Here is a 57,671-nt window from a genome sequence, read left to right as displayed (position 1 = left end):
GATCAAGGCTCTGAGATCAGCGTCTGCGTAGTGGAAAAAGCCGCTGAAGTGGGGGCACATTCGTTGTCCGGTGCTGTGTTGCAGCCCACTGCCTTGCAGGAGTTATTCCCTGACTGGGAACAGCGCGGAGCGCCGTTAACGGTACCGGTTACCGAAGACGAAGTACATTATATGCTGTCCGGTCAGCGCAGCATGCGCTTCCCACGCCGGCTTGCTGCCCGCATGATCCATAATGAAGGCAATTATATTATCAGTCTGGGTGTGTTCTGCCGCTGGCTGGCCCAGCAGGCGGAGACGCTGGGGGTGGAGATCTACCCTGGGTTTACCGCCTCGGAACTGCTATTGGATGACGGCAAGTGTGTGGTGGGCGTACGCACTGGCGATATGGGACGGGATCAGCAGGGCAGCCCCAAAGACAGTTTCCAACCGGGAGTGGATCTGCGGGCCAGGTACACATTGTTTGCCGAAGGTTGCCGTGGCCATCTCGGCAAACAGTTAATCCAGCGTTTCCAACTGGATGCCAACAGCGGCACACAGCATTATGCCATCGGTATTAAGGAAGTATGGGAGATCGATCCCGGGCAGCATCAGCCCGGCAAGGTGTTGCATTGCTTTGGCTGGCCCCTGGCCCGTAGCGGCAGCGGAGGCGGCGCGTTTCTGTACCATGCGGAAAACCATCAGGTTGCACTGGGGCTGATCACGGATCTCAATTACAGCAACCCGTGGATGAGCCCGTTCGATGAGTTTCAACAGTGGAAGCTGCATCCGCTGATCAAACCCTTATTGCAGGGTGGAAAGCGTCTCGCCTATGGCGCACGGGCCATCAACAAAGGCGGATTACAGGCAGTGCCTGCGTTGAGTTTTGCGGGTGGGTTGCTGATCGGCTGTGATGCCGGATTCATGAATTACCCGAAGATCAAAGGCAACCACACCGCCATGAAAAGCGGTATGCTGGCTGCCGAAGTGGTGGCGGAAGCCCTCGCTGCCGGCCGCAACCAGGCGGATCTGGTGGAGTATCAGGACGCGTTTCGGCAGTCCTGGCTCTACGACGAATTGCATCAGGCCCGCAATGTTGCCCCTGCCATGCATCGTTTTGGCATGTTATTGGGTTCAGCGTTCAGCTTTATCGATTACGGCCTGTTGCGGGGGCGTCTGCCCCTTACCCTGAAAGATAATCAGGCGGATCATGAAAGCCTCAAACCCATTGACCAGGCAGTACCACTGACCTACCCAAAACCAGATGGCTTGATTACCTTTGATAAGCTTTCTTCAGTGTACTTGTCCAATACCAACCATCGTGAGGATCAGCCCTGTCACCTGCAACTCAAGAACCCTGAAGTGCCGCTGCAATTCAATCTACCTGCCTATGGAGAGCCGGCCCAGCGTTACTGCCCTGCCGGGGTCTATGAGGTGGTGGAAGAGCTGGGGCAGCCGGTATTTCGCATCAATGCCCAGAACTGCGTTCACTGTAAAACCTGTGATATTAAAGACCCCACTCAAAATATCACCTGGGTGCCACCGGAAGCCGGCGGAGGGCCAAATTACACGGCAATGTAGCCGGGCCGAGCATTAAACGTAATATAATCAAATGGTTGTGCTCACTTGTTGCGCCGCTGGGGCTGACGTAACAACGAATTGTGGGCAGGCAGGCCAGAGAACGATGTCAATTAGGCTATAAAATTCCAATTGAGTTGTTCAAATATGGACATTGTGAGGCTGGGTTAGTCTATATTGAGTTACTACGGACAAGTAAATAGACGGACTGGTAGGACACCCTTGCAGCACGCTTCAGGCAGCTCAGAAAAGGACAGCACTTATAGGGATAGACTCAGGATGAATCAAAAGGCAATGCTTTCAGCTTGCCTGCTGGTGTTCTTTTGTCTGCTGACTGAACTCGCTCACGCTAAAACCGTTGCCCATCTCAATGCTCGTTTCAGCGCCATGCCGGTGAGTACCCTGGCTGAATATTATCTCGATGAAAGCAATAATCTGACGCTCGCTGATTTGCGCTCAATGCGGCGACAGGATTGGTTTCAAACGCAAAGCAGTGCCCCTTTTTTTGGTTACAGTCGAGATACCCTCTGGGTCCGGTTGCCCATTCACAATGCCGGCAGCACTTCGTTAAATACCTTATTGGAAGTTCAGTATCCACTGCTGGATCGGGTGGATGTCTTTGTGTTGGAGCGCGGTGACCTGGTGAAGGAATGGCATTTGGGTGATGATCTGCCGTTTGAGCAACGCCCGGTGGCCGCCAACAACTTCCTGGTGCCGCTGACACTACAACCCGATGCCATGGTGGACGTTTATCTGAAGATACGTTCCACCAGTTCGTTGGGAGCGCCCTTAACCCTTTGGGATTATGATCATTACTTTGATGCCCAGCAGCCCATTATGGTAGGGCAGGGGCTGTACTACGGCATCATTGTGGTGATGGTGTTGTATAACCTGTTCATCTATGTGAGCGTTCGCCACGTAAGTTACCTGTATTACATCGGTGCCGCGCTGGGCTGTTCCAGCTATGTGGCTGCCGCACAGGGTATCGGGTTTCGCTTTCTATGGTCTGATTATCCCGCCCTGAATACGGTGGTGATTCCTGCATCCTTGGCCATATTCGGATTGATGGGAACACTGTTTGCTATCTCGTTGCTTGATATCCGCCGTAACACACCAAAAATCTACCGGGTATTCGTCGCCCTGGCTGTTTGCTTCTTGGGAGTGTTTGCCTTCAGTTTTATATTGGAATACCGGATGTCCACTATTCTGGTGTCCATGGTGGGTATGCCAACCACCCTGATCGTGATTTGCTGTGGCTTCTATTTCATGCATCTGGGGGTGCGGGCAGCGCGGTTTTTTGTTCTGGCCTGGACGGTTTTGCTGGCCTCGGTGTTTGTAACGGGGTTAAGCAAGTTTGGTGTTTTCCCCAGCAACACCCTGATTAATCATTCGGTGCAATTGGCTTCAGCGGTGGAAATACTATTGTTTTCATTTGCCCTGGCTGATCGCATTAACGAAGAGCGCAGGGCCACGCTGGAAGCACAACAACAGGCAGTGAAAAACGAAATGAAAGTTCGGGAACAGCACAAGCGTTACCTGGAACTTAAATATCAGTCCGCCGTGGATGATCTCAAGTCGCGCCAGGATTTGTTGCTGGCGCAAACGGAAAATGATGCCAAGAGCCGTTTTCTTGCCACCATGAGCCATGAAATTCGTACCCCGCTCAATGGTGTGTTGGGGATGTCGGAATTGATGTTGGATACAGAGCTGGACGATGTGCAGCGACACTACCTGGCATCCATATCCCAGTCGGGCAAAGCGTTGCTGGGAATAATTGATGACATCATGGATTACGCAAACATTGCTGAGGGCAACCTTGAGCTGAAAAAGAAAGATGTGGATCTTGAACAACTGTGTCAGGAGTGTGTGACGTTTTTTGCAGCCAGCGCGGAAGCGAAACAGCTGGATCTGCTGTGTTCGTTTGCACCTGATGCGCCCCGTTACGTGAAAGCGGATCCGGTCAGGTTGCGGCAAATTTTGTTGAATTTGTTGGCGAACGCCTTCAAGTTTACTCAGAAAGGGTATGTCAGCGTGCGGGTTTCGGTGGACACCGCAATTAAAGATCAGAGTGCACAAAAGTTGCGTTTTGATGTGGTGGATACTGGAATTGGCATTGATCAGGATGCCCAGGGCCGACTCTTCAAACCATTCTGCCAGGCTGATCTCAGCGTTAATCGTCGCTTTGGCGGCAGTGGACTGGGATTGAATATATCGAAGAAGCTGGCAGAGCTTATGGGGGGAGAGATTGGTGTAGTCAGTGCTCCTGGCAGAGGCAGCCGATTCTGGTTCAGTATTGAATGTCGTCGTGCCAGCAGAAAATTCGTTCGCAATTGTGTATTGCCGGTGGCGCCGTTGCAGAATAAAACCGTATTGATCATGGTGAATTCGCCGGCGATGGCCAATGTTTTAAAAGAGCAGACCGCAGCCTGGGGCATGAAACCGCTACTGGCATCAGGATGGAGCGAGGCCTCTGAGATGATCCATTATGAAGCATGCCGGGGCAGTGGTGTGCAGCAGGTGATTGTCGATTACACGGATTCCGTACTGGATTTTGTGCTGAGTCTGCGCAGCCGTTCGGATATAAAAACGCCGAAGTTTATCTTTATAAACAGTATGGCGAGCGCCCGTGAGAGCAAGTCCATGGCCTATCAGGATATGATCGGCTGTTTGCAAAAACCGTTCGCCCCCCGCCAGTTACACCAGTTGATCCTGCAGTTGGAAGAGGAGCCAGTCTTGCCCGATATTGAAGAGATTGATGCAATCGACGCACAGTTTAGCGGCAGGCAGGTGCTGGTGGTGGAAGATAATAAAGTAAATCAGATGGTTATTGCCGGGCTGCTTGGCAAGCTGGGGGCGGGCTTTCACATTTGTGAAAATGGCCAGGCGGCCATTGAGCTATTGATAGCAAAGCATCACGAGTTTGATGTGGTATTGATGGATTGCGAAATGCCTGTATTGGATGGATACAGCGCGGCGGCCAGGATCAGGCAGTTTGAAAACAGCAAACATTTGAAACCGATCCCCATTATCGCATTGACTGCCCATGTGCTGAAAGAACATCAGGAGAAGGCCCGTGTCGTCGGCATGGACGAGCATTTACCCAAGCCGGTGGATACTCTTGCGCTGCGTAATGTTCTCGGGCGCTATCTTGGCTACTACCCTCTGAAAGCGAGCAACGAGTAACGCCCCGCCCGAATTATCCCTGTTGCAGGCCCAGCCGGGTCTGTATAAATCGGCTCGACAGTGTTTATTAGCTGCTATTCTTAGTGCATATCCGTTGGGGCTGGAGCGCTGCTGGAGTGAATAAAAACATCCTGAGAAATGTGCTGGTGCTGCTGTTGTACTGGGGGCTTGCCCTTAGTACCGAGTTGCTGGCGATCCCTCCGGATTATGCAACCCCGGTTTGGCCTGCGGCGGGCGTGGCGCTGGGCTTCGTACTGCTTTATGGGCGTATGATATACCCCGGTATCTTTCTGGGGGCGCTGGCTGCCAATGTTTACACCTCATTCAATCAGGGCATCGATATCACTCAGCAGCAGGTGTCGTTTGCGGCGATCATCGGCATTGGCGCCGTTATTCAGGCAGCGTTTGCCCGCTTCCTGATGGCCCGTTTTTCCCTTTTGCCGGAAGACTTGTCGAACGGCTCCCAGATTTTGCGTTTCCTGGTGGTGGCAGGGCCAGTCAGTTGTCTGGTGAACTCCCTGAATGGTGCCACCATGTTGGGGCTGTTTGATATTGTTCCCTGGTCATATTGGTTAAGCAATTGGATCGTCTGGTGGGTAGGGGATTCGGTCGGCGCATTGGTCGTTACACCTTTTCTTATTCAGTTGTTCAATCGCAACCCGCAGCAAGAACGCAACCTGCAGACGGCACTGTTACCCATTAGCTTTCTGGTGTTGGTCATTGCGTCATTCTATTTTGTCCGTAGCCTGGAACAGGAAAATCGGCGCACGCTTATCGCCGATATCGGGCAGCAGCATGAGGCGGTTCTGCGGCTCAATATCAATGAGTTGAAAGTGATTCTGGCGGCTGCCGCCAGTTTTATTACCGCCAGTGACGCCGTTACTGCTTCTGACTTTGATACCTTTTGTCGCCCTTTGATGCTGGATCATCCGTCAGTATTGGCGGTGCAGTGGTTGCCCCTGATTGAACAGAATGAGCGCGGCCCGTTTGTACAAGCCCTGCGTCAGCAGGGCTATCCCCGGTTCGAGATTCGGGAAATCGGCACGGAGGGGCAGATGTTGGTGAGCCGGGATCATCCCCGCTATCTACCCATCGCCTACACCCATCCTTTTACCGGTAATGAGCGGGTTCATGGCCTCAATGTGCTGGGGTTGGATTATCGGCGTGGAGACTTGGAACAGGTGCTTGATCAGAGCAAAACCCTGGCCAGTGAGCCGCTGACCCTGGTGCAGCACCAGAAGTCTGAAATCTCTTATATCATGGCGGCACCGAGCTATGAGTATACGGGCACAAGGGTAAATGGGGTGGTGCAGGTAATCTTCAAGGTGGATCAGGTTATACAGCGCTCAATTCGGGACCCCGCTCTTCTGGCGGCCATTCGCTTGCTGGATGTCAGTGTTGGTGGCCCCCCGGTGACACTCTATGAAGGCGAGCAGGCCGGCCGGAAGGCAGAGTGGCATACGGTGTTCGAGTTTCTGGGGCGGTCGATCAAATTGGAGTTGTCGGCTACCACGGCCATCATGCAGAAGGTTTCATCCTGGCAGAGCTATGCCATTTTGATCGGTGGGTTGCTGTATGTGGCGCTGTTAGAAGCGGTGTTGCTGACCATGCTGACCCATCAGCGCTATATTCAAACACAGGTGGGTTTAAAGACTCAGGAGCTGGCCCTTGCCAAAGATGTTGCTGAGAAAGCCAGCATGGCTAAAACCGAGTTCCTGGCCAGCATGTCACATGAGCTGAGAACACCATTGAATTCTGTGATCGGGTTTACCCATCGGGTACTGCGTCGTTCCGGTCATAAACTGGATGAACGTAGCCGCGAATCTCTGGTCATCGTGGAACGTAATGCCAATCACCTGTTGGGTGTGATCAATAACCTGCTGGATATCAGTAAGGTGGATTTAGGTAAATTGGAGCTGAGCGTTTCAGAGTTCCCGCTGGATGAAATGCTGATGAACGCCCGGGATCAGTTTTTACCGCTGGCATTGGCCAAGGAGAATACGCTCAGGCTGGATTGCCAGTTCCACGGCATGATTCAGGCCGACTCCACACGGGTACGCCAAATTGTGATTAACCTGCTTTCCAACGCAGTGAAGTTTACCGCCGGAGGAAATATCACAGTTTCTCTCGTAGACCATGCCCGCAATGGGATCGCTGGTGTATTGCTGAAGGTTGAAGATGAAGGCATCGGCATATCGGAAAAGGATATCGGCCGATTGTTCAATAAATTTGAAAAAGTAGGCAATATGGAGCGCTTTAATCCGGAAGGTACCGGCTTGGGTTTGGCCTTGGTGAAAGAGCTGGCGGAATTGCATGGTGGTGCAGTGAGTGTTTGCAGCGAATTCGGCAAAGGAACCACCTTTTCAGTCTGGTTGCCACAGCGACAAGTTGGGGTTGCGGCAGAATCGTAAGGTTGGGATCACCCCTTACTGGGTAGGCTTTAAGGTTGCCAGCAAGTGGTCGACAATGTCAGTTGCTCCCGTTGGTTTAACAATGGGAGCGCGGCGCTGGCCGCAACCTTGGCTGACTTCCTCCTGCAGATTGCCGGTTCTTAGTTGTTCAGCACTGATCTCCTGGCAATAGGTTTTGTCCTGTTGCCATTGGATCAGCCAGGGTTCCTCCGGCCAGTCCTTCCTTGGTAGGTAGAGGATTGGGGTGCCACTGCAGGCTGCCTCCACAAAGGTACCGTATCCGGGTTTGGTGATGACCAGATCGCAATTGAACATCAAATCCAAATGCGGGATGTTCAGCTCCTGGCTATGCAAAAAGTTTGGAGGCAGCTCGTGGCTGTAAACGCCACCGTATAAAAACGTGGTGTTTTTGAAGCGGGGCCAGTTTGAAAAGTCAATCGGGTACGGCATGCCACCCATGGATATCAATACCAGGTGGTGGGGCTTTTCAAGGCGCAGCTCGCGTATAAGATCTCTTGTTTGGCCTGTTCTGCAAACCGGGTCCACATCGATCAGGTTGGTTAATCCTGGCATGGGCATATAAGGCGGCAGTCGAAAAAATCCGTCAGCGGCATTGAAATCCGAGCAGAGCGACTGGTAAATCTCATTTGCGTTGGGCTTGCCCTGGCAGTAGCCCCAAAAAATATCCGCCCAGTTCAGTGAGCAGAAATGAAAGCAGGGTATTGCCAGATTGGCAGCGGCGCGGGATAGCAACGGGCTGTTGTTGGAAAGCACCAGATCCGGGTTGTGTTTGCGCAGCAGATTTTCCAATCGCTTGATACGCTGTGGCCGCTCTTGAAGTTGAATTTGGTATTGCTGATAGGTTGCTTCCTCATTCGCTGTGAGGGCATCAAACATGGGAATGCCGACATCGGTTTCAATGTTTTCGTGGTGATGTGGATAGCTGAACCAGCGCTGTAACTCGCCAGGTGGTGCGCAACATTGAAGCGTGAGTGAATCAATACGGATCCGTTGCGTTAATTCGTGAATGACCGGTGCCGCTTGTGCCAGGTGACCAAATCCATGAAAAGAAATCCCGCAATATACCCGCATTACTACTGATCCTGACTGCATTGGTTCACTTAATGCTAGCAGGCCGGCGCGGGGCTGGGTAGGTTGAGAGTTAGGGAACTCCCAACCCGTGTGAAGTGCCTAGCGCTGGGCCTCGATCCATTGCGCAATATAATTTGCCACTGACTGCCAGTCGCTCATGCCTATGGTCCAGTGATTCCTTTGGGGGAACTGCCTGAAATCCGTAATGGCCGGAGTCCTTCTGTAGGCCTGAAAGTTCGCGTAGTTCAGGCGAGCAGTGATGGTGCGATCGATGCCTCCTGCAATCAGCAACAGAGGCTCCCTTGCCACATCAAACTGCAACTGCGCAGCCTTGGTGGTGGTGGCGCGCCCCACCCGACGTGATTCCGGCACCAGGTATTCTTCGTAGGCGGCCTGCTGCTCGCTTTCTTCCATACCGTTGGCGAAACCGTATTGAAACTGGCGCAGGGTAAGTTGAATGGGCTCATCCACGCTGATCAATGGGTTCAGCATGGGCCAGTTCGCTTTTAGAAACTCAGGCTCGGCACTGAGTACGCCGTAGGGAGGCGCCGAATGTATGGCAATGGCGCCGCTCAGCAGGCCTTCCTCCAGCAGCATCTGTGCAACCAGCCCGCCCATCGAGTGGCCAATGGCAATGGGCTTTTCATCCAGGGTGTTGATGAACGCGCGATACTGGTTAAGCACATCTTTCAGGCTAAGCTCGCCCAGCGTGGCATTGGGATGCAGTTGATTCTGCTCCTCTACACTGAACTCGTGCAGAGGCCAGGCGGGGGCATGGGTCTCATAACCCTGTGCCTCAAAGTAGTTTTGCCAGTCATTCCAGACAGCCGGTGTTAAGTACATGCCGTGGATAAATACGATGGTTTGACTGTTTCCAATACGGGAGAACTCCGCACTGCGCGGCCCTTCCTCCTCGATGACGTTGAGCTTGCATGCCCCCAATGAAAACAGCAGTGCTGCAGTGGTCAAAATCCTTCCGATCCGAGTTGATAACCCCACGGAGTATCTCCTTTTGGTTTAGTTATATATTTGATTGATATGTCAGCGCTTAATTGTCGCCGTACCAAAAGGTAGAGGGGGGGAGGGGGCGATTTGTTACAGGGTTGACGCGGTAAATTTGCAGGTGAAGAACTCTGCTGGGCAGGAACAGGTGGGGGTGTGGAGAAGGAAATGGTCGGAGTGAGAGGATTCGAACCTCCGACCCCTGCCTCCCGAAGGCAGTGCTCTACCAAGCTGAGCTACACTCCGATCATGATTGCGGTTTAATGATTACGGGCAACCGCCAAGTCGCATAATGCTAACAGGGCTTCTTTATATATGGAATCTTCGATTGGGCCAAGGGCTTTTTTTGCCAGGCGTGCCTGTTCTTCGGCACGCTCAATGGTGTAATCAATAGCGCCGCAGGTTTTTACAGCCTGGGTGATGGCATCAATGGCCTCCAGGCCGCCGGTCCGGATGGCATTGCGGATCATCTGCTGATCGGGGGCGCCGGCGTGCTGCAGGGCGAATATCAGAGGCAGGGTCGGCTTGCCTTCCGCCAGGTCGTCTCCGACGTTTTTGCCCATCTCATCGGCGCTGCCGGTGTAGTCCAGTACGTCATCAATCAATTGAAATGCCAGCCCCAGGTGATCCGCGTAACGGGCAAAGGCCATCTCCACGGATTCTTTCGGGTTGGCGAGCACCGCGCCGGACTGGGCGGAGGCTTCAAACATTTTAGCGGTCTTGTAGCGGATCACCTCCATGTACTGATCTTCGCGGGTATCGGGGTTTTTGCAGTTGATCAGTTGCAGTACCTCCCCTTCGGCGATCAGGTTGGTGGCCTCTGACAGAATTTGCAGAATCCGCATATTGCCCACGTTAACCACCATCTGAAACGAGCGCGAGATGAGAAAATCACCCACCAGCACGCTGGGCGCATTGCCCCAGACTTCATTGGCGCTGGGTTTGCCCCGGCGCAGGGAGGATTCATCCACCACATCATCGTGCAGCAGGGTGGCGGTATGCAGAAACTCAACCACTGCCGCGATCTCCACATGACGGTGGCCTTCATAGCCCAGCGCGCGGGCGCTGAGCAGGCATACCAGCGGGCGCAGGCGCTTGCCGCCACTGTCGATAATGTAGTTGCCGATTTCCTTGATGAGCGGCACATGAGTATGTAACTGCTTGAAAATAAAGTCGTTAACCTGTTGAAAATCGGTCTCGACAGCAGCGGAAATCGCTTTAAAATCCATACCTAAAGTGACCTGGGCAGGGGGTGGCAAAGGGCCACACCAGTAAGAATGTGAAAACGCCCCGAATGCTATGGCGGGGCTTCGGGGGTGTCAAGCTAAAGACTTGATTTTACTTGTTGTCCCGCCTTTGTACAGGGTGGTGAAAATGACCCGAGGATTAGGCTTGCGCAGGTTATCCGATTCCCTTACAATTGCGCCCCCTGTGACCTGACGCCTATCAACAGAAAGCGTCGGTGGTCAGTCGGAACAAGACACACTATTCTGATGCTTTAGAAAAGCGGTTGGAGTCAGCAGCTATGTACGCGGTATTTGTAAGTGGTGGCAAACAGCACCGGGTCGCTGAAGGCGACGTGGTTAAGCTGGAACTTTTGGAAGCCGATCCCGGCTCTGCCATCGAGTTTGATCAGGTTTTATTGGTAGCCAACGGTGACGACGTTAAAATCGGTGCACCGGTTGTAGAAGGCGGAAAAGTGACGGCAGAAGTGGTGACCCACGGCCGTGGCGACAAGGTGAAAATCATCAAGTTCCGTCGTCGTAAGCACCATCGTAAGCAAATGGGCCATCGTCAGTACTTCACAGAAGTGAAGATCACTGGCATCAGCGCCTAAGACAGTTAAGGAGAAGCACAATGGCTCACAAAAAAGCGGGTGGTAGTACTCGTAACGGGCGCGATTCAGAGAGCAAACGCCTTGGTGTTAAGCGCTTCGGTGGTCAGGTGGTCAAGGCTGGTAACATCATTGTTCGTCAGCGTGGCACTCAGTTCCACTCTGGCACCAACACGGGTCTGGGTAAAGATCACACTATCTATGCGAAAGCAGACGGCGTGGTCAAGTTTGAAGTGAAAGGTCCTAAGAACCGTAGATTCGTTTCAATCGAGCCAGTAGCCTAAACGACACTGCTGTCGTCCAGGATTGCTTAAGCCCTGCCGTAAGGCGGGGCTTTTTGCGTTGTGCCTTTTTGCATCCTGCCGTGGGCACGGCGCCGCTGGTCGGAGTACAATTCAATCATTCTGGTTACGCGAATGCACAGGAGCAATCATGAAGTTTGTCGATGAGGCAGCTATTCGGGTGGAAGCTGGCGACGGCGGCAACGGCTGTCTGAGCTTTCGCCGGGAAAAGTATATTGAGTTCGGTGGCCCGGACGGTGGCAATGGTGGTGCGGGTGGCAGCGTGATCCTGCAAGCGGACGATGGGCTTAATACCCTGGTGGACTACCGCTACGAGCGCATTTTCAAAGCCAAACGAGGAGAAGGTGGTTCCGGTCGCAACTGTACCGGTGCCAGTGGTGAGGATCTGGTGCTGAAAGTGCCGGTGGGCACCACAGTGGTGGATGAAGACACTGAAGAGGTGTTGGGTGATTTGCTGAAAGCCGGTGACCAGTTTGTGGTGGCGAAAGGCGGCCGCGGCGGGCTGGGCAATACCTGTTTCAAATCCAGCACCAACCGGGCCCCCAGGAAGACCACGCCGGGTACGCTTGGCGAAAAGCGCAATCTGCGCCTGGAGCTTAAAGTGCTGGCGGATATCGGTTTGTTGGGTATGCCCAATGCGGGCAAATCCACCCTGATCCGCTCGGTTTCCGCGGCCAAACCCAAGGTGGCCGACTACCCCTTTACCACCTTGGTGCCCAATCTGGGCGTGGTAAAGGTGGATCGCCTGCGCAGTTTCGTTATGGCGGATATTCCCGGTTTGATCGAGGGCGCCGCTGAAGGCGCGGGGTTGGGCATCCGCTTTCTCAAGCATCTGGCGCGCTGCCGCATCCTGTTGCACGTGGTGGATATTGCGCCATGGGATCAAACCGATCCGGTGGAATCCGTGGATGCCATCGCCGGGGAATTGCAATTGTTCAGCCCGGCGCTGGCAGACCGTGAGCGCTGGCTGGTGTTGAATAAGATCGATTTGTTACCGGAAGCGGAAGCGCAGGCCCGTTGCCAGGAGATCATTGACGATCTGGGCTGGGAGGGGCCGGTGTTCCGGATTTCTGCCGTCAATGGCGTGGGTACTGGTGAGCTGGTGTTTGCCATCATGAACCATCTGGAAGAGTTGGATCAGCGCATGGCGGCGGATGAGGCGTTTGCCGAGGCGGAGCGGGCAGCCCGTCAACGGCTGGAGGAAGAGGCCCGTCTCAAAATTCAGGAATACAAGCACGAGCGCCGCCGCCAGCGCAACGCGGACGCGGATGATGATGACGACGATGATCACGATGTGGAAGTGGTGTACGCACCGCACTGATCGAGTGTGTAGCCGGTTGGAGAGCATGACTTACGATGTCTGACGACAATAGCCAAAGTGTGCGCCGCCAGGTGGCAGCTTCCCGCCGTTGGGTGGTGAAGATTGGCAGCGCGTTGTTGACCAATGATGGGCAGGGCCTGGACCAGTTGGCCATAGCCGGTTGGGTGCAGCAGATCGTGCAGCTGCGTCAGCGAGGGATTGAGGTGGTGCTGGTGTCCTCCGGATCGGTGGCAGAAGGCATGGCGCGGCTGGGTTGGAAGCAGCGACCTAAAGCCATTCATGATCTGCAGGCCGCCGCCGCTGTGGGCCAAATGGGGCTGGTGCAGACCTGGGAGCAGTCTTTCAAGGCCCATGATGTACATTCCGCCCAGGTGTTGGTGACCCACGACGATCTATCGGATCGCAAGCGCTACCTCAATGCCCGCAGCACGTTGTTGGCGCTTATTTCCCACGGGGTGGTTCCGGTGGTGAACGAGAACGACACCGTGGTCACGGACGAAATTCGCTTCGGTGACAACGACACCCTTGGGGCTCTGGTGACCAATCTGGTGGAGGCGGACCTATTGGTTATTCTGACGGATCAGGATGGTATGTTCGATGCCGACCCCCGCACCAACCCTTCCGCAAGATTGATTTCCCATGCCCGTGCCTCGGATCCGGCGCTGGTGGGTGTGGCTGGCGGCAGTGCCGGCAGCCTCGGGCGTGGTGGTATGGCCACCAAGCTACGCGCAGCGCAGCTGGCGGCCCGCTCCGGTGCTGCCAGCATCATAGTGGGGGGGCGCTTGCCCGCCGTGTTGTCCCGCATTCAGCAGGCAGAAGCGGTGGGCACCCTGCTCACAGCGGATGAATCACCCATGGCGGCGCGCAAGCAGTGGTTGGCCGGGCACCTGCAGATGCGTGGCGTACTGACTCTGGATGCCGGTGCCGCCAAGGTGTTGCGGGAGAAAGGTGTCAGCCTGTTACCGGTGGGAGTGCGGGATGTGACCGGCAATTTCTCCCGGGGTGAGATGGTGTCCTGTGTGGGGCCGGACAATCAGCGGGTGGCCTGTGGGCTGGTGAATTATTCCGCTGAGGAAGCCCGTCGCATTATGGGCAAGAGTTCTGATGCCATTGCGTCCATACTGGGGTATGTGGACGAGAAGGAGCTGATACACCGGGATAACATGGTGGTGTTCTGATGCAGAGCCCGAACACAAAAAAACCGGCTAAAGCCGGTTTTTTTGTGTTCCAGGAACAACGTTTAAGCAGCCAGATCCTTGATCTGTGCGCTCAGGCGGCTCTTGTGGCGAGCCGCTTTGTTCTTGTGGATAATGCCTTTGCTCACCATGCGGTCGATAACAGGTACCGCTTCCAGGTAGGCTTTCTGGGCGTTTTCCTTGTTGCCGGTGGCAATTTCGGAAACCACTTTCTTTATGTATGTGCGAACCATGGAGCGCAGACCGGCATTGTGTCTGCGACGCTTTTCAGCCTGGCGTGCACGTTTCTTAGCTGATTTGATGTTAGCCAAGGTCTAGCTCCTTATCTTATCGATAATCAGTAAAATTGCTGAAACTTGAACGTGTAACGTAACTTGAACGTCTAACTGTATTAGTAACTAATACAAGCAACTCATGTCGAATAATCAGACGCTAAGCGACTTGAATTCGAGGACGCAAGATTATTCCCACCCGGGCCCCTAGTGTCAAGGCCTATGGGCTATTTAAATCAAAGGATACGGATTTTCCGGCGTATCCGTATAATGGCCGCCTCAATGGGAGACCCAGTATTGATGAAAACCAAGCTATGAAGAACGAAAAGTCGGGGCGTAAGCAGGGCGGATTGTTGCGCTCCACCGGGATTGTCAGTCTGTTCACCATGTTGTCGCGGGTGCTGGGGCTGGTGCGGGACGTGGTGGTGGCCAATGTGTTTGGTGCCGGGGGCGGTGCGGATGCTTTCTTTGTTGCCTTCAAGATACCTAACTTCTTTCGGCGCCTGTTTGCCGAAGGTGCTTTCAACCAGGCTTTCGTGCCGGTTTTGTCGGAGTATCGGAGTCAGCGCGAACAGGTAGAAGTGCGCTTGCTGATCAGCTATACCATGGGTTCCCTGGGTGGGGTGCTGATGGTGATCAGTTTGATGTGTGTGGTGTTTGCCCCGGCCGTCACTTTTCTGTTTGCTCCGGGCTTTCACGATATGCCGGAGAAGTTCGATCTGGCGTCGGACATGCTCAGGCTCACCTTTCCCTACCTGTTGCTGATATCCCTCACCGCCATGCTGGGCAGCGTGCTCAACAGCTACGGGCGGTTTGCGATTCCCGCCTTTACACCGGTGCTGTTGAATCTCTGTCTGATTGGCGCCGCATTGCTGGTATCGCCCCTGATGGATCCGCCCATTATTGCCCTGGCCTGGGGGGTGTTGGCCGCGGGTGTGGTGCAACTGGTATTCCAGTTTCCCTTTGTCAGGCAAATCCAGCTGTTGTCGGTACCCCGCTGGGGCTGGTCTGACCCCGGGGTTAAGCGCATCCTGGCATTGATGTTACCGGCCATGTTCGGGGTATCGGTGGCACAGATCAACCTGCTGCTGGATACGGTGCTGGCGTCGTTTCTGGTGGACGGCAGTGTGTCCTGGCTGTATTACTCGGATCGCCTGATGGAGCTGCCGCTGGGGGTGTTCGGGATCGCCATCGCCACAGTGATTCTGCCCAGCTTATCCCGCAAGCATGCCAGCCAGTCGGTGGAGGCATTCTCGCAAACCCTGGATTGGGCCGTGCGAATGGTGCTGCTGATTGGCCTGCCGGCGGCCCTGGCGTTGGTGGTGCTGGCGGCACCGTTGCTGGTGACCCTGTTTCAGTATGGTGAATTCAGCGCGGCGGATGTGGACCGGGCCAGCCTCAGTTTGCAGGCCTATGGTGCCGGTTTGCTGGGCTTCATGCTGGTGAAGGTGCTGGCGCCCGGGTATTTCGCCCGCCAGGATACCAAAACTCCGGTCAAGGTGGGGATAAAAGCCATGGTGGCGAATATGGTATTCAATCTGGCGTTGATTGTGCCGCTGGCCCATGTGGGCCTGGCGCTGGCTACTTCACTGTCGGCGTTGCTGAACGCGTTTTTGCTGTGGCTGGGATTACGGCGGGAGGGTGTGTATCAGGCGCAGCCGGGCTGGTGGCTGTTTGTGCTGCGATTGGTGGTGTCTGCCGCTGTCATGGTGGCTGTTATTGTCTTTCTGAACAAGGATTTGGCGCAGTGGCTGGCCTGGGGCTGGCAATGGCGCAGTGGTTATCTGGCGGTGATGGTCCTGGCGGGTATGGCGGCGTATTTCGGCGCATTGCTGCTGCTGGGGATGCGCATGGGGGATCTGAGATCCCGACAGCTAGAGTGAGTGCCTGTTATGTCGCCGGCGGCAGGGAGGGATTGCCCTGTACGCAGTTATATCCGGCGTCCAAGTCCGCTATAATGCTCGCCTTTTTGGCATATTGGCAGGGTTATGGAGCTGATTCGCGGGGTACACAATTTACGGGCCCGCCACCGGGGGTGTGTGGCGACCATCGGTAACTTTGACGGGATTCACCTCGGGCATCGTGCCATCATCCGTCAAGTGACCGCCAAGGCCAAGACGCTGGCTGTACCGTCTGCGGTGATGGTGTTTGAACCCCAACCCCGAGAATTCTTTGCCCCGGAAGATGCCCCGGCCCGTTTGATGACCTTTCGTGAAAAGGTGGAAATCCTGGCAGAGCTGGGTTTGGATCGGGTGCTTTGCGTAAAATTCGATCAGCGATTCTGCAGTCAGTCGGCGCGGGAGTTTTGTGAAAACATCCTCATTCAGGGAATGGGGGTGCAGCATCTGGTGGTGGGGGATGACTTCCGTTTTGGCAATGACCGGGCCGGTGATTTCCGTTTTTTACAGAAGATGGGCGCGGCAAACGGCTTCAGTGTGGAAAACACTCACACCTTCGAATGGCATGGGGAACGGGTCAGCAGTACCCGGGTCAGAGAATGTCTTGAGAGCAGCGATTTTGATTCTGCCTCGGTGATGTTGTGTCGCCCGTTCTTTATGTCGGGCCGTGTGATACACGGGCAAAAATTAGGACGCACCATCGGTGTGCCCACCGCCAACCTGCTGCCCAAGCGGGTGCGAACGCCGGTTACCGGTGTCTTTGCGGTGGAGGTGCGGGGCCTGGGTGATGTGCAGCAGGGGGTGGCCAATCTGGGCACCCGACCCACACTGGGTGGTGAACAGGTGCGCCTGGAAGTGCACCTGCTGGATTTTAAGGGCGATCTGTATGGTAAGCACCTGCGAGTGATGTTCCGCCATAAAATCCGCGATGAGAAAAAATTCGACGGGCTGGATGCACTTACCAAGGCCATCCACCAGGATATTGAAACAGCAAAACATTTTTTTGCGAAACCAAAAGCAAAGGGCAATTGAATTTCATGGCCGATTACAAAGCGACATTGAATTTACCGGATACCGCTTTTCCCATGCGCGGCAACCTGGCTCAGCGTGAGCCTGAGCTGCTTAAACGCTGGCAGCAAATGGATCTGTATCATCAGGTGCAGGCCATCACTGCCGGGCGGCCTCAGTTCATTCTGCACGATGGCCCGCCATACGCGAATGGCGATATTCATATTGGCCATGCGGTGAATAAAATCCTGAAGGACACCATTATGCGCGCCAAGCGCCTGAGTGGTTTTGATGTGCCCTATGTGCCGGGGTGGGATTGTCATGGCCTGCCCATCGAACACAATGTGGAAAAGAAAATCGGCAAGGCCGGGGTCAAGGTTCCTTATTCGGAATTTCGCAAAAAATGCCGCGACTACGCCATGAAACAGGTCAATGGCCAGCGTGAGGATTTTATCCGCCTGGGGGTGCTGGGAGACTGGGATAATCCCTATCTCACTATGGACTTCAAAACCGAGGCTGACATCATCCGGGCGCTGGGCCGTATTGCGGAAAACGGCCACCTGGTGAAAGGTTTCAAGCCTGTCTATTGGAGCGTGGTGGGTGGTTCTGCGTTGGCGGAAGCCGAAGTGGAATATCAGGATAAAACCTCCACCCAGGTTGATGTGCGATTTGCGCCCCTGGATGGGGATGCCTTGGTCGGAAAATTCGGAATCGGTTCTGCATCGTTACCGGTTTCCGTTGTGATCTGGACCACCACGCCCTGGACTTTGCCGGCCAACCAGGCGGTGGCGCTGGCGCGGGATCTGGAATACAGCCTGGTGAAGCTGAATGCGGGCAGCGGTGATGAGCTGATCGTGCTGGCCAGCGACCTGGTAGACGCCGTATGTAAGCGCTATGGCGTGGACACTTTCGAAGTGATGGGCACGGCGCACGGTGCCGAGCTTGAAAACCTGCAATTGAAGCATCCCTTTATTCAGCGTGAGGTGCCCATTGTAATGGGGGATCACGTGACCACCGATGCCGGTACCGGCGCAGTCCACATCGCCCCCGATCACGGCCTCGATGATTTTAACGTGGGTTTGAAATACGGCATCAATACCCTTAACTATGTGGGCGCTGATGGTACCTACGGCGACGCAACACCTCTGGTGGCCGGAGAACATGTCTACAAAGTGGAGCCGAGAATTCTGCAGTTGCTGGAAAGCAATCATGCTCTGCTGCAGCAGGCGAAAATGACCCACAGCTATCCCCATTGCTGGCGTACCAAGACGCCTTTGATCTATCGGGCCACACCGCAATGGTTTATCAGTATGAACCAGAACGGCTTGCTGGATGCCTGCAGGAAAGCCGCCAATAAAGTGGAGTGGTTGCCGGAGTGGGGTAAGGCCCGGATTGAAGGCATGTTGGAACAAAGCCCGGACTGGTGTATTTCACGACAGCGTACCTGGGGTGTTCCCATTGCCCTGTTTGTGCATAAAGACACTTCCGAACTGCATCCCAATACCGCTCAGTTGATTGAGGCGGTGGCGAAAAAAGTAGAAGCCCAGGGCATGGATGCCTGGTTTGATCTGGATACGACTGAGCTGTTGGGGGATGATGCGGCCAGTTATGACAAAGTGACCGACACCCTGGATGTGTGGTTTGATTCCGGTGTGACGCACTATTCCGTGTTGGAGCAGCGGCACAACCTGCGTGTGCCCGCAGACCTGTATCTGGAAGGCTCAGACCAGCATCGTGGCTGGTTCCAGTCCTCATTGAAAACCAGTTTGGCCATTCGGGGCGAAGCACCCTACAAAACCGTGCTGACCCACGGATTTACCGTCGATGCCCAGGGCAAGAAAATGTCCAAATCCTTAGGTAATGTGGTGTCGCCTCAAAAAGTGATGAAGTCACTGGGCGCCGATATTATCCGCTTGTGGGTGGCGGCCACCGACTACCGTGGTGAGATGACGGTGTCTGATGAAATCCTCAAGCGTACGGCGGATTCCTATCGCCGCATCCGCAACACGGCCCGTTTCCTGTTATCCAATCTCAACGGCTTTGATCCCAAAGCGCATGGGGTTGCAGCGCAGGACATGCTGGCACTGGATCGCTGGGCAGTGCATCGTGCTGCCAGATTACAGCAGGAAATCATCGATAACTACAACGAGTATTCCTTCCATTCCATTTACCAGAAACTGCATAACTATTGCGTTGTGGATCTGGGTGGGTTCTACCTGGATGTGATCAAGGATCGACAGTACACCTGCCAGAAAGACAGTGTGGCCCGCCGCTCGGCGCAAACCGCGTTGTACCACATTGCCGAGGCACTGGTGCGCTGGATAGCGCCTATTCTCAGCTTTACGGCCGATGAGCTGTGGCAGTTTATGCCCGGTGAGCGCAGTGAATCCGTGCATCTGGAAACCTGGTATGAAGGCTTGTTTGAGCTGCCGGCCGGTGAGCCCATGAATGCGGATTTCTGGCAGACCATTCAAGGCGTTAAAACGGCGGTGAACAAGCAGCTGGAGGATGCCCGCAAGCAGGGTGTTGTTGGCGGCAGCCTGGAGGCGGAAGTGGACATCCATTGCAGCGAGGATCTGAAACAGGATCTGGATCGCCTGGGTGATGAGCTGCGTTTCGCCATGATCACCAGCGCAGTGCGCGTGCACCAGTGGAATCAGGGTGGTGATATCACCGAGGTGGATGGCTTGCGGGTAGAAGTGAAAAAGAGCGAGCATCAAAAATGCGTGCGTTGCTGGCACCTGCGTGAAGACGTGGGCGCCAACAGCGATCATCCTGAGCTGTGTTTACGTTGTGTTGACAATGTGGGCGGGGATGGAGAGCCACGGGATTACTGTTAAACTGCAGGCATCTTTGTTAATGAAACAGGGTTGATACAATCAGTGACCACCATGACAGAAAGCGTTAAAGACAAAGCAGAATCAGCCACCGGCATGTTGAAGTGGTTATGGCTCACCACCGTGGTGGTGATCATTGACCAGATTACCAAGCTGGCGGTGGACGGCAGTTTTGAAAAATACGAGCGGCTGGAAATTTTGCCTTTTTTCAATCTGACGCTGGCCTATAATGAGGGGGCAGCGTTCAGCTTCCTGGCGGGTGCCGGTGGTTGGCAGCGTTGGTTCTTTACCGGTATTGCCGTGGTGGTCAGCATCATGCTGGTTATCTGGTTACGCAAACTGCCGAAAAACGATTGGTGGTCGGCGGCGTCCATCGCCCTGATTTTGGGGGGAGCGCTGGGCAATCTGTATGACCGGGTTGCCTACGGCCACGTGGTGGATTTTTTGGATTTCCATTGGCAGGGAGCGCATTTTCCGGCGTTTAATGTGGCCGACAGTGCCATAACCGTCGGTGCGGCGATGATGATTATTGAGATGTTCTGGAAACCGGGATCTGCTAAATGAATGAATTACGCATTGGCCCGGGCAAACGAGTGACCCTGCATTTTTCGGTATTGTTGCTGGATGGTGCCGTGGTGGATTCCACCAAAGACCGGGCTCCTGCCACATTCACGGTGGGGGATGGCAATTTGCTGCCCGGCTTTGAGCAGAGTATTTTCGGTTTGAAAGCCGGTGACAAACGTTCGGTGCTGTTAGAGGCTGCCAATGCGTTCGGCCCCTACAACCCCGACAATATCCAGCGCATGCGCCGGGGCCTGTTCAGTGGTGACATGACCCTGGAACCGGGTGTGGTGGTGTCTTTTGCCGATAAAAGTAAGGCTGAGCTGCCGGGCGTAATCAAAAGTGTTGCTGAGGATCTGGTAGAGGTGGACTTCAATCACCCCCTGGCCGGCAAGGACCTGACTTTTCAGGTGGAAATCATCAACGTCGTGGACGCGCAGTCCCAGGCAGTCAGCTTGCAGAGTTCGAATCAAGCGTCAATACGAAACAACCAGCAGTAGTCGCTGCAAAGAGGCATATGATGGAAATCAAAATGGCAAACCCAAGAGGCTTTTGTGCCGGAGTGGACCGGGCCATTGCCATTGTGAATCGGGCGTTGGATGTCTTTGGTGCGCCCATCTATGTGCGGCATGAAGTGGTGCATAACAAGTATGTGGTGGATGGCTTGCGGGATCGAGGTGCCGTGTTCGTGGATGAACTCCATGAAGTGCCGGACGATGCCATTGTAATATTCAGTGCCCACGGTGTGTCCAAGCAGGTACAGCATGAAGCGGCGGACCGGGGCCTGAAAGTGTTCGATGCCACTTGTCCGCTGGTGACGAAAGTGCATATGGAAGTCATGAAGTATTCCCGCGATGGTATGGAATGTGTGCTGATCGGCCATGAAGGGCACCCTGAAGTGGAAGGCACCATGGGGCAGTACGATGTTTCCCATGGCGGTAACATTTATTTGGTGGAAACGGTTCAGGATGTGGCCAAACTCAGGGTTAACCATCCCGATAAATTGGCGTACGTGACCCAGACCACTCTGTCAGTGGATGATACCTCTGCCATCATCGATGCCCTGCGGCAACATTTTCCCGCCATCCAGGGGCCACGCAAGGATGACATCTGCTATGCCACCCAGAACCGTCAGGATGCGGTAAAAACCCTGGCCCTGGAGACTCAGGTGGTGTTCGTGGTGGGGTCACCCAACAGTTCCAACTCCAACCGCCTTCGGGAGCTGGCTGAACGTTGTGGTGCCAAAGCGTTTCTGGTGGATGAGCCGGCGCAACTGCAAGAGGAATGGCTACGCGGTGTGAAAACCATCGGTGTTACGGCCGGCGCCAGTGCGCCGGAAGAGCTTGTTTCACAGGTGGTGGATCAGTTGCGTGCATGGGGCGGCGCCACACCGGATGAACTGGTGGGGCGCGAGGAAAACATCGTATTTTCCATGCCCAAAGAGCTGCGCTGATACCGGTTGCGCCTGGCTGCGACAATCACTTGATAACCTAATAAGGTTTTTAAGTGATTGTTATAAAACAGTTTTTATAACCCTCTTTTTGTTATTAGGGAATTGGAACCACTGCTCCCTAAATCCGCGGATCAGTTCACAAAACAACCTACACCTATCCCATTGATCTCCAAAAACTACCGGTAGTCGCCGCTCAGCGGCAGGTTCCCGTACGCCTCCTATGCTTACATTGATTAAAAACCAAACAGGCGGAAGGGCGACATGCGTCAGCAAGGTTTCACCATAATTGAACTCATGATCACAGTGGCATTGATTGCCATCGTTGCAGGTATCGGGATCCCATCGTTTCGAGATCTGGTGGCGAGCAATCGTGTGGTCTCGTCTATCAATGAATTTCATGCCGGTTTACGCCTGGCGCGTATTGAAGCGGTGAAGCGTAATGACACGGTGATCTTCTGTGCCAGCTCAGACCAAGCCAGCTGCAACGGCAACTGGGGGGATGGTTGGATCATTTATCATGATGGTAATGGTGATGACGTGGTGAATGCCAGTGAGTTGATCCGGGTGGGCGATCCGGTGAATGCCGGTTACAGTCTGACGTTTTCTGGAGCGGGTAATGCAATCAGTTTTGCGGCGCGTGGTTTAAGCAATCAGAGCGGTACATTCAAATTATGCGATTCGGAAGGGGATGCCGGTTTGGCGCGCGGCATCATCCTGTTGTCCACCGGATTGACCCGTCGTTCACTTGATACCGACGGTTCAGGTATTCATGAAGATAACGGAGGCACGGATTTCTCATGTTGATGCATCTTCCCACTACGAACATTCGCAATCAACAAGGTGTTGGTCTGATTGAGGTGCTGGTGTCATTGCTGGTGCTGACCATCGGTGTGCTGGGTATGGTTGCCATGCAAACTCGGGCACTACAGTTTAGTCAGGAATCAATCTACACCTCTCATGCGCTGATGATGGCCTATGAAATGACAGACCGAATTCGAGCCAATAAGGGAAGCGAAGGCAGCTATTTGGTGGATTATGGCACGCAGGTTACTGCCCAGAACGACTGTATCAGCAACATATGTAACCCTACTCAAATGGCAAGTTACGATACGGCTGAATGGAAGACAGCGTTGGCGGGTAATCTACCGCTGGGTGATGGTGAAATCACAGTTGATAACTCTGGTCCTAGGCCATTTTATGTTATTTCAGTGCGCTTCACAGACTCCCGAATTGATCAGGCGTTAGATGGCGGCGCTGGCGGTGAAACGTTGCGCGAAGTTCAAGTGAGGACCGAAATATGAATAGGATAAATAAGTCTTCATTTCCTTTGCAGCAGGCGGGGTTCAGCATCATTGAATTGATGATTGCTTTAGTGCTTGGGCTGGTTCTGATGGGCGGTGCCATTCAGGTGTTCATATCCTCCAAGAAGTCATACAACCTAAATGAAGAAATGGCGTGGATTCAGGAAAATGCCCAGTTTTCTGTGGGGTTTCTGGCCGAGGATCTTCGTATGGCTGGCTACTTTGGTTGCGCGTCACGAGCCAGCAGTACAGCAAACGTAATGAATGATGATGGTGATGATTGGGTGACTGGCTTTGATAAAGGGCTATATGGGTTTGATGGTGATGATCCTGGATTTCCTACCGATGAATTTCCTCGCCCCTCAACTGCGACATTACCAAACACGGTACCGGAAACCGATGTGTTCACTATACATCGCGCAGATATTGATAACTCCTTCCAGGTCAAAGACCATGTGGTGAATTCTGCCGTCATCAATATTGAGGGCGAACACCCTTTTCCTCAAGGTACAGTTGTAGTGGTGAGTGACTGCCACCATGCTGCCATCTTTCAGCTTACAGGCAATCAGAGCAATAAGGTTAACCACAATACCGGTAATTCTGCATCGCCAGGTAACTGTACCAAAAAGCTGGGGCTGCCAGTAACGTGCTCTCAACAAAGTGCTGCTTACACATATAAGGATGATGCATTCGTCATGCGAGCAGTCGCCAACGCATACTATGTTGACATAGCTTCCAATGGTGTGCCCGCGTTGTTTCAGCGTCGCTTAAACCTTGGTGGTGTTAGTACTTTGACGGAGGAGTTGGTTCAGGGTGTTGAGAATATGCAGATTCAGTACGGAGTCGATACCTCAGGTGACGACTCCATACCTGATCGCTATCTCGATGCGGATCAAATCTCTAATAGCCAATGGGAAGACGATGTAGTGACTGCGCGTGTAAGTTTATTGTTGCGATCTCTAACCCCGCTGGCCAGCGAACCGCAACCCTTTGTATATATGGGGGTTACACATACTCCCACGGACAACTACGTGCGACGTGTGTTTTCCGTCACAGTTAAACTGCGTAATCGGGGTGTTTGATAATGAAACATGAAAAAGGCAGTGTGCTTCTTATCAGCTTGGTTCTCCTATTGATTCTAACGATTGTTGGTATCGCCTCAATCAGTGGAGTCTCCATGACAGAGAAGATGACCAACAGCCAGCGCGACTACGACATAGCATTTGAAATGGCAGAAGCTGCATTGGTGCAAGGTGAGAACTGGATAGACGATTACGCTGAAGGATTTAATATCGAACACCTCAGTGACAACTGCAGTGGCACTACTTGTTTTACAGAAAATTGCAATAACGGCCTGTGTTTTCGGGGTGAATACTTGTCAGAAGGTTCACTTTGCGAGCTGGATTCCAGTGGAACGCCGGTTTGGCAGAATGCCGCTATCTGGGAATCCAATGCCGCAACCTACTCCCAAAACATACCAGCAGTTGCTCAGCCAAGTTACTTGATTGAATTTCTTTGTCTGACTGCCATTGATCCAACTAGTCAGACATCGGACCTGGCATATATGTACCGAGTTACAGCCCTAGCTTATGGGACCCATCCAGAAACTCGTGTGATGTTGCAATCCACATACAAGGTCGAGAAGACAAACTAGAGGTTTATTTTATGAATATGGCAAAAAGCTTAATGATTGTCTCAAGGTCGGTGTTTGCACTTCTTTTTCTTGTGTCTGCCAACCTATGGGCTGTGGATGAATTTGCGGAGCCTAGAGGTGAGGCGGGATTGCTTCCGACTTATACAAATGAACTTGTGGTCTATCAGCGTCTCGATGAGCGAACTTTGAATACCGAAATCGGAATTGTAAATGTGCCACCGATGGTGCCGTTGCTGGATAAGCGTGATATCGATGATTGGTATAAGAAACAGAATGCGACAGCGGTTTTTACCTTTAAAACCAAAAGCCGAAAGATGCTCAGCGTGGAAATCACGGAATAAGCAGGCGAACACAGTAGGTGATGTAATATGGAAACTTTAAACAGATTAAACAGCAAGAAGCCGTCTGCAGTCGTTCGTTCTGATCTTGAGTTGCTTGCTATAGATCTAGTGAGAAAAGACAATCGGTTTTCGGGATTGTTTGGTAAAGTAGCTTGCATAATTGTGCTGCTGCTGTCTGGCTCCGCATATGCAGATGGCTTGGCGTCAGATTATGATTCAGTACCGCCATTGCTCAGTACAGGTGGGCTAAGCGACAAACCCAATGTGCTGTTAATGCTGGACACTTCCGGCAGTATGGATGACAACACCGGGTCTCCTACAGTGTATGTGGGAGCAAATCACAAGGAATCGAGAACCGTTATTGCTCGTCAAGCCATAGCTCGGTTGATGAACGATTTCGCCGAGTCAATTAATATGGGGTTAATGACCTTTGAGCCAGCGCCTAATTTTGATTATCGTCGCGATTGGAGCGATATTGGAGAAATTTGGTCTGCACGTAGCGTTGGTAGCTCCCCAAATTACCAGATTAATCGAGGTTATTTATATATCCCTATAGGCAGTATTGACCCCAATGATACATCAACGGCCACGGTGCAGAGGCTGCAGGATTTCGATGATCGCCTGGGGTTGAGCATCGTTAGCCAACCTATAGCAGATGCAGATAGCTTTTACGATTTGTTTGAATTTGATAACAACACCTATATTAGCAGTTCAGACTACACTAATGGGCGTATTCCAAGTGGCGGTGGTACTCCATTGGAGGGCACTTATCTCTCTGCGCTGGAATATTTTCAGGGTACTTTGCCGAGTTCATTACGTGATCCTGGTATTTCATCCACTGATGCCGTGTGGCCGCAGAATCAGTGTTCAGGCAAAGACTTTGCCATTCTGATAACAGATGGCCTGCCTACCGTAGCCGTCAATGGTGAGGCTGGCAATGATCGTGTTGCTGACTTTGTGCCAATGGTAGTAGCCCAGGCCGAAGCATTAGCCGATCCAGATGGGGACCCTGAAACATCAGATGGGGTATTAACGTATGTAATTGGTTTCTCGCTTCCCAGTGGAGACGAATACCTGAATGCTATTGCTGATGCGGGCGGTACTGATGCCGCCTATTTTCCCTCTAACCTTGATGAGCTATCCAATACCCTCAACCTGATATTCACTGATATTATCAATAGAACATCATCCGGTACGGGTGCTGCTGTTATCGCTAACCGCGGTAGTGGGTTGTCGGCGGATATTCAGGCCTTGTATACACCTGAAAAGGTATTTGATGGAAAGACGGTTAAATGGGTGGGCACACTGCAAAGTATCTTTGTGGATGACAATAATTATTTCCGTGAAGATACAAACGGTGATGGATTGCTTGGTGATTATAGTACAGATCGAATTCTGGAATTCGAATACGATGATGCCACAAAGACAACGCTTGTGCGTCGTATGCTCAGTACCAGTGCCACGGACCCGTCGCAAGTAGATTCCAGTTCGGCCATTACTTCTGAGATTGAGGATATTGCTTCCATTTGGAATGCCCGTGATCAATTGGCATCCATTACTGATGTGTTGACTCAACGTTCTTATACAGTCAACGCTGGAAGCGGGCGGCGGATTTATACCAGTGTGGATGGACAGAATCTTATTGACTTTGTGCAGGTGAGTCAGTCTGGATTGGAAGATCTTGAGGATCAGGAAGCAACTTTACGCAGCCAGATCGATGCTCTGGAAGATGAAATCTACGGTGACGTAAGCAGCCCGGGCGACCCATATCTGTTAGACGACTTAAGCACTTTGCTGAATAATTTGGGTACGTTGATCATACAAACGGACGCCATTGATGGTGTTGGTGATGGTGATCTTATCGATGCAGTGTATGCAGCATTACAGGAAGCTGCATCAGTCAAAAGTAGTGTTGACAGCCTGGTCGCAGTAGAAGAGGCAGATCTGGCTGCTGCCCTGGCATTGGAACAAGCAGAGCTGGATGAGCTCAATCTGGCACAGGCTGCACTAACTGACGAGCAGGCTCAATTGGCAACCGCCCAGGCGGTATTGGATCAGGCCAATACTGATAAAGCCACGGCAGATCAGAACGTGCTTGATGCTGAAGCAGCGCTAACGGCGGCGCAGGCCAGTCGGGACACCGCTGAACAGGCATTGATTGACTCGCAGGCAGATCAGGCTGCGGCGCAATCCGAGCGTGACGGTGCCGCAGCAACGGTAACCACGATGGAAACGGCAGTGGCCAATGCTCAATCGATAGTTGCTACTGAAACGGCAGATCGAGATGCTGCTAACACCGTTTTGACTCAAGCTACGGTTGACTACAATACCGCAGTATCGGATCGTGATAATGCACAGACTGCGTACAATGATGCCCTGTCGACTGCTGCATCTGAGCAGGCTGAGTCAGATGCAGCTGAAGTTGTCAGAGATCAAGAACAGGCCGATCTGGATGCAGCCCAGACCAACTATAATCAAACGTTGGCAGATTACGGCGGCAACACTAACAATCCATTTGTGATCGCAGCGCAAGCCGATCTGGATGCAGCCCAGACAGACTTTGATGCGGCGGAAGCTACGTATCAGTCTGAATTCCAGCAATGGCAGGACGCCGAAGCCGGTGTTGTTACTGCGCAGTCAACACTGACTACTGCTCAGTCTGACTTGAGTTCTGCAACCACAGTACGTGACAACGCTCAAGCCGATTATGATTTAGCGGCTGCAGACCTGGCCACAGCAGAAGCCAATCTTGCCACTACCCAGGCAAACCTGGCCACGGCGGAATCGGAATTGGCTGCTAGTGAAGCAGCACTCACTGCTGCGAATGATGATGTTGCTTTGCAGCAAAGTGAATTAGCAACAGCAGAAACAGCGTTAACTAATGCGACTACCGACCGCGACACTGCACTTGCGGCGCAAAGCGACGCCGCGACGGCGGTGGCTGATGCCACAACGGCCAGGGATACAGAGCAGGCAGAGCTTGACGCCGCTGCGTTGGTGGTTGCCAGTGAACAAACAGACTACGATTCAGCGGTAACTGCGCGGGAAGCCGTTGACACAGAACTTGTTCGATTGAGCGATATTCTGGCTGAGTTGGAAACTGTGAATGATTGGATCACTGATATTCTGTCAACAGTGGATAGCCTGAATGATCTGATTACTCAATTGAGTACATTGGGGGCCGCCAATGATACCACTCGTGATTCACTGATTGCTTTGATCAATAGTCTGTATTCACAATTGCAGGCTTTGATCGCCGGAGGCCCTGCTATTGACAGCACCAATAGTGAAACCACGAATCTGCGTTCAGCGATAAGCGCGTTACTAACTCAGATCAATATTGTTGCAGTTGTGGTGAACGACAACAATGTGGATCCGCTGGATTCTATTGCCGAGTCAGTAGCCAACATTGATGATAAAATGACGGAAAAAGAAGGCTATGAAAGTGATCTCTATGACACGGATATCCAGATTGACCAGTTAGAATATGTGCGCTACATGGATGATAATATACCTTCACAGACTGGCGATCCCGATCTGTCATACAGTGAACGCAGTGATGTGATTGCCTGGATTCGTGGTCAGGAGGTGACGGGCTTACGCAATCGAACCATCGATTTTGATCAGGATGGCACAGATGAGGTGTGGCGCTTGGCAGATATTGTGCACTCCACTCCAGCGATCGTAGGTCGACCTATTGAGAATTATTATACCCTGTACGGTGATTCTACATATCGACAGTACATGCGGGAGAAGTTCAATCGTAGGCAGGTTGTTTACGTCGGTAGTAATGACGGTGTTCTGCATGCCTTTAACTCAGGTTTTTGGGATGACGCCCAAAAAGGTTATGTTACTCAATTGACTGGAGATTCTTCTGTCGCCCATCCATTGGGCGCGGAATTGTGGGCATACGTGCCCAAAGCCGTGCTACCTCATCTGCAGTTTGTCGCCAATGCTGGCTATAGTCATATGGCGTTATTGGATGGGTCACCGCAAGTGTATGATGTAAATATATTTCCAAGCGATGCAGACCATCCCGATGGGTGGGGAACCATTCTGGTAGTGAACATGCGTATGGGTGGTGGTGAGTTCACAGTACGGGTGGATGAGGACGAAGATGGAGCTGCTGAAGATGTGGTGATTCGCCCCAGTGTTCTTATATTTGATGTGACTAATCCTGAAGTGGAACCCACATTGATTGCGGAACTCACCCATCCCGATCTCGGTTTTACATTAAGCCGTCCCGCGTTGATTAAAAACCGCGTTGCATCACCGGATGATGGTTGGACGGTACCAATTACCAATCGGTGGGTGTTGGTGTTTGGTTCTGGCCCTACTGATTTGGATTCTGCTACCAGCGATCAGGACGCCCGCGTTTACGCCTATGATCTCAATGAAAAGGAATGGGCAACTGACTGGTCCAGCGAACCACTGACCGTGAGTCTGGAGAGCAACGCATTCCTAGGAGATTTTGCTGCCGTGGATTGGGATAGAGACTTCGTGGACGATGCAGTCTACTTCGGTGTTAATACGGGTACCAGTTCGGCTTCAGACGGTCAGTTGGCTCGTATGCGCTTACGCAGTGATGTGCCTGCCAGTTGGCTGTCTGGTGCTGACATTGATACGCTTTTCAATGCTCAGCGATCTGTGCTGGGTGCACCGGAAGGTAAGCTGGATGTCTATGGGAATCGCTGGGTGTACTTTGGAACAGGCCGCCTGCTGGTCGCCGCTGACAACGCCAGTACTCAGCAAGAGTATTTTGCCGGCGTGAAAGAGCCTGTCGACAGCGATGGAAATTATTCATACGGTTCTGTGTCCGGTTCCACTTTGCTGGATATTACCGATGTGCGTGTCTATACAGATCCTGATCGCGTAGACGGCGGGCCTGCTAGTGTAGAAACACCGTCAGCATTAACTGCGTATATTCAAGAAAACAATAGTGGCTGGTATCGAGAGTTAACTTATGACGGCACTGATCCAAGTGGTCGCTCTGATACCCGACCGGTGTCGTTCCTGGATGCTATTATCTTTTCGGAATACATTCCAAGCTCAGACCAATGTAATCCGGAAGGTAATTCGAATCTTTATCTGGTCAACTACATGACGGGTACGGCGTTTAAAGATGTTTATCTTGAAAAAGATAGCTCTACCGGTGAAATTCTTGCTTCTATTGATGTCGGAGCTGGTAAGCTGGGTGAAATGGACGATCCTAGAACCGGAAGTAAAACGGCGCAGATCATAAAAAGCTCTACCGGTGTCGAGCAAGCTATTGAGATTCAGGTTGGGTCGCCACCGTTAAGACGCCAATCCTGGCGCCAGATTTTTGATATTGCATTTTAATAAACGGCTGGTGAATACATGATGAAAAGACAACTTGGGTTTTCACTGATTGAGCTGATGATCGCGATCGCGATCATCGGTGTCATCGCGGCATTTGCCCTGCCTTCCTATACCAAACATCTGCGGGAAACCCGGCGTGCTGACGCGCGCTCGGCTTTGCAGGAAGCGGCGGCACGCCAGGAACGGATTTACACCGAGGCTAACAGCTATACAGGAGATGTGTCGCGCTTGGTGACCAATGCCGATGGCTCCAGTTCGCCGGAGGGCTACTATGATATATCGGCCAATCTTTCCTGCGATAGAACAGTCAGTGGTACGACCTATTACTCTTGCTTTACGTTGACAGCTACAGCGCAGGGTGTACAGGCTGATGATACAGACTGTCCAGCACTGACCCTCACCCATGCCGGGGTTAAGGCCCCGGCGGATTGCTGGTAGATTTCATTCCAATGTTTCAATTGAGCCATCGGCGTATAGAGCGTCGGTGGCTCTGTCGTTTTTTGCCGGTTGGTTCTGGCTCCCAAGTTGGTTATGCTATCCGCACTTTGAGTAATGGCACTATCCAAGTGCAGATATAGTCAGGTGCAGAGACAGCTATGCGGAAATTCAAACTATCCCTTAACGGCTTCACGCTTATAGAGTTATTGATTGTAGTGGCAATTGTTGCTGTGCTGGCGGTGTTTGCCTATCCCAGTTATAGCGATCATGTCCGTAAGTCAGCCCGCAAAGCAGCCATTGGCAAGGCGCTTGAAATCGCTTCTCGGGTGGAGCAATTCAGAACCCAGCGCCTCACCTATCCCTCTTCCGATGCGGATCTGGCGGGTTTCGATTTGACCGAAGTGAAATATGAGTATGAAGTGGATGACGTAGTAACAGATGGAGAAGTAACGGGATATACCATAACGGTGACCCCGGTCTCAGGCAGCGACCAGGAACAGGATGACTGTGGCACCCTTACCTATAGCAATACAGGTGGCTGGGTTTCCAGTACAGGCCTGACTGAAGAACAGTGCTTATAGTTCATTTGTTAAACAACTCAAATCTCCCGGGATAGTAATTCTACCGTTCGTCGATTTTGTCTGGGCTGGTGCCGGCGCATTGGTAACATTCTCGCGTAATTATAAAAAGTAGTTTGGATTTGTGTTGTCGGGGGGCAGCATCGCAATGCAGGATTGCAATCGATTTCAGGGGCCGACTCTGTCCAGGGGGGTCTCGTTGATAGAAGTCTTGGTGGCGCTACTGGTGTTCGGTATCGGCGTGGTGGGGTTTGCTGCATTGCAGTTGAAATCCGTCAGGCAGGTTGAAGAAACCTACAGTCGAAGCCAGGCCATGTCCGTTGCTCACGACTTTATCGAACGTGCAAGGTCCAATCTTACCGATGAGTCCCGTCAATTTTACCTCCAGTCTAGTAACTGGACCTCCAATCTTAGTAATCCGGGATCCTGTGTGGTGACCAACTCGACGCCGTCCGCCGACGATGGCTGTGATGCGCTGGCAATGGCGGAGTTTGATGTTTACGAAGTCCGCACAAGCGCGGCCAAAGTATTACAGAACGGAAAAATCAGTGTCGCTACTTGTCAGGCAGTAACCTGTGTGACGGTGGCGTGGGGTGAAACTCAGTTGGACGAGTGCGATCAGTCCGGCTTTTCTAACGGCGAGCGTGAATCCGATGCTCACTGTGTACAGCTGGAAGTAGTACTTTAGGTGTTGATATGAATCGGCAATCAGGATTGTCGCTGGTAGAGCTGATGGTTGCGCTGCTTATTGGTAGCCTACTCACCATTGCCGCGACTCAATTATTTCTAGTGAATCGTCAAACTTCGAATCTCCAGCTTGGCATCGCCGGAGTTCAGGACAATGGACGCTTTGCATTCGATTATGTCAGTCGGTCACTGATGGAGGCCGGACAGGGGGCAGACGATCCCATTGTCCCCTTTATTTTGGATGGCAGTCGCTTTTCTGTAACACCGGCGGCGGCAGAAATCGGCGATGGAGACAAGTTCGACTCCATTGCGTTTGAGGTAAATGGGGGCCGTGATTGTGTGGGAAACGAGTTTACCGGGTACAAACGCTTTTTTGTCGCAGATGATGCAGATGGGATTCGGTTGATGTGCATGCCTTACCAGTATGATGAAACGGAAGATGAACTGGGGAATATTTCCGGTGGGTGGAGTGCGGTTAATACCATGGGATTTGGGCTGTTCGATAACATCGAAGCGTTTCAGGTGCTATATGGGCTGGATTTTGATGGGCCGGATAGTGAGGGTTACGGATTGGCTGATCTGTATACCAATGCGACTCGCACCAAGGCATTGGCAAGCGACATAACCACCGGTGAGGTTCGAATCGTCAGTGTCCGTTTTGCCGTCATGCTGGCCAGCGACGAAGTCGTAAGCCTTGATACAACGATCGCCCCGGATGCAATTGAGATCTTGGATCAAACTTTTGTTCAGGGTGCCGACAATGAGGGCACCAATATTAATTATGATGATGGTCGCTTGTATCGAACGTATGGCACTACCGTCGCAATTCGTAATTTAGTGAGGGGGCAATGAGACTCAATTCGTCGTCTGGACACCAACAAGGTGCTGCACTTCTTATCGCACTCATCATCTTGTTGATGATTACCCTGATGGGTGTTTCCGCCCTTAAGTCCGGTATTTTTCAGGAAATGATGGCGTTCAATGCCCAGGCCGAGGAAATGTCGTTTCACGGGGCAGAGACAGCGATCAATGCTATTGTCACCGAAGCCCGCAGTAACAATGTCATGCTTAACGATCTGATTGATGCTGGTAATGCAGTAACCGAACACTGCGTCACCCTGAGTGCAGGATTGCAGGATGAGGCCTGCGGGGCAGGTGAGGTGATCGACGAGCGGGCTGCACTAATATCGCAGGCCAGCTCACGGTTTGATTCCAAGAAGATTTTGGTGGGCTCAGACGCTGATTATTTCAAGGATTATCAGTTTGTATCGGTAGGAACTGGGCGTTTTGTGCAGGCATCCATGCCTTTCAGTGCTACCAACTATCAGGAATGGCGCAAGGTGGGCCCTGCGGCGGGACAGTTCTCAGATGAGTCGGGGCTGACGCAAAGCGGTCGGGAATTTGGTGGGGAATGAAGGGAGCGTTATGCGCATGCCAACGTCACATATATCGAAAAACATAATGCCATGGGTATGGCTGGTGCTGTTGATTGTCCCGCTTGGCACGTTGCAGGCTGATGACACTGACCTGTTCGATGTCAGCTCTCAACCGGTACCCACCCGCATCATGCTGGTGGTGGATTCATCCGGCTCCATGGCCGCGCCGGAAGGCAATACCACAGCGCCGCCCTATTATGACGGGGACTGTACCGGCGAGTACACCTATCTGGTGGAGCCTCGTAGGGAACCCAGCTATTCAGTAACAATACAGAATGCGGATCGTAAGATTTGTATTGTGAAAGAGGTGCTGCTGTCGTTTCTGGATCCAGCGGTGGGCGAGGCGGAAATGTTGTGGCCAGACAATTTTAACGTTGGCCTGGCGAAGTACGGTGAGCCTGGCGCGATTGTGTCTCATCCCATTGCTGCATTGGGCAGCATCAATGATCCTGCTTCCAATCGTAATGCATTGATCTCTGAAATCAGGGGAATGGTGGTGGAAGGTTACACGCCGCTTGTGGGGAGCTATCTGGAAGTAGCGGAGTATTTGACCGGGGGGCAGGCTGTCTCCAGGGCTTCTTCACAAAGTGATAGCAGCGTTTGGTTGAACGGTAACTCGGGAGATTACCGCTACGCCGGTGTGGATCTCGGGCCTCAATGCGGCATTACCAACAACCACTTGGTGTTTTTGACCGATGGTGAATCCAAATGTGAAAAAGGATCGGCCTTTACCCAGTTTGAACGGGACAATATTGGCTGTACCGATGAGGCCAGTAATCTTGTTATTGGTGATTTGGGTACAAGGGTCAATGAGTTTGTTACTGGCGATATTGGCGAGTATAACGATGCATGTTCTGCCAGCTTCTATTCCCAGTATGAGCTGGTTGGATTATCCTACGAGAGTTATTGGGGGTGTTTGAGCCTGATGTCCGGTGCATTGGCTGCAAACCAGCAAACGGTCAATGGCGTGCAGGAAAGCGCTGTTGTTAATACCCATATTATTGCCTATGACATGAGCGGTGCCTCCGTTGATACTGTGTCCGGTATGGCTAGTTGGGCAGCCGCAGGCGGCGGTAAGTTTATCTCAGCGGGGGATAAGGAGGAGCTGACCAAGGCATTTAGAGAAATTAATAATGACGTTGTGCTACCTGGCACTTTTGTAGTTGCCTCCGGGGGGGTGGGTGTAAATCAGCTGAATCGTTTCACCCACTTGGACGAGCTTTATTTCTCAATGTTTACCCCCAGTAGTAAACCGTTTTGGTACGGTAATCTGAAAAAATACTATTTCCAGGCGGAGCGTTCGGGTGAACTGGGAATTTACACGAATTCCGGCAAAACAACAGATGCAATTGAAGACGGTGTGTTTGTTTCCGGAGTACTGAGTGAGTGGTCTGATGTGGTTCCTGCATACTACAATACAAGTAGTATTGTGAGCGTAGATGGTGATATTGCTCATATCGGCGGTGCGGCCAGTCAAATTGAGCAGCCATCCGGCCGTAAGCTGTTCGTATACTATGATGATGTTCAGTATCAGCTTGTTCCGGATGATCCTGCGAATACACAACAGCCAATAGATGCTTTACGCAGTGTCTTGCTATCGGATTATTCCGGATTGTTGGCCGATGCCGGGGCGGATGCCGGCTTGTCCACGGTCTATGAGACTGAAACGCTGGTGCCCTCTCTGGACTGGTTGTTAGGCGTGGATGTGAATGATGAATGGTTGCGGATTAGCCAGCATGTCGATCCGGATCAGCGCCCTGAGAATCCGGTTGATGAACGTGCCAGTGATTATAACGACTTACGCAATGTGTATGGTGCTCCTCTGCATTCCTCTCCTGTGTTGGTCAACTATGAAAGCCGTGATGCTAATGGGGAGCCACTATCAACCCTGGAGAATGTGGTTTTTATCAGTACCAACGATGGCAAGCTATACGCATTGGACTCAGAAACCGGTGAAGAACATTTAGCCTATATGCCGGAAGCCATGTTAAAGCGCCAAGCGTTCGACACCCCTTCTCCAGTTGAAAGTATGTATGCAGCAACCAAACCTGCAGCAGCCGATGGCAACTTGATATATGGGTTGGATTCAACCTGGACTGTGTGGCGGCAGGATGTTGATCGTAATGGAAACATTGATGAAAATTCTCAGGATTTCGTGTTTCTCTATGGTGGTATGCGTCGCGGTGGCCGGAATTATTATATTCTTGATGCCACCAATGTACACGATAGTGAAACCATCGAAGAGAAGGCGGTTATTGAAGGCGGCGTGAATGAGTTCGTCAATAACGGCCAATCCTGGTCTGAACCAAAATTGGCTATTATTAATTATGCGGGTACGCCGGCTGGTGTTTTCATCATAGGTGGTGGATACGATCCTGTATACGACAGCGGCCGTCCTGAAACACTGCCAGCCAAAGGGGCGCAAATCTATATAATCGCCGCCCAGGATTTTCAGGTGGCGCAAACAGGCGATATCTATCAGGCGGGGGATGTATTGTGGTGGGCTTCCTCCCTGCCAGCCCAAAACGAGGATGCTCCATATACGCAGGTAGCTGCTTTGCAATACAGTATTCCATCAACGGTGAAAACCGTTGACCTGAATGGCGATGAGTTGCTTGATTTTTTCTATGTCGGTGACATGGGGGGACAAATTCATCGATTCGATGTCAATAACGCTAATTCCGGTGCGAGCGATCTGATCAGTAATCCCAACGATACAGTGGTGGCACAGCTGGGGGTTGCCGGTGCGTCGAATGTTACACAGGAAATTGATCGACGCTTTTTTTACCCTCCCAGTGTCGCCAAAATGCAGTGCCCCCAAGGCTATTGTATGGCGCTTGCGATTGGTTCAGGTTGGCGCTCTAACCCCTTGGACGCCTCTGTGGAGGAAAAGTTCTTCTACTTGATGGATTATGAACCTTTTACGTCTAACCAACCCGTCATCACTGAAGAGGCCACCACAGCTGATGGTGAACTCAGTCTGCTGCAACCAGTGACAAAAATAGAAAACGAAGAAGCAATTACAGCGGCTTCAACCGATATCAGGGTGCGCGGTTATAGTCTGGAGTTGGGCGGCAGCGGATTCAGTGCGGAAAAGTTACTGGGGTCACCTTTGATTGTGGGCGGCCAGGTGGTTTTTTCCACCTACTACAGGCCAGATGTCGCGCCATCAGTAGATAGCTGTCAGATAGGGGAAGGGGCATCCGCAATCTATAGTTTTACACCGGGCGATGGACAGGTATTGAGTGTGCAACAAGGCTTAAGCCAGAATGTTGCGGGCTCGATCCAGGTGCTGGTGTCAGAGTTGGCGGAACAAAATATCGACAATGATGGTGATGGTGAACCGGATCAAACCATTCCGGCATCCACAGGTGGTGCCATTCTTGCTGGAACGCGCTCTGGTGGTAGTCCGCCCCTTAGGTTGGATGTGATTCGAAAGACCCGCTGGAAGCAGCTCGAATGAATTGGAGTGTCGGACTAATTTACAGGTTTTCTTTTTTATGGTGCTGTAAGTCAAGTGGCTTCTTTTAAAATCAGCAGGTTAAGAACTTAGGTCTGCTAATTGCATCCTTTTTGGGCAAAAAGAGAGCTTTCATTTTATAGTGTAATTTTTGAGTTTGTTTTAAACACAGCAATAGGAAGTGATGGGGTTTTTTATGGTTCTTGTTAAAAAGAGTTTGGTGGGTTCATTGGCTTTGGTGGCCGTAGGGTTGGCAAACAGTGCCAATGCGATTGTCATTGAGCAATCTTTCGGTGTGGAAGATAACTTTAATGGTGAGTTCTTTGTTGGCAACAATTATGGTTTGCTTTCGTTTGCCGAATCGGCCAGTGGGGACGCTCAGCTTACCCAGGGGGATGGATCTGTTTTTTCTGAAGATTCCATGAGTCAGGGGGGCTTTTCCTGGTCTCCTATTGATTTGAGTGGCTACTCCACTATCAACAGTATTCAAATTGAGTATTCCGCTTATGGAGCGTTGCCCGGCGCTGAACTGCGATTGAATGACTATTTCATCGCGAATCCGGAGAGTCAAACTTCATCTGTAGATGCGGCACCAGCTCAGTACGTTTGGACTGAAACGGTGAATGTAAACAGTGACTTGTTCGCTGCTTTGATGGGAGAGGTCCTGACTCTGGATTTTGTGATGGCCAATGTAACAGATGGATGGTCTTTGGACTACATCAATTTCACTATTGATGTAGAGGAGCTCGACGTAGTGGGAGGAGATCCTCAGGCGGTCTCTGAGCCTTTGAGCATTGCCATTTTTGGTCTGGGATTGGCTGCTTTGGGTGTGTCCAGAAAGCGCCGAGTATCCTAAGGAATCTTTCGTCAAAACAATATAAAGGGCTTCTTTTGAAGCCCTTTATTGCATCAGCACCAATTTTCATCCTGTGTGTTCGAGCGTATTTTGGTTTTACCAGAGCCGCTCAATGTAACCTGATATGCGTTTCTTTGCTTACCATCCACCGGGCACAATGTGATGATGGTGTTGTCGAAGGGCGACCATCCATTACTGTTAAAATCGATGTTGGTATTGATAGGGCCATTGTTGGTTTTACTGATCGTTACTTTATCGCTGATGCTCATCGAGGCCAGAATTTGATCCTGCCCATCATTCTCAGCCGGTTTGACAGTGATGATCGAAGATTGCCAGTCATTATCACAGGTTTCACGGTTGGAGCTGCCACACACCACAACGGTGCTGCGTTGTTGGACAGCAGTTAATCGTGATGTTCGTAATAGCTCTAACAAGTTTTCCCCGGTGGTGCGGACCCTGTTCTTTTCGATCATGTCGATAAACGAAGGTGTGGCGAATGCGATCATAATGGCGACGATAACCAGAGTAATCATCAACTCTACGATAGTGAATCCCTTTTCTGCACGTTGCATGGTGCCCCCTTTTAAAGCGCATTCTGAGAAAATGCTGTTTTTAGAATCCCGGTAGATTACCATTTCGTATATCAACACAGAAGTATTGAGAGACGTAAGGTTATTATGACGGATGTTCTGATTATAGGTGGTGGCGTTATAGGATTGCTATTGGCCAAGGAGCTGGTTGAGCGCTCAATCTCGGTCACATTGATTGAGCGCAGCCAGGTGGGGGCAGAGGCTTCCTGGGCCGGGGGCGGTATTGTTTCCCCATTATATCCCTGGAATTATTCGACAGCGGTTACCGCACTTGCTTCGTGGGCGCAACATGCCTATCCCGCTTTGGCTTCTGAGCTGAAAGACGCTACTGGGATTGATCCGGAATTTAATCCCTGTGGATTGTTGATGTTGGATCCTCCCGGCTACAGTGATATTGTCGATTGGGCGCAGCATCACTCCAAGAATTTCAGTTTGATGAATTCGGCACAACTTCTAGAGCATGAGCCGGAGTTAAAGTCGGATTGCCGGCGGGGGGTTTGGTGGCCGGATATTGGTAATATTCGAAACCCTCGATTTTTGCAGAGTTTACACGCTTATCTGGTACAGCACCCTTTATGTCGAATTGATGGCAATGTAGAAGCCCGGGCGTTGCAGCGACTTGATGGTGATCGTGCTCAGGTCGTAACGTCGATCGGTAACCTGCAGGCGGGCAAGGTGGTGGTGTGTGCCGGTGCCTGGGCCGGTGATCTTTTGGTTGATGCGGGTACCCCCTTGAGCATTCAGCCAGTGAAAGGGCAAATGCTGGTATTTGAGCCAAGCCCGGGCCTGATCAATAGTATTATGCTGCATCAGGGGCGGTACCTGATTCCCCGGCTGGATGGGCGCATCGTTGTGGGAAGCACATTGGAACACACGGGGTTCGAGAAAGTGGTAACCAGTGAGGCACGCAATGAGCTATTGGATGTGGCTTATTCATTGGTGCCTGCGCTACGCTCGGTGTCGGTTGAAGCGCATTGGGCGGGCTTGCGCCCAGGCTCTCCTCATGGGATTCCCTACATTGGGGCTATGCCCGGATGGTCAAACCTGTATGTCAACGCTGGGCATTTTCGCAATGGTCTGGTTCTGGCACCAGCATCGGTTAGATTAATGGTCAATCTTCTGTTACAGGAAGAACCGATTGTGGATCCTGCTCCTTATGCGCCGGAAACAGTCCGGCCATCTGCAGACATGTATTGAGTTAATCGTCCGAATCCAATCCCAGCTTTTTCAGGCGGTAGCGCAGTGAGCGAAAGCTCATGCCCAGCTTTTTAGCCGCGGCGGTGCGGTTCCAGCGGGTATCGTCCAAAGCCTTCAAAATGGCCTGCTTTTCGATGTCCGTGAGGTATTCTTCCAGCGAGTCGCCCTCGACGAAATCCGGGATGGCGTGTTCCCCATTGCTGGCGGCACTTGGCTTTGACACCGGCACGCCGTCCGTGGGCAGTTGCAGATGCTCGGGTGTAATGACCTCGTCATCACACAGGGTTACCGCGCGCTCCAGTATGTTTTCGAGTTCCCGCACGTTGCCCGGAAACTGGTATTCTTCCAGGGCCTGTTCTGCCTTTGGGCTGAGTTTGGGCAGTTCCATATCCCAATCTTTGGCCAATGATTGCAGCACGTATTTTGACAGAAATATGATGTCTTCGCCCCGGCTGCGCAATGGTGGTACGGTAACCTGAATAACATTGATGCGGTAGAACAGGTCTTGCCGAAACTCGCCTTCATCGACCAGCTTTGTCAGGTCTTTGTGGGTCGCGCTCAGAATGCGCACATCGGTGGCCACCTCTTTTTGCGAGCCCACCGGCCGCACGGCTTTTTCCTGAATAGCCCGTAATAGTTTGACCTGCATCTGCATGGGTAGGTCAGCCACTTCATCCAGGAACAGCGTGCCGCCCTTTGCGGCTTGAAACAGGCCGGTTTTGTCTTCAAAGGCCCCGGTAAAACTGCCTTTGCGATGCCCAAAGAACTCGCTTTCCATCAGTTCGCTGGGAATGGCACCGCAGTTCACGGGAATAAAGGGGCCTTCGGCGCGGGGGCCCAAACGGTGGATCTCCCTCGCCACCAGTTCTTTGCCGCTGCCGGATTCGCCGTTGATATACACGGGCGCCTGACTGCGGGCCAGCTTCTTGATTTGCACCTGTAGTTTTTTAATTAACGGTGAATGGCCAAGAATAGGGGAGTCACCCTGTTCAGTAACCGGCTCCTGTTTTTCGAATTTCAGTTTCAGCGCGGCATTCACCAGGTCGCGCAGGCGCTGCAGGTCCACCGGTTTGGAGACAAAATCAAAGGCGCCAGCTTTCAGTGCGGTAATAGCCGTTTCCATGCTCCCATAGGCGGTGAGCACGGCCACCGGCAAGCTGGGATAATTGGCCTGGATGAATTTCACCAGATCGATACCGTTACCATCCGGCAGATTCATATCAGTGATGCACAGGTCGAATTTTTCCTGCTCAAGTGATACGTGTGCAGAATCCAGATTGGCTGCGGTAAAGGTTTCAATATCCATTCGCGACAGCGTCAAATCCAGCAATTCACGGATGTCGGGCTCATCATCAACGATTAGTGCTTTGTATTGGCTCATTGTTATATGGTCACTATTCTGGATGGATGGGAGAAGGTTATGCGAAAGCAACTGCCGGTGGAAATGGGGTGATAGTCCAGGCGTGCTTGATTGGCTTCACAAAGCTCCCGGGCAATATAGAGGCCAAGCCCGGTGCCACTCTTTTCTGAAGTGTAGAACGGCTCGAAGATTTTATCCTGTTGCGCAGTCGGTATGCCCGGGCCCTGATCAATGATATCCAGGGTGGGTTGCTCAGATTGAATATTAAAATCGGCAACGACTTTCAGTGTGCGCTTTCCGGTCGCCTGCTCGCTGTATCTTATACCGTTTTGAAACAGATTGGTGAGAACCTGCTGAATCTGCGAGGGATCAATGCGAAACTGGAGATCATCCTGATTGCAGCTGAAGGCGATTTCGCAGGATTGGTCCTGGTTGGTTTGAAAATCGTAGATAAAGCTGGTGAGCCACGCTTTCATATTCAGCAGCTCCGGTTCAGCCTGTTTTCGTCGCGATAATTGTAATACGTTTTCGATTACTTTGTTGGCGCGAATGGTATGTTGATGAATGATTTCACTTAAGCGTGCATCGCCTTTGGTCAGGTCAGTGGATTCGTTTAGCAGTTGGGCGGCATGGCTGATGGCACCCAGAGGATTGCGTATTTCATGGGCAATGCTGGCGGTTAATCCTCCCAGTGAAGCCAGTTTCAGTTGCTGGGCCTGTTGTGCCATGCGTGTGTTGTCGTCCAGGAAGATGAGCACATTGGCTTGGTCGGCGTTTTCCATCATGGTGAAGTTGGCTTGAACTTCCGGGCCTGCGCCGTAGGAGCGAAATGGTTTGGTGCGTTTGAATGGGTCACGTCGCCATGTGGCCAGTTGCTTGCTTAGCTGTGGTGAAAAATTTTCCAGCGACTGGTGTTTGCTCATGGTTGGCATACCGAACATTTTCCAGCAGGCTTCGTTGATCAATACGATATTGTTATCGTTGTCCACTACTACGATCCCGGTGCGCATGCGCTGGATAATCAGGTGGTTCAATTCCTCCAGGTTGGCCAGGTCTTCGGCCTGTCGCCCTGCCAGCGCAGCACTTTCCCGTAATCGGTTGGCAATTTGCTGGGCCAGAAACGAGGTGGCAAAGCAAGCGATGCCGATAAAGGCACTCTGCAGGAAATCGTCCTGCTCAAAACGGTTATGCAGGATTGCGTTCAGAATTTGCTTGTAAAGAATGGCAAGTGTCGCCACTGCGGCGAAAAATGTCGCCAGTTTGCCCTCCACCAGAATGCCGCCGGCAGCCACGGTAACCACCAGCAGAATGGTGAGATTACTGTTGGATTCGCCATTGGCATACTCCAACAGTGCGATGCTGAGAATATCGATGACAATGACGATAAAGATCTGGATGGTGATGCGCCCGGTCTGCAGTCGATTGACGAGCAGGCCGAGCAACGCGAGGACAAAATAGGTGGCAATCGTGGCGAAATACAGGCGTTCATCCAGCCCGATGGATCGCGTGCTCTGGCTGGTTTCCAGAAAGTAGGCGCCCACCAGGCTGAAAGCCAGTGCCAGGCGATACAGCAAATAGACCTGAAGCAGCCGCCACTGGTTTTGGCGAACCTCCGCCAGTGCTGGATCCTGGTGTTTGTCTTTATCAGTCTCGCTCATCGGGGTGCTGATCTAGATAGGCTTGCATGTGTTCATTGCTGCAGAAGAAGTGATCCTTGTGTTTGCAACCTTCCTCCTGGGGCAGGTGTATTCCGCACTGGTCACACTTTTTCATGGCGGCAGGGTTGTTGGCTTGCTTGTTTTCTGACTGGCCTGAGCCGGTGAGTTTGCGGTAGGCAAAGATCAGCAGCCCCACCAATGCCACTAGAATTATTAATCGGATGATCATCATATTGGCTCCCCCTGACTGTTTGGCCTTTGCGCGCGGGTTCGATTTGGCCCAAAATACGCGCTTATTTTGCCAGAGCCGGGCAGTTTATTGATTGTTAGGGTGTAAAATACATGAAAAACAATGATTTACAGATCATTATAGCGCAGTTGGATTTCATGGTTGGGGATATTGACGGTAATGCCACACAAATTTTGCATGCCAGCCGTCGGGCCCGTGATGAATTTCACGCGGATATTATTGTTTTTCCAGAGCTTACACTGACCGGGTATCCCCCGGAAGACCTCTTGTTCCGCGCCAGTATACGAATTCGGGTACAAAAAGCGCTGGCCCGCTTGTGCGCGGATCTGCCCGCCGATATCTACACGCTCATTGGTTACCCTAAAGGCGAGGGCAGCAGCCTCTACAACACGGCCGGGCTGATATACGGCGGCAAACTGGTGGCCGAATATCATAAGCAGGAATTGCCCAACTATCTGGTGTTTGATGAGAAACGCTACTTTCAGCCGGGAAACAGCCCCTGCGTTTTTGACATCAAGGGCCACAGGGTGGGCATCACCATCTGTGAGGATATCTGGCATGAGGGGCCAATGTCACAGGCCCGGGAAGCCGGTGCCCGGCTGATGTTGAATTTGAATGCATCCCCGTTTCACCTGGGTAAAGAGCAGGTACGCAAAAGCCTGTTGGAGATGCGCGCCAGAGAAGGCAACATGCCCATCGTTTATGCCAATCTGGTGGGAGCCCAGGATGAGTTGGTGTTTGATGGGGGATCAGTGGTGGCGGATGCCCAGGGCACCCTTCGGTTCCGCGCACCGGCCTTTGCAGCGGGCCTCTACCCGGTACTGTTGCGGGCAGAAGCCGGCCTTGTACCGGTGGATGCCCCTGTGGCACCGGATCAGACAGTAGAGCAGAGCGCCTACCGGGCGTTGGTGCTGGCGGTGCGGGATTACGTCAACAAAAATGGGTTCAAAGGTGCCGTGCTGGGGTTGTCTGGCGGGGTAGACTCGGCGTTAACCCTGGCAGTGGCGGTTGATGCCTTGGGCGCTGATCGTGTTGAAGCGATCATGATGCCGTTTCGATACACCTCACAGATGAGCCTTGATGATGCCGAAGCCGAGGCGGTGGCATTGGGGGTGAGCTACAAGATACGCCCCATTGAGCCCATGTATGAGGCCTTTATGCAGACCCTGGCACCGGATTTTGCAGGAACGGCGCGGGATACCACAGAGGAAAACCTCCAGGCCCGGTGTCGTGGCGTGATGTTGATGGCGCTATCCAATAAGAAACGCTACATCGTACTAACCACGGGCAACAAAAGTGAAATGGCGGTGGGTTATGCCACGCTCTACGGTGACATGGCCGGCGGGTTCGATGTACTGAAGGATGTACCCAAAACCCTGGTATTCAAACTGTGCGAATACCGCAATCGCCTGACACCGGACAACCCGCCGATCCCGCAGCGGGTTATCGATCGCCCGCCGTCTGCTGAGCTGGCACCGGATCAGAAAGATGAGGACAGTCTGCCGCCCTACCCGGAACTGGATGCCATCCTCGAGATGTATGTGGAACGGGATTTTAGCGCAGATGCCATCGTGGCAGAGGGGTATGAGCGGGAGATCGTGCAGAAGGTGATTCGGCTGGTGGATTTGAATGAGTACAAGCGCCGTCAGGCGGCGATAGGTGCACGTATTACGTCCCGTGCGTTCGGGCGTGATCGGCGCTATCCGGTCACCTGCAAGTGGCCAGCGGGGGAATAGATCTGCCGCCGGCCGCTACGGCTCAGTCAGTCAATCAGGCCAAAGGTGAGCACGCTCCACATTGAGCGGCCGCCGTGCTGGGTTTTGTCATATTCGAAAGCCCCGCTGGCCAGCCTGGGATGATCGGGAAAATTCGCTTTCAACACTTCCACAGTACTGGCGCGCAGATCCGGTTGATCCAGCTCGGTGTAGGCCTCCGCCATGATCACCAGGGCATCTGCAACCGAGGGGCTGGTATCAAAATTCTCTACCACATAGCGGCCACGGTTTGCCGCTGCAACGAAGGCCCCGCGCCGCATGTAGAATGACGCAGCACGCAGCTCATAGGCCGCCAGCAGGTTGCGCAGGTAAATCATGCGCTGACGGGCATCAGCGGCGTAAACGCTGTTTGGAAAACGATTAATGAGGCGGTTGAAATCCTCGAACGATTCCCGTGCCGGCCCCATGTCCCGCTCCGAAAAGTCGCTGGGAATAAAACGCTCCAGCAACCCCCGATCCACGCTGTAGGAGGCCAGGCCCTTCATATAATAGGCATAGTCCAGTTGCGGATGATCCGGGTGAGTGTTGATAAACCGCTCTGCGGTGGCCGCCGAGGCCTCATAGTCCAGTGCCCGGTAGTGGCAGTAAATCAGATCCAGTTTGGCCTGGGATGCATAACGGCCAAACGGGTAGCGGGATTCAAGGCCCTGCAGCCGGTCAATGGCCAGTGTCATGTTGTTGGCGTCGATGGCGGATTGGGCTTCTTCATAAAACTGGCGTTCGGAAAGCTGTGGTGTTTTAGGGGCAGACGAGCAGGCTGCCAACAGTGCCAGCAATGAGATCAGCAGGCCCAGCAGAGGTACGCGTAGAAAGAAAGAAGTTCGCCAAATCAACATAGGGTATGGGTGTCCACGATTTTAGAATTCTTGAAGCGGGCCATTATAGCCACAATGAGCTGTCAGAACAGCAAAGTCAGGTTTCCGGGCCCAAACTGAGGTAAAATATCCGACCCGATCATGATGAGAGAGTTCCATGCCCCAACAAATACAACTCAGCGCCAGGGTAAATGATCAGCAGGCCGGACAGCGGCTGGATCAGGTTGCTGCCGAGCTGTTTCCCGATTATTCCCGTTCCCGACTGCAAAGCTGGATCAAGAGCGGTGAGCTCACCGTGGATGGGCAAACCCGGAAGCCCCGGGAGAAGGTAATCGGCGGAGAGTGCCTGCAGGTTGATGCCGAGCTGGAGGCGGAGCAGAGTTGGGAGCCCCAGGCTATTGACCTGGACATTGTCTACGAAGATGAGCATCTGCTGGTGATCAACAAGCCCGCCGGTTTGGTGGTGCATCCGGCAGCGGGCAACCGCGACAGCACGCTGCTCAATGCGTTGTTGCACCACTCGCCGGATCTGGCAACTATTCCGCGCGCTGGGATCGTGCACCGGATCGATAAGGATACAACCGGGTTGCTGGTGGTGGCCAAAACCCTAAAGGCCCATGCCTCTCTGGTGGATCAACTGCAGGAAAAGACCGCCTTTCGTGAATACGAAGCCATCGTCCAGGGTGTGATGACCGGTGGTGGTGTGGTGGATGAGCCCATTGGCCGTCACCCCTCCCAGCGAACCCGTCAGGCGGTGAGCCATTCCGGCAAGCCTGCGGTGACCCATTACCGCCTGATTGAGCGATTTCGCGCCCACACACACATCCGTGTGCAATTGGAAACCGGCCGGACCCATCAGATTCGCGTCCATATGGCGTATATTCAGTACCCCTTGCTGGGCGATCCCACCTACGGAGGGCGCTTGCGGCTGCCCAAGGGTGCCACTGCGGAGCTGATTGAGGCATTGCGTCAGTTCAAGCGGCAGGCCCTGCACGCCAGGAAGTTGGGTGTCCAGCACCCTGAGAGCGGTGAATATTGCCAGTGGGAATCGCCTTTACCGGACGATTTCAAGGCTATGATCACGGTGTTAAGGGCGGATGCAGCCGATGCTTGATGCCGCCCTGGTTCGGCACTGGCTGCAACCGGACTGGCAGGTGCCGGGTGTGCGGGCCTGGTGCACCACTCGGGCCGGTCAACTGAGCCGGCCACCTTATGATGGCTTTAATACCGCCAGTCATGTGGGAGATGATCCGGAGTCCGTGGCCCGCTGTCGCCGTGCACTGGCTGATTACTTTGCCTGGTCCAGGCCACCACAATGGTTGCGCCAGGTTCATGGCATAGCGGTTGTGGACGCCGCTCCCTATGGTGCGAAACCTGAAGATGGTGCGGAACCTGAAGCGGATGCCGTTTATACCCGTGAGCCGGAGCAGGTGTGTACCCTGCACACCGCAGATTGCCTGCCGGTGTTCTTTGCGGCGGCGGACGGCTCGGAAGTGGCCCTGGCCCATGCCGGCTGGCGCGGCCTGGCCGCCGGTGTGCTGGAAGCGGCCCTTGCAAAGTTCGGAACGGACCCCTATTTAATTAAGGTATGGCTGGGTCCGGCAATCAGCCAACCGGCCTTTGAAGTCGGTGATGACGTGAGGGACGTGTTTCTCAAACAGTCGACTGACTACAGTGGCTTTTTTCAGGCCAATGAGCGTGGCCGCTGGCAGGGTGACCTCTATGGCCTGGCCCGTGTTCGCCTCAACAAATGGGGTGTTCAGCACATCACCGGTGGGGGCTTCTGCACCTATACCGATCCCCGTTTTTTCTCCTTTCGACGGCAACCGGTGACCGGCCGCCTGCTGTCCATGATCTGGATTGATCCAGCTCAATAAATTCCTTCATCTCACGGCCCTAAAATCAATACGCCCATTGAAAAAGCGTTTATTTGCCCCCAAATTGTAAAGCAGTTTAATAGGGCGTGTAAGTACGCCGTACAATAAGTTTATGAGGGTGTTACATGCGAATTGACCGATTGACCAGTAAGCTGCAGATGGCGCTATCCGATGCCCAATCGATAGCCGTAGGTCGTGACCATAATTTTATTGAGCCGGTCCATGTTTTATCGGCCATGGTGGAGGACAGCAGCGGCAGCATTAAACCGTTGCTGGCTCAGGCCGGTGTCAATGTGGGCCAGTTGAAAGATGAAATCACCGCCCAGTTGATCCGCCTGCCGCAGGTACAGAATCACGACGGTGATGTGCACATGTCCAATGACATGGGGCGTATTCTCAATGTGGCGGATAAATATGCCCAACAGCGTGGAGATAAATACATCTCCAGCGAAATCGTGGTGTTGGCCATGGTGGAGGACAAGGGTGTTACCGGCCAAATATTCAAAAAACTGGGCGTCACCAAGCAGGACTTGGAAACCGCCATTGAAAAGGTTCGTGGGGGTGAACAGGTGAACGATCCCAATGCAGAAGAATCCCGTCAGGCGCTGGAAAAATACACGTTAGACCTGACCAAACGCGCCGCGGATGGCAAGCTGGATCCGGTCATCGGGCGTGATGATGAAATCCGTCGCACCATCCAGGTGTTGCAGCGCCGGACCAAAAACAATCCTGTGCTCATTGGTGAGCCCGGTGTGGGTAAAACCGCCATTGTGGAAGGCCTGGCGCAACGGGTTGTTAATGGCGAGGTGCCCGAAGGGCTGAAAAACAAGCGTGTACTGTCCCTGGACATGGGCTCCCTGTTGGCAGGGGCCAAATACCGGGGCGAGTTCGAGGAGCGATTGAAGTCGGTACTCAATGAATTGGCCAAGGAAGAGGGCAGCGTGATCCTCTTTATCGACGAGCTGCACACCATGGTGGGAGCAGGTAAGAGCGAAGGCGCCATGGATGCCGGCAACATGCTGAAACCCGCTCTGGCCCGCGGCGAGCTGCACTGTGTGGGCGCCACCACGCTGGATGAGTACCGACAGTACATTGAAAAGGATGCGGCACTGGAGCGTCGTTTCCAGAAAGTGCTGGTGGACCAGCCCTCGGTGGAAGACACCATTGCCATTCTGCGCGGCCTCAAAGAACGTTATGAAGTTCACCATGGGGTGAACATCACCGACTCGGCGATTGTGGAAGCCGCCAAACTGTCTCAGCGCTACATTACAGATCGTCAATTGCCGGACAAGGCCATCGATTTGGTCGACGAAGCCGCCAGTCGTATACGTATGGAAATGGACTCCAAACCGGAAGAACTGGATCGGCTGGAGCGTCGTCTCATCCAGCTTAAAATGGAGCGCGAAGCGCTGAAGAAAGAGGAAGACGAGGCCTCCCGAAAGCGCCTCGACAAGCTAAACGACGATATCGATGGCATCGAGAGAGAGTACGCGGATCTGGATGAAGTATGGACCGCGGAAAAGGCCTCCCTGCATGGCAGCCAACAGGTGAAAGCCGATCTGGAGCAGGCTCGAATCGATTTGGAGCAGGCCCGCCGCAGTGGCGATCTGACCAAAATGTCCGAGCTGCAGTATGGCCGTATTCCGGAACTGGAAAAGCAGTTGGACATGGCAGCGCAAGCGGAAATGATGGAAATGAAATTGCTGCGCAATAAAGTAACTGAGGAGGAGATCGCTGAAGTCGTATCCAAGTGGACCGGCATCCCGGTATCCAAGATGTTGGAAGGCGAGCGTGAAAAGCTGTTGAAAATGGAGGCAGCCCTGCATCAGCGGGTGGTAGGGCAGGATGAAGCCATCAAAGCCGTATCCGATGCTATCCGGCGCTCCCGTGCCGGCTTGTCCGATCCCAACCGACCCAATGGTTCCTTCCTGTTCCTCGGTCCCACCGGGGTGGGCAAAACCGAGTTGTGCAAGGCGTTGGCCACATTCCTCTTCGATACCGAAGAGGCCTTGGTGCGTATCGATATGTCGGAGTTCATGGAGAAGCATTCTGTGGCGCGACTGATCGGTGCGCCTCCCGGGTATGTGGGGTACGAGGAGGGTGGTTACCTGACGGAAAGCGTGCGCCGTAAACCCTATTCGGTGATTCTGCTGGATGAGGTGGAAAAAGCGCATCCCGATGTGTTCAATATCCTGTTACAGGTGTTGGAGGATGGCCGCCTGACCGATGGCCAGGGCCGGACAGTGGATTTCCGTAACACGGTGATTGTGATGACCTCGAACATGGGGTCTGACGTGATCCAAACGATGGCGGGCGAGGAGCAGTACGACCGTATGAAGGCCGCCGTCATGGATATCGTGGCAACCCACTTCCGTCCGGAGTTAATCAACCGGATCGATGAGCTGGTGGTGTTCCACCCGCTGGTGAATGAACAGATTCGCGGCATTGCCGAGATTCAGCTGGCCAATCTGCGCAAGCGCTTGGCGGAGCGTGATCTGTCGCTGGAATTATCCGATGAGGTAATGGCCAAACTGGTGGAGGCTGGATTTGACCCGGTGTATGGCGCCCGGCCCTTGAAGCGCGCGATCCAGCGGGAGATTGAAAACCCACTGGCCCAATCCATACTGAGTGGCGAGTTCTTACCGGGTGAAACCATTGTGGCCCGAATGGACGAAGATCGGATCTGCTTTTCCAAATAAAGGCCGCTCATTGGCCATAAAAAAAGCCTGGTTTCATACCAGGCTTTTTTTATGGCGGGCCTCATGAACCGGTCTGGTTTGAGGGTTTACACTCCCTTGCAGTTCTCGGCGATGTATTTTTCGATTTCGCTCTGCCTGTTTTGAATCTCATCGTCGTTCAGGTAACGGATTTGACCATTGTCGTCGGTCACTTTCACCCGTCGGTTCGCTTTCAGCTGAGACAGGTTCTGGCGCTGAATCTTGCAGTTGTTCTCCATGATCTTCCGGTTTTCTTTTTCAATCGCCGACTCTTCATCCGCCTGGGGGGGGTTACTGGTTTCCTCGGCGGCTTTGCGCTTGGCTTCCAGCGCCTCGATGGCCTGCTTCTGGTCGCTGGAGGCGCCGGTTTTAACATTGACCACGGCGGCGGTCTCCGTATCCGGTGGACTTTCGCCATAATGAGTCACGCCTTCGCTATCCACCCATTTATAGTACTTGCCCGCATAAGCGGCCGGCGACAGTAACAAGGCCAGGCAGAGTGCCGACAACAGAAATATTGGTTTTTTTATCATGACGTTGCTCTGATCTGTGAAGTAACTACTGTAACTATAGCTGTTTAAACGTGTGGTTCGCATAATTTCCCGCCGATTTTGTGAATTCATCAACGCTATTACCGAAGTATAGATTAACCCCTCCTAAGTTCATGGTTTTCAACGTAAAGGGACTCTATTGACAAAATTTCCATCCATGTCAAGATATGCGGCTCACTGAGGTGGGTGCAGATTGGCGGGAGATACCTTGCCAGGCTGCGCTAGAGCGAGAGTATCGCCACTTTTAGGCATAAGCCGTAGCCGGTTTTACTGCCATATCCCGTCGATCTCGCTAGATAAATCATAGGCTTAACAGCGTATGAGGTAATCAGGCCAAAACCCCTGTGCCTTGATTGCCAAGCTAGCTTTGACCCACAGGCCACCTGGATTTGAATTGAATTTCGACCGGTGTGGAACTGACATTCATGACTTTAATTGGTTTGTAACAGGCTTGGGCATGGGCGAATCGGCCAGTGGGGCTGATGCTGAGTGCTCAAGATTAAGGTGTGAGATCGTGGAACTTCTATCAGGCGCAGAGATGCTCGTTCGGGCTTTGAAGGACGAGGGTGTTGAAACCATATTCGGTTACCCGGGCGGTGCCGTACTGCATATCTATGACGCGCTGTTTCAACAAAAAAGCATTACCCATGTACTGGTTCGTCACGAACAGGCTGCTGCCCATATGGCAGATGCCTTTTCCCGTTGCAGCGGCACCACCGGTGTCGTGTTGGCAACATCGGGCCCAGGTGCCACCAATACCGTAACCGGCATTGCCACGGCCTACATGGACTCCATTCCCATGGTCATCATCACCGGCCAGGTCCAGTCTGACTGGATCGGCGATGATGCCTTCCAGGAAACGGATATCGTTGGTGTCACTCGACCCATTGTCAAGCACAGCTTCATGGTAAAGAAGACCGAAGATATTCCGGCCACCATTAAAAAGGCATTCTATATTGCCAGCACCGGTCGCCCTGGCCCGGTACTGGTGGATATTCCCAAGGATCTGACCAATCCAGCGGTGACCTACGAATACAGCTACCCCTCCAAGGTCAAGTTGCGTTCCTACAATGTGGTTTCCAAAGGGCATTCAGGCCAGATCAAGAAGGCTGTGGATCTGTTGATGGCGGCAAAGCGCCCCATTTTCTACACCGGTGGCGGTGTGGTGCAGGGTAATTCTGCGGCGGAACTTACTGAGCTGGTTCGAAAAATGGGGTTTCCCTGTACCAACACCCTGATGGGGTTGGGTGGCTTTCCTGGCGACGATCCCCTGTTCGTGGGGATGCTGGGTATGCACGGCACCTATGAGGCCAACATGGCCATGCATCATGCGGACGTGGTAATGGCCATTGGTGCCCGATTCGACGATCGGGTAACTAACCATACCGGCAAGTTCTGCCCCAATGCGAAAATCATTCACGTGGACGTGGACCCTGCATCCATTGCCAAAAACATTCCTGTAGATATCCCCATTGTGGGGCCGGTGGATCAGGTGTTGAAAGAGATGCTGGATCAGCTGGAAAAGACCGAAGACAAACCGGACCTGCAGGCGCTGGAAGCCTGGTGGAAACAGATCGATGCCTGGCGTGCCTACCATGGCTTGCGTTATGAAACCAAGCCTGATGTTTTGAAGCCGCAAACAGTCATTGAGGAGTTGTACCGGGTCACCAACGGCGAAGCCATCATTACCTCGGATGTGGGTCAGCATCAAATGTTTGCCGCCCAGTACTACAAGTACAAGTATCCGCGCCAGTGGATCAATTCCGGTGGTTTGGGCACCATGGGCTTCGGCCTGCCCGCCGCCATGGGCTGTCTGGTAGCAAAACCGGACAAGACGGTGGCCTGTGTTACAGGAGAAGGCAGTATCCAGATGAATATTCAGGAGCTGTCCACCTGCCTGCAGTACCATTTCCCGGTCAAAATCGTGAACCTGAACAATCAGTCCCTGGGGATGGTGCGCCAGTGGCAGGACATGCAGTATCAGGGGCGTCATTCCAGTTCAACCTATGAGGAATCACTGCCGGATTTCATCAAGCTGGCGGAGTCATACGGGCATGTAGGTATTCGGGTGACCAAACCGGATCAGCTGCAGGGCGCCATGGAAGAAGCATTCTCGCTTAAAGATCGCCTGGTGTTCCTCGATATTTCCGTGGATCCCACAGAGCACGTATACCCAATGCAGATAAAAGAAGGCTCCATGCGCGACATGTGGCTCAGCAAAACGGAGCGTACCTGATCATGCGACGAATCATTTCAATTCTGATGGAAAACGAACCAGGTGCTCTGTCGCGCGTGGTGGGATTATTCTCCCAGCGTGGTTACAACATTGAAACGTTAACAGTGGCACCCACCAATGATCCGACCTTGTCGCGGTTGACTTTGACGACGTCAGGCTCGGATCGCACCATCGAGCAAATCACCAAGCAGCTGAATAAGCTGATTGAAGTGGTAAAGCTGGTGGATCTCAGCGAAGGCGCCCACATTGAGCGTGAATTAATGCTGGTTAAGCTCAAGGCTACCGGCGCTCAACGCGCTGAAATTAAACGCACAGCCGATATATTCCGCGGCCAGATAGTGGATGTGACCAGTTCCGTTTATACCGTGCAGCTTGCCGGCGCCAGCGACAAACTGGATGCGTTCCTCGAGTCCGTAGGGGAGGCCTCCATCCTGGAGGTGGTGCGTTCCGGCGTGTCCGGTATTGCCCGCGGCGATAAGGTGCTGGCGCTTTAGTTCAGCGAACAACAGAAACCAATTTCATTACTGCGAAGACTGCATTTACAGATAGAGGAAGACTCATGCAAGTTTATTACGACAAAGATTGCGACCTTTCCATCATCCAGGGCAAAAAAGTTGCGATCATCGGATATGGCTCACAAGGCCATGCACACGCCAATAACCTGAAAGACTCCGGCGTCGACGTCGTAGTGGCGCTGCGTGAAGGTTCGGCTTCCGCTACCAAGGCCGAGGCCGCGGGTTTAAGTGTTAAGTCGGTGCCGGAAGCGGTGCAGTGGGCTGATCTGATTATGATTCTGACCCCGGATGAGTTTCAGGCCCAGCTCTACAAGAATGAAATCGAGCCCAATCTGAAACAGGGTGCAACGCTGGCTTTTGCCCATGGCTTTGCCATCCACTACAACCAGGTGGTTCCGCGAGCGGATCTTGACGTCATCATGGTTGCTCCCAAGGCGCCCGGTCATACCGTGCGTTCAGAGTTTGTAAAAGGGGGTGGCATCCCTGATTTGATCGCAATCTATCAGGATGCATCCGGTAACGCCAAGAACGTTGCGTTGTCCTACGCTTCCGGCGTGGGCGGTGGCCGTACCGGTATCATCGAAACCACCTTCAAAGATGAAACCGAAACCGATCTGTTCGGTGAGCAGGCCGTGCTGTGCGGTGGCGCTGTCGAGCTGGTTAAGGCAGGTTTTGAAACCTTGGTTGAAGCGGGCTATGCCCCTGAGATGGCCTACTTTGAATGTTTGCACGAGCTGAAACTGATCGTCGATCTGATGTATGAAGGCGGTATTGCCAACATGAACTACTCCATTTCCAACAATGCGGAATATGGTGAGTACGTAACCGGTCCTGAGGTCATCAATGATCAGTCTCGGGCTGCCATGCGCAATGCGCTAAAGCGCATTCAGGATGGCGAGTATGCCAAAATGTTCATATCTGAAGGGGCTCACAACTACCCATCAATGACTGCATACCGCCGTAATAACGCCGCGCATCCTATTGAGCAGGTTGGTGCCAAATTACGTGAGATGATGCCGTGGATTCAGGCCAACAAAATCATCGATAAATCCAAGAACTGATTGGAATCCGGTGCAACAAAAGGCGCGGCATATGCCGCGTTTTTTGTTTCCTGTGTTTAATTGGTGGTAATACGGTTGCAAAATGGTGGCTAAGCCATCACAACATATCGAATAACGGAGCAAAACGATAGGGTGCGGATATGGTAGAGAAAGTGAACCAGCCAGAAGAAGCCGGTACAGGCCAGGTCGACAGCGGGCACCAGCAACCCGAAGACTCGGTGAAAGCGTCTGACACAGCCGGTGAGCACCATGATTTCGATGAATATGAAGGTGTGACCTTCGAGGTGGTCGAAGGCGAGGAGCTGGAAGGGGGCAGGAAAATTCGCCGCCGGGGCATTTACCTGTTACCTAACCTGTTCACGACAGGAGCACTGTTCTCTGGTTTTTACGCCATAGTGGCCGCCATGAATGGCATGTTCGAACAATCCGCAATTGCTGTGTTTGTTGCCATGATTCTCGATGGTCTGGATGGCCGGGTTGCCCGTATGACCAATACTCAGAGCGAGTTTGGCGCGCAATACGATAGTCTTTCTGATTGCATCTCTTTTGGGGTGGCTCCGGCTTTGGTGTCTTATTCCTGGTCCCTTTCCAGTCTGGGCAAGATCGGCTGGATGGTGGCGTTTGTGTTTGCTGCCTGTGCCGCATTGCGGCTGGCCCGTTTCAACGTACAGATCGACACTGCGGATAAACGTTACTTCACTGGCCTGCCAAGCCCGGCGGCGGCAGCGGTGGTGGCGGGCATGGTTTGGTTCGGCACTGAGCACGGATTGGATGGACAGTCCATTGCCATCGTGGCGGCCTTGATCACGGCATTTGCGGCTGTGATGATGGTCAGCAATATAAAATACAACTCGTTTAAGGAGCTGGATTTCAAGGGGCGGGTGCCTTTCGTGGCCATTCTGGTTGTCGTTCTGGTATTGGCAGTGATTGCCTCCTATCCGGCAGGGGTCTTGCTGGCTATTTTTCTGGTGTATGCCCTCAGTGGTCCGTTGCTGTTTTTCCGGCGAAAGAAGTGAAACATTGATGGCTGCCCTGCGTCTAATCGGTAATGGATGGACAATGGGAGCCCCCGATGCTGATCAAATCGAAAGACAAAGCAACACCCAAATCCTTTGAGATAACCCCTGAAACCAGTTACTGGTCACGTCGGGAGTGGCTGAAATCAGCCGGCATCCTGGGCGCCGGGCTGGCTGCTTTTGGTGGTGCGCCGTTACCGGCTATGGCTAAGGATCAAAATTGGCAGGCCATACTCAACGATAAGTTAGCCAGTAGTAAAAAGTGGCCTCATTCGGCTCAGGAAGAGCTCACGCCGTATAAAGACGTAATCAGCTACAACAATTTCTACGAGTTTGGTACGGGCAAAAGTGACCCGGTGGAGAACAGCAAGGATTTCAAGGTTGACCCCTGGCGGGTTCAGATTACCGGTGAAGTGGGTAAGCCGGGCCATTACACGTTGGAAGATATATTTCGTCCCCACGCACTGGAGGATCGGGTATACCGGTTTCGATGTGTTGAGGCCTGGTCTATGGTGGTGCCCTGGGTCGGGTTTCCCCTGGGGGATCTGTTAAAGCGCTTCGAGCCTGGCTCCAAAGCCAAATACGTGCGCTTTGAGACCCTGGTGGACCCGGATCGCTTTCCAGCCCAGCGCTTTGCACGATCGACCATTCCATGGCCCTATGTGGAAGGGCTGCGCATGGATGAAGCCATGCATCCACTTACGCTCATGGTAGTGGGTGTCTACGGTAAAACGCTGCTCCCCCAGAACGGTGCGCCCCTGCGCTTGATGGTGCCCTGGAAGTACGGCTTCAAGAGCATCAAATCGATTGTGAAAATAGAGTTTCTGGAGCAGGAGCCTGATACCACCTGGCAGCGGCTTGCCTCCCGTGAATACGGCTTCTATGCCAATGTTAATCCCCAGGTGGACCATCCACGCTGGAGCCAGAAGCGGGAACGACGCTTGCCTAACAGCATATGGGATCCAAACTGGGTACCTACCCAGAAATTCAACGGCTATGAAGAGCAGGTGGCACCGTTGTACGCGGGAATGAACCTGCGTACCCACTTTTAGTTTAATGCCGCGAGGGTTTCTTGATGCGCGCCGTGTTTCATGCTGCTTCCCTGTTGCCTTTATTGTGGCTTGTGTATCTGGTTGCCACCGGTCAGATCGGGGCAGATCCCGCTGAACGGATCGTTCGATACCTGGGGTTAACCGGAGCCTGCTTTCTATGGGCGTGTCTCACCATGACCCCGCTGCGTCTGCTCAGCGGAAGATCAGTGTGGATCTCTTACCGCAGAGGCCTGGGCCTATGGGCATTTTTCTATCTATCCATCCACTTGCTCTCGTTTATAGTTATGTGGGCTGGTTTAGATGTGCAGATTCTGCTAGAAGAGGTCACTGAAAGGCCCTATGTCTACCTGGGATTGTTCGGCTGGCTGTTAATGGTACCTTTGGCATTCACGTCCACCCGTAGCGCCCGACGGCGCCTTGGAAAAAGCTGGATTAAGTTGCATCGGCTCATCTACCCCGTCGCCTTGCTGGGTTTGGCCCACATGCTTTGGATCGCCAAACTGGATTATTTGCAAGTATCGATATTTGGGGGGCTTCTGTTCATGCTGTTTTTCTGCCGCTGGTTCTATCGAAAGAATTAATTCTGCAAAGCGCGCTCACCCTGTCTACACTCTTTTAACGCTGTTGATTCAGTGCTTGATTTTGCTGGAGACTACGTCCCATCCGGGCTGTAAATCAGCCAGAATCAAAGATATTGGTTTTGCCATTTAATCAAGTCTAAGATATTGAAAATTTGGTTAAAAAAGTCGTTGACGGGGCGGGTTGAGGCCCTATAATGCGCACCACTTCGACGGGGAAGTTGCTCGAATACAGGGTGGCGGAGGCGTTGAAGGGCGCAGGCTGAGGCACAGCAGTCCAGGCGGCGCAGCGTATTACACCCTAAGGTGTTGATCAGGTTTAAAAACAGGTTGACACGGTGTTGGGAGGGAGTAGAATACGCGTCCTTGCTTGAAGAGGGCAAGGTTAAAAAGACGTTCTTTAACAAT

At 52.8% G+C, this 57,671-nt stretch carries 48 protein-coding genes and 1 tRNA gene (1 of these 49 running past the window's edge); 37 read left to right on the top strand and 12 right to left on the bottom strand.

Features of this window, described 5'->3' with window-relative positions; genetic code table 11:
• The 3 genes from D9N13_RS18820 to D9N13_RS18810 all read left to right on the top strand — a co-directional run.
• Window positions 1-1,557, top strand: partial view of an electron transfer flavoprotein-ubiquinone oxidoreductase gene (locus D9N13_RS18820; protein WP_290593211.1) — the 3' portion only. It extends 93 nt beyond the left edge of the window; 1,557 of the gene's 1,650 nt are visible here — the last part of the coding sequence; its start codon lies beyond the left edge, outside the window; it ends in the stop codon at window positions 1,555-1,557.
• A gap of 276 nt (window positions 1,558-1,833) precedes the next feature.
• Window positions 1,834-4,737 (top strand): hybrid sensor histidine kinase/response regulator, encoded by a 2,904-nt coding sequence (locus D9N13_RS18815; protein ID WP_290593209.1) that lies wholly within the window; start codon window positions 1,834-1,836, stop codon window positions 4,735-4,737.
• 116 nt (window positions 4,738-4,853) lie between these two features.
• On the top strand, window positions 4,854-7,148 hold the full coding sequence (locus D9N13_RS18810) for a CHASE domain-containing protein (protein WP_290593207.1): 2,295 nt from the start codon (window positions 4,854-4,856) through the stop codon (window positions 7,146-7,148).
• A gap of 15 nt (window positions 7,149-7,163) precedes the next feature.
• On the opposite strand, the gene D9N13_RS18805 is transcribed toward D9N13_RS18810, so the two are convergent.
• From D9N13_RS18805 to D9N13_RS18790, 4 genes are all read right to left on the bottom strand, one after another.
• The gene (locus D9N13_RS18805; RefSeq protein ID WP_290593205.1) at window positions 7,164-8,240 is read right to left on the bottom strand and encodes a hypothetical protein; all 1,077 of its coding nucleotides are present in this window, start codon (window positions 8,238-8,240) and stop codon (window positions 7,164-7,166) included.
• A 99-nt stretch (window positions 8,241-8,339) separates the two neighbouring features.
• Window positions 8,340-9,209 carry an alpha/beta hydrolase gene (locus D9N13_RS18800; protein ID WP_290593203.1) on the bottom strand — a complete coding sequence of 290 codons (870 nt, stop codon included), beginning with the start codon at window positions 9,207-9,209 and terminating at the stop codon, window positions 8,340-8,342.
• 202 nt (window positions 9,210-9,411) lie between these two features.
• Window positions 9,412-9,488: transfer RNA gene (locus D9N13_RS18795), tRNA-Pro, on the bottom strand.
• A gap of 14 nt (window positions 9,489-9,502) precedes the next feature.
• Window positions 9,503-10,471 carry a polyprenyl synthetase family protein gene (locus tag D9N13_RS18790; protein ID WP_290593202.1) on the bottom strand — a complete coding sequence of 323 codons (969 nt, stop codon included), beginning with the start codon at window positions 10,469-10,471 and terminating at the stop codon, window positions 9,503-9,505.
• Between the two features lie 296 nt (window positions 10,472-10,767).
• Here D9N13_RS18790 and rplU point away from each other — a divergent pair, with 296 nt between their 5' ends.
• From rplU to proB, 4 genes are all read left to right on the top strand, one after another.
• A complete protein-coding gene (rplU, locus tag D9N13_RS18785; RefSeq protein WP_290593200.1) occupies window positions 10,768-11,079 on the top strand; it encodes a 50S ribosomal protein L21 in 312 nt (103 codons plus the stop codon).
• A gap of 20 nt (window positions 11,080-11,099) precedes the next feature.
• A complete protein-coding gene (gene rpmA, locus D9N13_RS18780) occupies window positions 11,100-11,360 on the top strand; it encodes a 50S ribosomal protein L27 (RefSeq protein WP_290593199.1) in 261 nt (86 codons plus the stop codon).
• 148 nt (window positions 11,361-11,508) lie between these two features.
• The gene (gene cgtA, locus D9N13_RS18775; RefSeq protein WP_290593196.1) at window positions 11,509-12,699 is read left to right on the top strand and encodes an Obg family GTPase CgtA; all 1,191 of its coding nucleotides are present in this window, start codon (window positions 11,509-11,511) and stop codon (window positions 12,697-12,699) included.
• 35 nt (window positions 12,700-12,734) lie between these two features.
• The gene (gene proB, locus D9N13_RS18770; RefSeq protein WP_290593195.1) at window positions 12,735-13,877 is read left to right on the top strand and encodes a glutamate 5-kinase; all 1,143 of its coding nucleotides are present in this window, start codon (window positions 12,735-12,737) and stop codon (window positions 13,875-13,877) included.
• A gap of 62 nt (window positions 13,878-13,939) precedes the next feature.
• On the opposite strand, the gene rpsT is transcribed toward proB, so the two are convergent.
• A complete protein-coding gene (gene rpsT / locus D9N13_RS18765) occupies window positions 13,940-14,206 on the bottom strand; it encodes a 30S ribosomal protein S20 (RefSeq protein WP_290593193.1) in 267 nt (88 codons plus the stop codon).
• A 275-nt stretch (window positions 14,207-14,481) separates the two neighbouring features.
• Between rpsT and murJ the strand changes: the two genes are divergently transcribed.
• From murJ to D9N13_RS18670, 19 genes are all read left to right on the top strand, one after another.
• Window positions 14,482-16,050: a murein biosynthesis integral membrane protein MurJ gene (gene murJ, locus D9N13_RS18760; protein ID WP_290593191.1), complete on the top strand. Its 1,569-nt coding sequence runs from the start codon at window positions 14,482-14,484 to the stop codon at window positions 16,048-16,050.
• Window positions 16,051-16,155: 105 nt separating this feature from the next.
• Window positions 16,156-17,097 carry a bifunctional riboflavin kinase/FAD synthetase gene (ribF, locus tag D9N13_RS18755; protein WP_290593189.1) on the top strand — a complete coding sequence of 314 codons (942 nt, stop codon included), beginning with the start codon at window positions 16,156-16,158 and terminating at the stop codon, window positions 17,095-17,097.
• Between the two features lie 5 nt (window positions 17,098-17,102).
• The gene (gene ileS, locus D9N13_RS18750) at window positions 17,103-19,913 is read left to right on the top strand and encodes an isoleucine--tRNA ligase (RefSeq protein WP_290593187.1); all 2,811 of its coding nucleotides are present in this window, start codon (window positions 17,103-17,105) and stop codon (window positions 19,911-19,913) included.
• A gap of 51 nt (window positions 19,914-19,964) precedes the next feature.
• Window positions 19,965-20,474, top strand: coding sequence for a signal peptidase II (gene lspA / locus D9N13_RS18745; protein ID WP_290593185.1), 510 nt, complete (start codon window positions 19,965-19,967; stop codon window positions 20,472-20,474).
• Window positions 20,471-20,971: a peptidylprolyl isomerase gene (locus tag D9N13_RS18740; protein ID WP_290593183.1), complete on the top strand. Its 501-nt coding sequence runs from the start codon at window positions 20,471-20,473 to the stop codon at window positions 20,969-20,971. The genes lspA and D9N13_RS18740 overlap by 4 nt, the downstream gene beginning before the upstream one ends.
• 20 nt (window positions 20,972-20,991) lie before the next feature.
• On the top strand, window positions 20,992-21,924 hold the full coding sequence (ispH, locus tag D9N13_RS18735; protein WP_290593385.1) for a 4-hydroxy-3-methylbut-2-enyl diphosphate reductase: 933 nt from the start codon (window positions 20,992-20,994) through the stop codon (window positions 21,922-21,924).
• Window positions 21,925-22,185: 261 nt separating this feature from the next.
• Window positions 22,186-22,728 carry a GspH/FimT family pseudopilin gene (locus D9N13_RS18730; protein ID WP_290593182.1) on the top strand — a complete coding sequence of 181 codons (543 nt, stop codon included), beginning with the start codon at window positions 22,186-22,188 and terminating at the stop codon, window positions 22,726-22,728.
• Entirely contained in the window at window positions 22,722-23,225 is a 504-nt protein-coding gene (gene pilV, locus D9N13_RS18725) for a type IV pilus modification protein PilV (RefSeq protein ID WP_290593181.1), read from the top strand. Before D9N13_RS18730 ends, pilV (D9N13_RS18725) begins: the two co-directional genes overlap by 7 nt.
• Window positions 23,222-24,307, top strand: a complete 1,086-nt coding sequence (locus D9N13_RS18720) for a PilW family protein (RefSeq protein WP_290593179.1) — start codon at window positions 23,222-23,224, stop codon at window positions 24,305-24,307. The genes pilV (D9N13_RS18725) and D9N13_RS18720 overlap by 4 nt, the downstream gene beginning before the upstream one ends.
• Window positions 24,308-24,309: 2 nt before the next feature.
• A complete protein-coding gene (locus tag D9N13_RS18715) occupies window positions 24,310-24,879 on the top strand; it encodes a pilus assembly protein (RefSeq protein ID WP_290593178.1) in 570 nt (189 codons plus the stop codon).
• An 11-nt stretch (window positions 24,880-24,890) separates the two neighbouring features.
• Entirely contained in the window at window positions 24,891-25,220 is a 330-nt protein-coding gene (locus D9N13_RS18710) for a hypothetical protein (protein ID WP_290593176.1), read from the top strand.
• Between the two features lie 27 nt (window positions 25,221-25,247).
• Complete coding sequence (locus tag D9N13_RS18705; RefSeq protein ID WP_290593174.1) at window positions 25,248-30,560, top strand: hypothetical protein; 5,313 nt, start codon at window positions 25,248-25,250, stop codon at window positions 30,558-30,560.
• A gap of 18 nt (window positions 30,561-30,578) precedes the next feature.
• Complete coding sequence (locus D9N13_RS18700; RefSeq protein ID WP_290593172.1) at window positions 30,579-30,998, top strand: type IV pilin protein; 420 nt, start codon at window positions 30,579-30,581, stop codon at window positions 30,996-30,998.
• Window positions 30,999-31,156: 158 nt separating this feature from the next.
• Window positions 31,157-31,579, top strand: coding sequence for a type IV pilin protein (locus D9N13_RS18695; protein ID WP_290593170.1), 423 nt, complete (start codon window positions 31,157-31,159; stop codon window positions 31,577-31,579).
• 145 nt (window positions 31,580-31,724) lie between these two features.
• On the top strand, window positions 31,725-32,264 hold the full coding sequence (pilV, locus tag D9N13_RS18690) for a type IV pilus modification protein PilV (protein WP_290593168.1): 540 nt from the start codon (window positions 31,725-31,727) through the stop codon (window positions 32,262-32,264).
• An 8-nt stretch (window positions 32,265-32,272) separates the two neighbouring features.
• Window positions 32,273-33,115, top strand: coding sequence for a PilW family protein (locus D9N13_RS18685; RefSeq protein WP_290593166.1), 843 nt, complete (start codon window positions 32,273-32,275; stop codon window positions 33,113-33,115).
• Between the two features lie 77 nt (window positions 33,116-33,192).
• Window positions 33,193-33,678 carry a hypothetical protein gene (locus D9N13_RS18680; RefSeq protein ID WP_290593165.1) on the top strand — a complete coding sequence of 162 codons (486 nt, stop codon included), beginning with the start codon at window positions 33,193-33,195 and terminating at the stop codon, window positions 33,676-33,678.
• 10 nt (window positions 33,679-33,688) lie between these two features.
• The gene (locus D9N13_RS18675; RefSeq protein WP_290593163.1) at window positions 33,689-37,162 is read left to right on the top strand and encodes a pilus assembly protein; all 3,474 of its coding nucleotides are present in this window, start codon (window positions 33,689-33,691) and stop codon (window positions 37,160-37,162) included.
• Between the two features lie 193 nt (window positions 37,163-37,355).
• Complete coding sequence (locus D9N13_RS18670; RefSeq protein WP_290593161.1) at window positions 37,356-38,015, top strand: PEP-CTERM sorting domain-containing protein; 660 nt, start codon at window positions 37,356-37,358, stop codon at window positions 38,013-38,015.
• 53 nt (window positions 38,016-38,068) lie between these two features.
• Here the strand turns inward: D9N13_RS18670 and D9N13_RS18665 are convergent, their stop codons facing one another.
• On the bottom strand, window positions 38,069-38,587 hold the full coding sequence (locus tag D9N13_RS18665; protein WP_290593159.1) for a GspH/FimT family pseudopilin: 519 nt from the start codon (window positions 38,585-38,587) through the stop codon (window positions 38,069-38,071).
• A 105-nt stretch (window positions 38,588-38,692) separates the two neighbouring features.
• Here D9N13_RS18665 and thiO point away from each other — a divergent pair, with 105 nt between their 5' ends.
• Window positions 38,693-39,802, top strand: coding sequence for a glycine oxidase ThiO (thiO, locus tag D9N13_RS18660; protein WP_290593157.1), 1,110 nt, complete (start codon window positions 38,693-38,695; stop codon window positions 39,800-39,802).
• A gap of 1 nt (window position 39,803) precedes the next feature.
• On the opposite strand, the gene D9N13_RS18655 is transcribed toward thiO, so the two are convergent.
• The 3 genes from D9N13_RS18655 to D9N13_RS18645 are packed head-to-tail and all read right to left on the bottom strand — an operon-like array spanning window position 39,804 to window position 43,052.
• The gene (locus tag D9N13_RS18655) at window positions 39,804-41,183 is read right to left on the bottom strand and encodes a sigma-54-dependent transcriptional regulator (protein WP_290593156.1); all 1,380 of its coding nucleotides are present in this window, start codon (window positions 41,181-41,183) and stop codon (window positions 39,804-39,806) included.
• Window positions 41,184-41,185: 2 nt separating this feature from the next.
• Window positions 41,186-42,820, bottom strand: a complete 1,635-nt coding sequence (locus D9N13_RS18650; RefSeq protein WP_290593155.1) for a two-component system sensor histidine kinase NtrB — start codon at window positions 42,818-42,820, stop codon at window positions 41,186-41,188.
• The gene (locus tag D9N13_RS18645; RefSeq protein WP_290593153.1) at window positions 42,807-43,052 is read right to left on the bottom strand and encodes a PP0621 family protein; all 246 of its coding nucleotides are present in this window, start codon (window positions 43,050-43,052) and stop codon (window positions 42,807-42,809) included. The genes D9N13_RS18650 and D9N13_RS18645 overlap by 14 nt, the downstream gene beginning before the upstream one ends.
• 110 nt (window positions 43,053-43,162) lie before the next feature.
• Between D9N13_RS18645 and D9N13_RS18640 the strand changes: the two genes are divergently transcribed.
• Window positions 43,163-44,806: an NAD+ synthase gene (locus D9N13_RS18640; protein WP_290593151.1), complete on the top strand. Its 1,644-nt coding sequence runs from the start codon at window positions 43,163-43,165 to the stop codon at window positions 44,804-44,806.
• 26 nt (window positions 44,807-44,832) lie between these two features.
• Here the strand turns inward: D9N13_RS18640 and D9N13_RS18635 are convergent, their stop codons facing one another.
• Window positions 44,833-45,681 carry an outer membrane protein assembly factor BamD gene (locus tag D9N13_RS18635; protein ID WP_290593150.1) on the bottom strand — a complete coding sequence of 283 codons (849 nt, stop codon included), beginning with the start codon at window positions 45,679-45,681 and terminating at the stop codon, window positions 44,833-44,835.
• Between the two features lie 136 nt (window positions 45,682-45,817).
• Between D9N13_RS18635 and rluD the strand changes: the two genes are divergently transcribed.
• From rluD to clpB, 3 genes are all read left to right on the top strand, one after another.
• Entirely contained in the window at window positions 45,818-46,774 is a 957-nt protein-coding gene (rluD, locus tag D9N13_RS18630; protein ID WP_290593148.1) for a 23S rRNA pseudouridine(1911/1915/1917) synthase RluD, read from the top strand.
• On the top strand, window positions 46,767-47,537 hold the full coding sequence (pgeF, locus tag D9N13_RS18625) for a peptidoglycan editing factor PgeF (protein ID WP_290593146.1): 771 nt from the start codon (window positions 46,767-46,769) through the stop codon (window positions 47,535-47,537). The genes rluD and pgeF overlap by 8 nt, the downstream gene beginning before the upstream one ends.
• 125 nt (window positions 47,538-47,662) lie before the next feature.
• Entirely contained in the window at window positions 47,663-50,236 is a 2,574-nt protein-coding gene (clpB, locus tag D9N13_RS18620; protein WP_290593144.1) for an ATP-dependent chaperone ClpB, read from the top strand.
• An 86-nt stretch (window positions 50,237-50,322) separates the two neighbouring features.
• Here clpB and D9N13_RS18615 read toward each other — a convergent pair whose 3' ends face one another.
• Window positions 50,323-50,787 carry a DUF4124 domain-containing protein gene (locus tag D9N13_RS18615; protein WP_290593142.1) on the bottom strand — a complete coding sequence of 155 codons (465 nt, stop codon included), beginning with the start codon at window positions 50,785-50,787 and terminating at the stop codon, window positions 50,323-50,325.
• 532 nt (window positions 50,788-51,319) lie between these two features.
• Here D9N13_RS18615 and D9N13_RS18610 point away from each other — a divergent pair.
• From D9N13_RS18610 to D9N13_RS18585, 6 genes are all read left to right on the top strand, one after another.
• Window positions 51,320-53,041: an acetolactate synthase 3 large subunit gene (locus tag D9N13_RS18610; protein WP_290593140.1), complete on the top strand. Its 1,722-nt coding sequence runs from the start codon at window positions 51,320-51,322 to the stop codon at window positions 53,039-53,041.
• Between the two features lie 2 nt (window positions 53,042-53,043).
• On the top strand, window positions 53,044-53,535 hold the full coding sequence (gene ilvN / locus D9N13_RS18605; protein ID WP_290577542.1) for an acetolactate synthase small subunit: 492 nt from the start codon (window positions 53,044-53,046) through the stop codon (window positions 53,533-53,535).
• A gap of 65 nt (window positions 53,536-53,600) precedes the next feature.
• A complete protein-coding gene (ilvC, locus tag D9N13_RS18600; RefSeq protein WP_290593138.1) occupies window positions 53,601-54,617 on the top strand; it encodes a ketol-acid reductoisomerase in 1,017 nt (338 codons plus the stop codon).
• A gap of 140 nt (window positions 54,618-54,757) precedes the next feature.
• The gene (gene pssA, locus D9N13_RS18595) at window positions 54,758-55,633 is read left to right on the top strand and encodes a CDP-diacylglycerol--serine O-phosphatidyltransferase (RefSeq protein ID WP_290593137.1); all 876 of its coding nucleotides are present in this window, start codon (window positions 54,758-54,760) and stop codon (window positions 55,631-55,633) included.
• A 56-nt stretch (window positions 55,634-55,689) separates the two neighbouring features.
• Window positions 55,690-56,685 carry a protein-methionine-sulfoxide reductase catalytic subunit MsrP gene (msrP, locus tag D9N13_RS18590; protein WP_290593135.1) on the top strand — a complete coding sequence of 332 codons (996 nt, stop codon included), beginning with the start codon at window positions 55,690-55,692 and terminating at the stop codon, window positions 56,683-56,685.
• 23 nt (window positions 56,686-56,708) lie between these two features.
• Window positions 56,709-57,266 (top strand): sulfite oxidase heme-binding subunit YedZ, encoded by a 558-nt coding sequence (locus D9N13_RS18585; protein ID WP_290593133.1) that lies wholly within the window; start codon window positions 56,709-56,711, stop codon window positions 57,264-57,266.
• Between the two features lie 104 nt (window positions 57,267-57,370).
• Here the strand turns inward: D9N13_RS18585 and D9N13_RS18580 are convergent.
• The coding region (locus D9N13_RS18580; protein ID WP_290593131.1) for a hypothetical protein at window positions 57,371-57,671 on the bottom strand (301 nt) is incomplete at its 5' end.

It is taken from the genome of Ketobacter sp. GenoA1 (genome assembly GCF_003671475.1).
Classification (GTDB): Bacteria; Pseudomonadota; Gammaproteobacteria; order Pseudomonadales; family Ketobacteraceae; genus Ketobacter.
This window is presented reverse-complemented; position numbering and strand designations above follow the sequence as displayed.

What these genes read in the sequence shown, in the direction of transcription:
- D9N13_RS18665 (WP_290593159.1), bottom strand. Translation starts at nt 38,587, where the DNA reads ATGCAACGTGCAGAAAAGGGATTCACTATCGTAGAGTTGATGATTACT.
- D9N13_RS18805 (WP_290593205.1), bottom strand. Translation starts at nt 8,240, where the DNA reads ATGCGGGTATATTGCGGGATTTCTTTTCATGGATTTGGTCACCTGGCA.
- cgtA (WP_290593196.1), top strand. Translation starts at nt 11,509, where the DNA reads ATGAAGTTTGTCGATGAGGCAGCTATTCGGGTGGAAGCTGGCGACGGC.
- D9N13_RS18640 (WP_290593151.1), top strand. Translation starts at nt 43,163, where the DNA reads ATGAAAAACAATGATTTACAGATCATTATAGCGCAGTTGGATTTCATG.
- D9N13_RS18695 (WP_290593170.1), top strand. Translation starts at nt 31,157, where the DNA reads ATGCGGAAATTCAAACTATCCCTTAACGGCTTCACGCTTATAGAGTTA.
- D9N13_RS18710 (WP_290593176.1), top strand. Translation starts at nt 24,891, where the DNA reads ATGAATATGGCAAAAAGCTTAATGATTGTCTCAAGGTCGGTGTTTGCA.
- ispH (WP_290593385.1), top strand. Translation starts at nt 20,992, where the DNA reads ATGGAAATCAAAATGGCAAACCCAAGAGGCTTTTGTGCCGGAGTGGAC.
- D9N13_RS18685 (WP_290593166.1), top strand. Translation starts at nt 32,273, where the DNA reads ATGAATCGGCAATCAGGATTGTCGCTGGTAGAGCTGATGGTTGCGCTG.
- D9N13_RS18615 (WP_290593142.1), bottom strand. Translation starts at nt 50,787, where the DNA reads ATGATAAAAAAACCAATATTTCTGTTGTCGGCACTCTGCCTGGCCTTG.
- D9N13_RS18715 (WP_290593178.1), top strand. Translation starts at nt 24,310, where the DNA reads ATGAAACATGAAAAAGGCAGTGTGCTTCTTATCAGCTTGGTTCTCCTA.
- D9N13_RS18790 (WP_290593202.1), bottom strand. Translation starts at nt 10,471, where the DNA reads ATGGATTTTAAAGCGATTTCCGCTGCTGTCGAGACCGATTTTCAACAG.
- rpmA (WP_290593199.1), top strand. Translation starts at nt 11,100, where the DNA reads ATGGCTCACAAAAAAGCGGGTGGTAGTACTCGTAACGGGCGCGATTCA.
- proB (WP_290593195.1), top strand. Translation starts at nt 12,735, where the DNA reads ATGTCTGACGACAATAGCCAAAGTGTGCGCCGCCAGGTGGCAGCTTCC.
- clpB (WP_290593144.1), top strand. Translation starts at nt 47,663, where the DNA reads ATGCGAATTGACCGATTGACCAGTAAGCTGCAGATGGCGCTATCCGAT.
- D9N13_RS18705 (WP_290593174.1), top strand. Translation starts at nt 25,248, where the DNA reads ATGGAAACTTTAAACAGATTAAACAGCAAGAAGCCGTCTGCAGTCGTT.
- D9N13_RS18585 (WP_290593133.1), top strand. Translation starts at nt 56,709, where the DNA reads ATGCGCGCCGTGTTTCATGCTGCTTCCCTGTTGCCTTTATTGTGGCTT.
- ilvN (WP_290577542.1), top strand. Translation starts at nt 53,044, where the DNA reads ATGCGACGAATCATTTCAATTCTGATGGAAAACGAACCAGGTGCTCTG.
- ileS (WP_290593187.1), top strand. Translation starts at nt 17,103, where the DNA reads ATGGCCGATTACAAAGCGACATTGAATTTACCGGATACCGCTTTTCCC.
- D9N13_RS18645 (WP_290593153.1), bottom strand. Translation starts at nt 43,052, where the DNA reads ATGATGATCATCCGATTAATAATTCTAGTGGCATTGGTGGGGCTGCTG.
- D9N13_RS18815 (WP_290593209.1), top strand. Translation starts at nt 1,834, where the DNA reads ATGAATCAAAAGGCAATGCTTTCAGCTTGCCTGCTGGTGTTCTTTTGT.
- msrP (WP_290593135.1), top strand. Translation starts at nt 55,690, where the DNA reads ATGCTGATCAAATCGAAAGACAAAGCAACACCCAAATCCTTTGAGATA.
- pilV (WP_290593168.1), top strand. Translation starts at nt 31,725, where the DNA reads ATGCAGGATTGCAATCGATTTCAGGGGCCGACTCTGTCCAGGGGGGTC.
- pgeF (WP_290593146.1), top strand. Translation starts at nt 46,767, where the DNA reads ATGCTTGATGCCGCCCTGGTTCGGCACTGGCTGCAACCGGACTGGCAG.
- D9N13_RS18675 (WP_290593163.1), top strand. Translation starts at nt 33,689, where the DNA reads ATGCGCATGCCAACGTCACATATATCGAAAAACATAATGCCATGGGTA.
- D9N13_RS18720 (WP_290593179.1), top strand. Translation starts at nt 23,222, where the DNA reads ATGAATAGGATAAATAAGTCTTCATTTCCTTTGCAGCAGGCGGGGTTC.
- D9N13_RS18740 (WP_290593183.1), top strand. Translation starts at nt 20,471, where the DNA reads ATGAATGAATTACGCATTGGCCCGGGCAAACGAGTGACCCTGCATTTT.
- ribF (WP_290593189.1), top strand. Translation starts at nt 16,156, where the DNA reads ATGGAGCTGATTCGCGGGGTACACAATTTACGGGCCCGCCACCGGGGG.
- D9N13_RS18730 (WP_290593182.1), top strand. Translation starts at nt 22,186, where the DNA reads ATGCGTCAGCAAGGTTTCACCATAATTGAACTCATGATCACAGTGGCA.
- D9N13_RS18700 (WP_290593172.1), top strand. Translation starts at nt 30,579, where the DNA reads ATGATGAAAAGACAACTTGGGTTTTCACTGATTGAGCTGATGATCGCG.
- D9N13_RS18635 (WP_290593150.1), bottom strand. Translation starts at nt 45,681, where the DNA reads ATGTTGATTTGGCGAACTTCTTTCTTTCTACGCGTACCTCTGCTGGGC.
- D9N13_RS18655 (WP_290593156.1), bottom strand. Translation starts at nt 41,183, where the DNA reads ATGAGCCAATACAAAGCACTAATCGTTGATGATGAGCCCGACATCCGT.
- pssA (WP_290593137.1), top strand. Translation starts at nt 54,758, where the DNA reads ATGGTAGAGAAAGTGAACCAGCCAGAAGAAGCCGGTACAGGCCAGGTC.
- thiO (WP_290593157.1), top strand. Translation starts at nt 38,693, where the DNA reads ATGACGGATGTTCTGATTATAGGTGGTGGCGTTATAGGATTGCTATTG.
- D9N13_RS18650 (WP_290593155.1), bottom strand. Translation starts at nt 42,820, where the DNA reads ATGAGCGAGACTGATAAAGACAAACACCAGGATCCAGCACTGGCGGAG.
- rluD (WP_290593148.1), top strand. Translation starts at nt 45,818, where the DNA reads ATGCCCCAACAAATACAACTCAGCGCCAGGGTAAATGATCAGCAGGCC.
- murJ (WP_290593191.1), top strand. Translation starts at nt 14,482, where the DNA reads ATGAAGAACGAAAAGTCGGGGCGTAAGCAGGGCGGATTGTTGCGCTCC.
- ilvC (WP_290593138.1), top strand. Translation starts at nt 53,601, where the DNA reads ATGCAAGTTTATTACGACAAAGATTGCGACCTTTCCATCATCCAGGGC.
- rplU (WP_290593200.1), top strand. Translation starts at nt 10,768, where the DNA reads ATGTACGCGGTATTTGTAAGTGGTGGCAAACAGCACCGGGTCGCTGAA.
- pilV (WP_290593181.1), top strand. Translation starts at nt 22,722, where the DNA reads ATGTTGATGCATCTTCCCACTACGAACATTCGCAATCAACAAGGTGTT.
- D9N13_RS18680 (WP_290593165.1), top strand. Translation starts at nt 33,193, where the DNA reads ATGGGTGTTTCCGCCCTTAAGTCCGGTATTTTTCAGGAAATGATGGCG.
- lspA (WP_290593185.1), top strand. Translation starts at nt 19,965, where the DNA reads ATGACAGAAAGCGTTAAAGACAAAGCAGAATCAGCCACCGGCATGTTG.
- D9N13_RS18670 (WP_290593161.1), top strand. Translation starts at nt 37,356, where the DNA reads ATGGTTCTTGTTAAAAAGAGTTTGGTGGGTTCATTGGCTTTGGTGGCC.